This window comes from Alkalispirillum mobile, assembly GCF_003664325.1.
Taxonomy (GTDB): domain Bacteria; phylum Pseudomonadota; class Gammaproteobacteria; order Nitrococcales; family Halorhodospiraceae; genus Alkalilimnicola; species Alkalilimnicola mobilis.
This window is the reverse complement of sequence record NZ_RCDA01000001.1, coordinates 1-56,203: the sequence shown is the minus strand read 5'-3', so window position 1 is coordinate 56,203 and position 56,203 is coordinate 1. Positions and strand designations below refer to the sequence as shown.

Genomic DNA, 56,203 nt, shown 5'->3' with positions numbered 1-56,203 from the left:
CAGCACCCGGCGCCGCAGGGGAGTCAACCGGGCCCCGCTGACCTGGCAGACCTCCTCCGCCCGCCGCAGCGCTGACTGCTGGCAACGGTCGTGATCGTGGCCATGGCCTTTGAAATCAGTAACGACTACCGGCTCAGTCATGCCTGATGGCCCTATATTGCCCCTTCGGATGCGCAATGTTATAACATTTTTCCACGAATCGCAGAACCACAGCTCCCCGCCACCTGACACCGGGAAACCATCATGAAGCGCAAACTGATCACCACCCTTGCAGCCACCCTGGTCGGGCTGGGCCTGAGCCTGCCCGCGCACGCGGAGCCCCCCCGGGTTGTCGCCAGCATTGTGCCCCTACACAGCCTGGCCGCCTCTGTGATGGACGGCGTGGCCGAGCCCAAGCGCCTGCTCCCCGGCGGCGCCTCCCCCCATACCTACAACCTCCGCCCCTCCGAGGCCGACATGCTCAGCAAGGCGGAGCTGGTCATCTGGGTAGGCCCGGAGCTGGAGAGCTTCCTCGAACGACCCCTGCGCAACCTGGCTGCTGACGCTGAGGTGCTGGAGGTCGCCGGCCTGGAGGGCATCCGCCTGCTGGACACCCGCGACGGCGGCCAGTGGGACTCGCATCATCACCACCACGATGGCGGTGACGACCACAACCACGGGCATGATGATCATCACGATCATGGCCACGACCACGATGATCAGCACGACCACGGCCATAGTGATGACCATGATCATGGCCATGGCCACAATGGCGACCACGGGCACGCTCATGACGATGAGCATGGGCATGGGCATGGGCATGACCACGATGGGGATCACGGGCATGATCACCACCACGGCGAACATGACATGCACCTCTGGCTGTCGCCGGACGTTGCCCGGGCGTTCGTGACCGCCCTCTCCGAAAAACTGAAGGCAATGGACCCGGACAACGCGGCAACCTACCGTGATAATGCCGAGGCCACCCTGAGCCGGATCGACGAACTGGACAATCGCCTGGCGGAACGCCTGGCGCCGCTGGCGGATCACGCCTACCTGGTCTTCCATGACGCCTATCAGTACTTCGAGGCGCACTATGGCCTGAGCCCGGTTGGTTCCGTGACCGTCAACCCCGAACGGCAGCCCAGCGCCCGCCGGCTCTCTGAACTACGTCAGCGTATCCGCGACACCGACGCCCGCTGCGTCTTCGCCGAGCCGCAGTTCCGTCCAAGCCTGGTGGAGACCCTGGTGGAAGACACCGACGCCGAGGGTGGTGTGTTGGATCCCCTGGGTGCCGAGCTGGCCCCCGGGCCGGACGCCTGGTTCGAACTCATGGAAAACATGGCCAGCGACCTGGAAGCCTGCCTGGCGCGGGACTGAGTGTGTCCGCTGAGGTCGGCCCCAGGCCGGCCTCAGCGCCCGGGTTTTTCCGCCACCCGGTTTCGCAGGTAGACCGGCTGCGCCTGTTCCGGGGCCAGCCCCCCGCCCTCGGCCAGCACAAGGCGGGCGCGCGGCAGGGCATCCCGGGCCAGCGGCACCGCCTCAGGCAGCAGCCCGGCCAGGGTACCCGGCTGCCCGGCCCGCAACACCTCCGGATAAGCCTGCCACCCCTTGCCAACCGCCCACCAGGCAGTATCAGCCGGCATTGCCGGGACCTGGTCCGGGGCGCAGACCCGCTCCTCTGCCACCGGCGCCATCAACCCCGTCCCGGAGCGGCGAAACGCGCTCCAGTAAACCTCGCCCATTCGCGCATCCAGGGCGGCCAGCACGCTCTCCGCGCCCTGCTCGCGCCAGGCGCCCTCGGCCAGCATCTCCAGGTTGGAGACGGCCACCACGGGCAGATCCCGGGCCAGCGCCAGGCCCTGCACCACCGAGGTGCCGATCCGCAGACCGGTGAAGGACCCCGGACCGCAGCCCCACGCCAGGCCATCCAAATCGCCCAGCGTCAAGCCCGCTTCGGCCAGCACCTCGCGCACCATGGGCAGGATCCGGGCGGTATGACCGCGCGGGCTGATCACGCTGTCAGACAGCACCGAGTCGCCAACCGCAAGGGCAACCGAGCAGGCCTCGGTGGCAGTGTCCAATGCCAGGATACGTTGCACCGTCATCTCCCGGGACTAATCTTGAAAAATGGCTCCACAGTATACCGCCGGCCCCGTCGGTGTTCATGCTTCAGGGCCCACCAACTTGACCTGCTTATAGCGGAATGTTTGAATGACGGGCTTAAAGAAGCAACGAGGACTCGGTTTGCGAGCCCTATCAGTAGAAAAACTGGCCACAGCCAGTATCCCAATTCGAAACACCTGTCCCCTCCCCCGAATGCCCGGCCCGGGCCTGCCCGGTCACCGCCCATCGGTATGCCGGCGCATTCACGCACCCGCTCTCTGTCCCTCAGTAGACTAGCCAGCGAGGAGATACCCGTGTCTGAACAGAACGCGGCGGACGGCATTGTAATCCGCACCCCCACGATCGATGACGGTGGCCCCATGTGGCGCGTGGTGCGCGACTCCGGGGTTCTGGACCTGAACTCCAGCTACCTCTACCTGCTGATGGCCACCGACTTCGCTGAGACCAGCGTGGTCGCGGAAATGGATGGCCGGGTGGTGGGCTTCGTCATCGGCTATCGCCCGCCTCAGCGGCCCGACTCCATCTTCCTCTGGCAGGTGGGCGTGGACGAGGCGGCCCGCGGCAAGGGGCTGGGCAAGCGCCTGCTGCGCGCCTTCCTGGCGGCTCCGGGCGCGCGCGGCGCGCGACTGCTGGAAACCACCATATCCCCTTCCAACGCGGCCTCGCGCGCGCTGTTCGCCGCCATCGCCCGCGAGCTGGGGGTGGACAACCTCGAGAGTGAGCACTTCAGCGAGGCGCACTTCCTGCCCGATGAGGGCCACGAGCCGGAGATGCTGTTCCGCATCGGCCCGCTCGACCCCGAGACCGTGCAACAGCGCTACGGCGACTGCATCGCCTGAAGCAGGTGCGCCAACGGCGTAAACCGATCAAGTCAGCCCGATAGAGGAATCACCATGACCATCGACTACATGCAGACAATTGAGGACCACGAGTCCATCGTGCGTTCCTATGTCCGTAGTTTCCCGACCGTCTTCGAGAAGGCGAAGGGCAGCTACCTGTACGACGGCGACGGCAAGGCGTATCTCGACTTCTTCGCCGGCGCCAGTGTCATGAACTACGGCCACAACCACCCGGAGCTGCAGAAGGCGCTGATCGAATACCTGCAGAATGACGGCGTGGTGCACACCCTCGACATGGCCACCAAGGCCCGGGCGGAGTTCCTGGACACCTACCACCGGCTGATCCTGGAGCCCCGCGGCATGGAATACCGGGTGCAGTTCCCCGGGCCCACCGGCACCAACGCCGTGGAGACCGCGCTGAAGATCGCCCGCAAGGTCACCGGCCGTGAGGACGTCATCTCCTTCACCAACGCCTTCCACGGCATGACCCTGGGCTCGCTGGCCGTCACCGGCAACGAGTTCAAGCGCAAGGGCGCCGGCATCCCGCTCACCCACGGGCAGACCATGCCCTACTGCGGCTACTTCGGCCCCTGCGAGAACTGCGGCGGCCCCGAGCGCAACTGCGTCGACTACCTGGACCGCATGTTGAAGGACGGCGGTTCCGGGGTAGACCACCCGGCGGCCATCATCCTTGAGCCCATCCAGGGCGAGGGCGGCCTGAACAGTGCCTGCCTGGAGTGGATGCGCCAGGTGGAAGCGCTGTGCCGCAAGTACGACATGCTGCTGATCGTTGATGACATCCAGGCCGGTAATGGCCGTACCGGGCCCTACTTCAGCTTCGAAGAGGCCGGCATCAAGCCCGATGTCATCACCGTCTCCAAGTCCATCAGCGGCTTCGGCATGCCGCTGGCCATCACCCTGGTCAAGCCGGAGCACGATATCTGGGAGCCGGGCGAGCACAACGGTACCTTCCGCGGGTTCAACCCGGCCATGATCACCGCCAAGAAGGCGCTGGAGCTCTACTGGAGCGACGACAAGTTCGAGAAAGACACCCTGCGCAAGGGCGAACTGGTCCGCGACGGTCTGCAGAAGATCCTCGACAAGCATCCGGAGACCCCCGGGTCCCTGCGCGGTCGTGGCATGTTCCGCGGCATCGCCTTCGAGCACCATGAACTGGCCGAGAAGATCAGTGAACACGCCTTCGAGCGTCAGCTGATCATCGAGACCTCCGGCCCCCGTGACGAGGTGCTGAAGCTGCTGCCGCCGCTGGTCACCTCCGACGAGGACCTGAAGAAGGGGCTCGATATTATCGAGGAGTCCCTGGTTGCAGCGGCGAAGGAGCTCGGTATCCGCTGAGCCGCCTCCGGCAGCCTGCCCCGAAAACGGGGCAGACCCTGCAAAAACGCCGGCATGCGGTGCTCCATACCGCATGCCGGCGTTTTTTTGGATCGGTATCCCCGCTGCAGTCGACGCCGCAACGGGCAGGCACCGCTCAGTCGTCGTCCTCGACCAGCTTGTAGGCGCCGTCCTCGTCGTGGGTTTCGCGGCCGGTGACCGGCGGGTTGAAGGCGCAGATCAGGCGCATGTCCTCGGTGCCGCCCCGCAGGATGTGGCGGTCGTGGTTGTCCAGCGCATAGAGCACACCATCGTGGATCTCGTGCACCTCGCCGGTGGCCAGATCCTCGATGCTGCCGTTTCCGGCAACGCAGTAGACCGCCTCCAGGTGGTACTTGTACCAGAGGTGCAGTTCGGCACCGGCGGGAATAATGGTCTCGTGGAAGGAGAAGCCCATGCCGTCCTTCTTGAGCAGCAGACGGCGGCTGGTCCAGCCCGGCCCGGAGACTTCACGCTCGGAACCGATGATGTCCTGCACTTTTACGATCTTCATGTTCTGTGCTCCAATTTACGAGTTGGCGCGCCATTGTACCGGACCTTGCAAACCCGGCGGCACCCGTTCCCTACCCTGTTTCATAGACGACTGACAGCGACTCTGCCCTCAACCATGCATGCACTCCGGCGCAGTACCCGGCTCATCCTGCTGGCCACCGCCTTGCTCCTGTTGCCCGGGACCGCGGCCGCCGATCGCAACACGCTTATTCTCGAGTACGAGAACGACCTGTTCGGCGGTGAGGACCGCTGGTACACCAATGGCGTACGCGCCACCTGGGTCCGTACCGGTGACCCCGGCATCCTGCACAGTTTAGTGGAGTGGCTCGGTGATCACACCAACCTGGTGGACCCGGACAAGCCGGTGAGTTACGCCTACTCCCTGGGCCAGAACATGTATACCCCCAAGGACATTACCGACCCCGATCCACCGGAGGATGACCGCCCCTACGCCGGCTGGCTGAATTTCAGCACCGGGCTGGGCCAGCTGCGCAGCGACAGCCTCACCCGGGTGATTGTCATTGCCGGCATGGTGGGGCCGGCATCTCTGGCCGATCGCACCCAGAAGGAGGTGCACCGTTTCATCGACACCGACATGCCGGAAGGGTGGGATACCCAACTGCGTAACGAGTTCACCCTGATGGTGAGCGCAGAGCGCAACCAGAGGCTCTGGGAACTGCGCACTGACGGCGGCTGGGGCGTTGACGTGAACGCGCACCTGGGTGTGGCCCTGGGCACCCCCTTCACCCTGGCCGGCACCGGCATGACCGTGCGCGTGGGTCACCATATGCCCAATGACTTCACCCCACCGCGGATCCAGCCGGCCTTCCCCGGCTCCATGCGCTTCGTCCCTGGCGAGCGCTGGGGCTGGTACGTGTTCGCGGGGCTGGATGGCCAGGGCCGGGCCTACGATGTCTTCCTGGACGGCAACACCTACCGGAGCAGCCGCAGCGTGGACCGGGAGCCCTGGGTGGGCGAGGCCATGTTCGGCGCCGCGGTGGCCAACCAGCGCCTGCGGCTGGCCTATACCCACGCCTACCGGACCCGGGAGTTCAAGGGTCAACCGGAGGATGCCGACTATGGCTCACTCAGCCTGAGCATCCGCTGGTAGCACTCACGGCTGCAGGTCCACCCAGACCGGGTCATGATCGGAGCTGCGCCACGGCCCGGGGCTGAAGCGATCCGCTATGCCCCGGGCGTCATACTCCAGCAGTCTTGGCTCGTCAGCGTTGATCGCCCAGGTCCCGGCGGCGTCCACCCGCTCCGCGAGCGGTGGCGGCGCCAGGGCATGATCCAGGTACCCGGATTCACCCCGGAAAACGTACGTGTAGCGCTGCTCTGGCGGCTGGTGCGCTGCCAGGAGATCCCGTTTACCCCCCTCCAGGAAGGCACGGACCGGGGCCTCGCCGCCGTATGCATTCACATCGCCCACGATCAATACCGGCAGGTCGTCTCCACGCTGCTTGCGCCAATCGGCGAGCCCCTGGACCAACGCCTCCGACTGGGCGGTGCGCCGCAGGTTCCAGCACCCCTGTCCCCGGTCCACGTCGCCGCTCTCCGGGCAGCCCACCTTGGCCTTGTGATGGACCACCGCTACGCCAAAGGGGCGGCCACCCTCCCTGGCCCGGAAGGCCGCCTTGAGCGGCGGGCGGTGGTGCTGCGGGTCCAGGTCCCGGCGCGGGGCGCCCAACTTCTCCACCCGGTCCGCACGGTAGATCAGAGAGACCTTGATGGCATCGCTGCCAGTGTCCGGCGTGGCAGCGGCTGCCCGGTACCGCTCTTCACCCAGTCGGTCGTTGAGGCGGGTGACCAGATCCGCCAGGGCGGCCCGGTCGTTCTCCATCTCCACCAGCCCGACGATATCGGCATCCAGACCGATCAGCGCAGGCAGCAGCCGCTCCCGTTGGCGCTCCAGCTCGCCGCTGTTGGCCGCCCCACGCTCACCCAGGTTGAGGAAGTAGTTCTCCACATTGAAACCCGCTACCCGGACGAGTTCCGCCCCGCTGCGCTCCGGGGCGTCCGGTCTGGGATTATCGTCAAAGAACCGGGGACTTTGCGTGGGGTGCAGCCGCAGGGCGCCGAAGGTCGTGGCCAACACCCCTTCCAGCCCCTCCACCCGAGTCCCCACCCGGCGAGTCCCGGTCTCCCCGTCCAGCCAGGGGGTAGGCGAGGGCCAGGTTGCGTGGCTGCCATCGTCAAGGATCACCTTTAGCCGGCCGGCAGGCTGCTCGTCGGCAGCGATGAAGTTGGTGGGGCGGAAGGCACGACCGTCGGCAGAGAGGTGGAGGCTGCCGTAGCGCTGCAGTTCATGGGTGCCGCTCACGGTCATCGACTGATTCACCCGGACCCAGAGCCCTGCCCAACGGGCCTCCTCCTCGGGCTCCAACGGGAAGCTGACGGGCAATGGCTCCAGCCCCTCATCCGCCCCGCAGTCGGCGATGGCCTGCACGCGCTGAACTTGCGGCTGCCCCTGCCAGCGCCCGGTCCGGGCGGTGATGGCCAGTTCGCGGCCCGGTCGTACTGCACTCGCCTGCTCCGGGGTCAGGCCCGGCGCATAGACGAACAAGCCGCTGGGCAGCCCATCGCCCGGCCCATCCCCCTGGATAAAAAAGCCATCCAGTTGGTCCTCGCCGGTGAATACCCCCGTGACCGTGCCACGAATCCGGACCTGCTCCCCCTCCGCTACTGCCCCGTCATCTCCATGACCGGCGATCGCGTAAAGGCCAGTGAACTCCCCGCTGCAGTCGCCCAGCGCGGGCGGCGCGTGCCGCAGCAGGACCAGCGCCACGGCGACCACCAGCGCGCCGATGAGCGCCAGCCGCGAAGGCGTAACAAGGCGTTTGCCGACCCTGGCCATACCTGTCTCCTCCCTGTAAAACGTCCGATACCCTGTTTGACCGCCGATTCAGCGGTTGGTCGCCGGCTCCTCCGCGCCCAGCGCCTTCAACTCCTCGGCCACGGCGTTGACCGGCGTGGTAAAGCGGGCCAGCAGGTCGTAAAGCACCGGGATGACCACCAGGGTGAGCACTGAGGCGAAGCTCATCCCGCCGATGATCACGGTGCCAATGGCCATGCGGCTCTCCGCGCCGGCACCAAAGGCCATGACCAGGGGCAGCGCACCGAAGATGGTCGAGATAGCAGTCATCAAGACCGGCCGGAAGCGCAGCGTTGCCCCCTCCAGTATCGCCTCCCGAACCGACAGCCCTTTGTCGCGCATCTGATTGGCGAACTCGACGATCAGGATACCGTTCTTCGCCATCAGCCCGATCAGCAGGATCATGCCGATCTGGCTGTAGATATTGAGTGTCAGCCCGCTGACGAACAATGCCGCGAGTGCGCCGGTCACCGCCAGTGGCACGGCCACCAGGATGATCAGCGGGTGGATAAAGCTCTCGAACTGCGCCGACAGCACCAGGAAGACGATGAGCAGCGCCAGCGCGAAGGTCAGCATCAGGGCCCCGGAGGTCTCCATGAACTCATCGGAAAGGCCCAGGTAACTGATCCGGGACTCGGGCGGCAACTCCTCCGCGGCCACCTGGTTCAGGTATTCCAGGGCGCTGCCCAGGTCGTAGCCATCGGCCAGCGAGGCGGTGATGGTCACTGCCGGCAGCCGGTCCACCCGGTTCAGGGTGGGCGGCGCCCCCTCCTCTCGCAGGGTGATCAGACTGGAGAGGGGGATCAGATCGCTGTTGACCCCGGAACGGATGAAGATGTTGCTGAGATCATCAGGGCTTGCGCGGGCCTCGTCGCGGGCCTGCAGCATGACGTCGTACTCGCGGCCCCGGTCGAGATAGGTGGTCACGTCGCGGGAGGCCATCATGGTCTGCAGGGTACTGCCGATGACATCGATCGGGATGTCCAGATCGGCCGCGCGCTCACGATTCACACTCACCTGAATCTGCGGTCGGGTCTCTTCGTAGTCCATGTCCGGGTTGAGCAGGCGCGGGTTCTCCTCCCGGGCCCGTTCCAGCACCCGCTCCCCCCACTCGGCCACGTCACCATACTCGTTGCCGCCGATCACGAACTGGACCGGCTGATCAAAACCACTCTGCCCCAACCCGGGCGGATTGACGGCAAAGGCCTGGACCCCGGGCACACTCATGATCTGCGGCATCATCTCGGCGACGATGTCCTGCTGCCGCCGATCCCGCTCCGCCCAGGGTGACAGACCGACAATCACGAAACCTCGGTTACCGACCCCGCGGAAACCGCCAATGGAGAGGATGCGGAAGGCCTCGCCGGTCTCATCCCGCAGGGGGGCCAACAGGTCCTCAATCTCCTTCAGGCTCTCGTCCAGAGCGCGGGAGGTAGCGCCCTCCGGCGCCATGGCCGGCACCATGAACACCCCTCGGTCCTCGGTGGGGGTCAGTTCCTGCGGCAGCGCCTGGAACAGGGTGATAGCGGTGCCGGCGAACAGCCCTGCCACCCCCAGCACCACTACCGGCATGTTCAAGGAGCGCTGCAACACCCAACGATAGCCATTGGTCAGCCCGTCAAATGCCCGGTCAGTGGCCTGCTTGAGCCGCCCGGGCTGGTCACTGCTGCTCTTCAGCCACTTGGAGCAGAGCATTGGCGCCAGCGTCAGGGCCACCAGAGACGAAAACGCCACCGCCGCCGCCAGCACGAAGCCGAACTCGGTAAACAGCCTGCCGACGTTGCCCTCCATGAATGAGATGGGCACGAACACCGCAATCAAGGTGACGGTGGTGGCGATAATGGCAAACGCCACCTGGCGGGCGCCGCGATAAGCAGCGAGCAGGGGTGGCTCACCATCGTCGATTCGCCGCTGGATGTTCTCCAGCATGACGATGGCATCATCCACCACCAGCCCGATGGCGAGAATGAGGGCGAGCAGCGTCAGCACGTTGATTGAAAAGCCCAGCGGCGCCATCACGGTAAAGGCGCCGATGACCGCTACCGGTATGGTGACCGACGGGATCAGCGTGGCGCGCAGGCTACGCAGGAAGATGAAAATGGTCAGGATCACCAGACCCACTGCGATCAGCAGCGTCCTCACTACCTCGCGGATGGAGTCGCGGACGAACACCGACTGGTCGTAGCCGATGACCATCTCCATGCCATCAGGCAGGCTCGCCTGAATGCGTTCCATCTCCTCCTGCACGCGGTCGGAGACGGCGATGGTGTTGGCCTGAGACTGCCGCAGGATGCCCAGCCCGATGGCAGTCTGGTCATTCATACGCAGGTTGGTGTCATCGTCCTCCACCCCGCGCTCCACCTCGGCCACCTCTCCGAGTCGCACCAGGTAATCGTCGGTGCGCTGGATCACCAGCCTCTCGAACTCCTCCGGCTCGGCCAGACGGGTGTCGGTACGGACGGTGAGATCCCGCATGGTGGACTCCACCCGGCCCGCGGGCAGTTCCACATTGTTGGCGCGCAAGGCCTCCTCGACATCGGCCACGGTGATGTCCCGGGCGGCCATGGCACGTCGGTCCAGCCAGACGCGCATGGCGTAGCGGCGCTCACCGCCGATGAAGATGTCGGAGACACCGTCCAGCACGGAGAGTCGGTCCACCAGGAAGCGGTCGGCGTAGTCGCTTACCTCCTCCGGACTCCAGGTGTCGGAGCTGAGGGTGATCCACATCATCGGTCGGGCGTCGGCGTCTGCCTTCGCCACCACCGGTTGATCGGCGCCATCGGGCAGATCATCCAGCACCCGGTTGATGGCATCACGGACATCGTTAGCGGCGTTGTCCACGTCCCGGGTGGTGCGGAACTCGATGGTGGTCTCGCCGCGTCCGTCGCGGCTTTCGGAGGTGATGTTGCGGATCCCGTCCACGCCACTGACCGCAGACTCGATCACCTCGGTGATTTCGTTATCGATGACCTGGGGTGCGGCCCCGGTATACGTGGTGGTCACCGAGACGACCGGCGGGTCGATGTCCGGATACTCGCGGACGGGCAGTTGGCTCAAGGAGGCGATGCCAAGAACGACGATGATCATGCTGATCACCGTGGCCAGCACCGGACGTTTGACGGAGATGTCGGAGAGAACCACGGCTGGTCAGCCTCCCGCGGCGGGGCTGGCTGCCGCGACCGCGTCGTCGTCATCTCCATCCGGCGGGTTCAGCACCCGCACCTCGGCGCCGTCACGTAGCCGCTGCAGACCGGAACGCACGACGTATTCATCCCCTTCCAGGCCCTCGGTGACCTGCACGGTGCCCCCGCGGCGCAGGCCCGTGGACACGGCCTGTTGCCGAACCCGGTCCGTCTCGTCCTCCTCGTCCGCCGGCAGCCACACATACACGTACTTGCGATCGCCCTCCAGCAACAGGGCCTCTTCGGGTACCACCAGGGCATCGGGGTCGCGGTCCAGTACCAGATCCACGTTCATGAACATGCCAGGGCGCAGACGGCCATCTTCATTGTCCAGTTCAGCCTGGATGCGCAGGGTGCGGGTCACCGGATTCACCCGGCTATCCAGCCGCTTCACCTCCCCGTCGAAGGTCTCGTCAAAGCCATCGCTGCGCACCTGCACCGACATGCCTGCCCGCAGCCCCGGCAGAAAACGCTCCGGTACGGAGAAGTCGAGCCGCAGCTGCTGAAGGTCGTCCAGGGTAGTGATAACAGTATCGGTATTGACGTATGCACCACGGCTCACCTCGCGGAGCCCGGTGATACCGTCGAAGGGCGCGCGAATCTGGCGATCCCGCAGTTCCGCGCGGGCCACCTGCACCTGCGCATCAGCCACCTTCATGGCCGCCTCGCGCTGGTCCAGTTCCGACTGGGAGATGTTGTTGGTCTGGCGCAGGCGCTCCGCCCGGGTGAACTGGGCCCGGGCATCATCGTAAGTGGCCAGGGCTTCCGCCAGTCGCGCCCGGTAACTGCTGTCATCCAGACTGACCAGCACCTCATTTTCGCTGACGCGGTCGCCCTCCTGGAAATGGATGGTAGTGACCCGGCCGGACACCTCGGGCGTCACGTTCACCGACTCAAGGGCGCGGGTGGAGCCCACCGACTCCACGGTTCGGAGGATCTCCTGACGTTCCACGGCGGCGATCTGCACGGCAGCCGCCATGGACGGGCGTTGATCGCCATCGCCTTCACCACCCAGCAGGATGAGCGCGTACCAGGCGGCGCCGCCCAGTAGCAGCAGGATGGCGAGCACAACGACCTGTAAACCAATACGCATAGCTGGGGGGTGCCTCGCGAGACAGGGAAAACCCGGCACCGGGCCGCGTGATGCGGCCGCGGTCGTAACCGGCTCCCCAGCAACGATCCCCCGCGGGACGGGGGATCGGGAGGGAGCGGCTGTTAGTCGGACTCTACGGACGCCAGCATGGCGTCGTACTCATCCTGAAAGAAGAACTTATCCTCGCCAAAGGCCGGTTGCAACTGATCCAGCCAGGTGGCCTCGGGATCGAACTTGGCAAAGAAGGGCCGCTGCACCCAGTCCGGGTTGCGCCCCTGAATGAAGCGGAGCACGAACACTTTCTCGCCGTGCACTTCGGCCACACCCTGGACCTCCACCTTGCCGGGGCCGGCGCTCATGGAGGGCCCGCGGGCGGTGCGGCTCAGGCCGGACACCTGCTTCATGGCCTCGCGGTAGATCTCCCAGGCGCGCGCCAAAGGCACCTCGAAGTAGTGGCGGGCGCCGGTGTCGCGCTCGACAAACATGTAATAGGGGATAATGCCCAACCGGACCTGCTTGCGCCACAGCTCGGCCCAGGCCGCGCTGTCGTCGTTGATGTGCGCCAGCAGCGGGCCCTGGGCACGAATCTCCACGCCGGTATCACGGATACGCCGGATCGCCTCCTCGGCGATCGGGGTGGAGATCTCCTGCGGATGGTTGTAGTGCGCCATCAGCGCCACGTGGCGGCCCGCGTTCACCAACCGCTCGAACAGCCGCAGCAGATCGTCCGCGTCCTTGTCAGTGACGAAACGGTAGGGCCAGAAGGTCAGGGCCTTGGTCCCGAGGCGTACCGTCTGAACGTGCGCCAGGTCGTCGGACAGCAGTGGGTCCAGGTAGCTTTCCAGCTTCTTGGTCTTCATGACCATCGGGTCGCCACCGGTGAGCAGCAGGTCGCTGACCTCGTGGTGCGAGCGCAGGTAAGCGTGCAGCTGCTCCGCCTCGTTGGAGGCGAACTGCAGGTCCTTGTCACCGACGAACTGCGCCCAGCGGAAGCAGAAGGTGCAGTAGGAGTGGCACACCTGGCCCTGGCTGGGGAAGAACAGCACCGTCTCGTTGTACTTGTGCTGCATGCCCTCCAGCTTGTCGCCCTCGTGCTCCGGAACGTTGAGCTTCATCTGGCCCGCCGGATGGGGGTTCAGCTCGTTGCGGATCTCCCAGGCCACGCGGTTGACCTCTTCGCGCGGGGCCTCGCGGCGCAGCACGTCGGCCATGCGGTCGAACAGCTCCGGGGCCAGCATACCGCGCTGGGGGATGGTGAGCTGGTAAATCGGGTCGTCGGGTGCTTTTTCCCAATCAATAAGCTCATTGATCACGTACTCATTGACACGGAAGGGCAGCACGTTGGCCACCACTCTCATGGCAAAGCGCTCTTCCTCGGGCATCCGATCCAGCCCGGGAATCTTGTCCATGTTGCGGGCCGTAAACACCTGGAAACGACGCGCTTCAAATGTTCCATCCCGACCAACGGGACGCAGCGGAAGCATTTGGCTCATAATCTTCCTCCCACATATCGCGGGTGTCAGCGAAGGCCCGGCCCTGCCCGCTCATGGCGGACACGCAGTTGACCTCCCAGAAACCCGGAACGGCACCCGGAACAGGTGTCGAACATTGGCGCCCGAAGCGGCTCCGCCCCGTAACGCCCGCGAAGAGATAGGCCTGGACTGCGGCATTAACCAGCGGCCGCATCCAGGTCCGTTGCGGCCTCGCTTGAAGTCGGCCACGCAGACGAACCGCTGAGGGTATGCATATGCCTCCGCCACGGCAAGTGCTCGCAGCACCAGTATGTGACACAACTCACATTAATCTAGAGTTTTTCCACCCGCCTCCCGTGCCAGGGGGAGTAGTACCGAAGGTCCCCCGGGGCGTGGGCGATCACCCCGGAGATCAGGATCACCAGTATGAACAGCGGCAGATCAGCCCCCTCGAGCCAGCCGATCAGCGCCAAGAGCAGCAGCTTGAACAGAATGGCCAGACCCCGCACCTGGATCAGCCACACGCCGTTATTCCAGACGTGGATCAGCGCCATCAGCACGCCGGAAACCATGGCCAGCCAAAAGTAAGGCAGCCACGCGCTTTCCGGCGCCTGATAAAGGTACGCCCCACCCAGGCCGGCCGTCCCGAGCAGATGTAGCGACCGCAACCCTATGTTGATCCACCGCTGCGCCGGCAATCGCCGGCTCTCCGCCGGAAAAACGACGCGGAACAGGCTCATGCTTCGCCCAGATGCTGACGCACGCTATCGACCTTGTCTTTCATGGACTGCTCCCGATCGGTCCGCGTTCCCACCTTCAGCGTGGTAAAGATGCGGGGGGCGCCCATATCGTGAACCACTTCATGGCACCGGCGCACGGCGGCGAACACCTCATCCCAGTCGCCTTCCACGTTGGTGCCGTAAGGGTGAAGCTCGTGGGCCAGGCCCGCCTCCTTGAGCACGCGCTCACACGCCGCGATGTACTCCCCCAGAGAAACACCCGCTCCCAGGGGCACCACACACAGGTCTACGCTTACTTTCATGCTTGCCTCCCGGCCGGCCGCCAAGCCGGCACCATCAAAAGCCTCGGCACCCGCTGCCGTGCGCTTTTACCACCCCGGCGGCAGGTTACAGAGGTGAGTCGTTAGTCTAGGCTGGGAAAGACATCAAGCACAAAGGCCGGTCCGCGCAGGGAACACCTTGCTTCCCCCCGGACTCAAACTAATAAGGCACACCGCGCAGGCCCGTGGCTGCGGCTTTGGGTGGGATCGCGTGCGGGCCGGGCCAGAAAAGGAGGTAGCACCGTGACCAAGGCACAGATCAAGCAGATGCTTGCCGACCAGGCGTTCTTCGAGGGTTTGGACGACGCCGTGTTGGACCTGCTGGCAGGGCACGCCGGCGAGAAGTCTCTGGACAAGGACGAGGTCTTGTTTGAGCGCGGAGACCCGGCCAGCCACTTCTACCTGCTGCAGGATGGCCGGATCACTATCGAGGTCCCTGCTATCGAGGGGCCCTCGCTGGAGGTCCAGAACCTGGAAGCGGGGGAGATTCTTGGCTGGTCCTGGCTGATCCCGCCGTTCCGTTGGAGCTTCCAGGCTCGCGCCGAAGCTCCCACCCGCCTGGTGGAGTTCGACGGGGAGACCATCCGCGAGCAGTGTGAGAAGCACCCGGAGTTGGGCTACATCGTGCTGAAACGCTTCGCCAGCCTGATGTCGGAGCGGCTGGACGCGGCCCGGCGCAGGATGATGGACGAGTGGAACCCGCCAGGCTTCGCCTGAACTGCCGTTAGCGGCGCCACCCTTCAGGCGCAAAAACGCCCGCGGTCTCACGAGCGCGGGCGTTTTCCGTTGAGGCCAAGCCGGTGGGCACGCCCACTGCGCCTTAACCCCGCCCCTCCTGCAGGGCCTGCTGCAATTGTTGCAGGGCGTTACGCAGCCCCTCCTCCAACACGGGGTGGTAATAGGGCTTGTCGATCATCTCCGCTACGGTCATGCCCTGCTCCTGGCACCAGGCCAACAAGTGGCCCATATGTTCCGCTCGCGGGCCGAAGATCTCGGCGCCCAGGAAACGGCCATCGGCGTAACTGCCGTAAACCCGCATCAGGCCGTGGTCCTCGCCCATCACGCGGGCACGGGCCTGGGCACTGAAATCCAGCTCACCCACCGCGTAGCTGCCCTCCTCTAACTCGCCACGGGCATAGCCCACCATGGCAATCTGCGGGTCCGTGAAGACAATGCTCAGCGGGCAATGGCGGTGCCCGGGCGCCACGTCCGGGAAACGGGCGGCATTTCGGCCGGCGATGACGCCCTCGTCTGCCGCCTCGTGGAGCAACGGCAGATAATTGTTGGCATCGCCGGCGATAAACACGCTGGTGTCGCTGCACTGCATGGTGTAGCGGTCGTACACCGGCATGCCCTTGTCATCCATGGGCAGATCAGCGTTCTCAATCGCCAGTTGGTCAACATTAGGCCGGCGCCCGGTGGCGGCGAGCAGGTACTCGAAGCGCTCTTCCCGCACCTCACCGTCTGCATCCTGGAAGCGCACTACCACTGCATCGCCGTCGCGGGCCACCGACTCCACCCGAGCGTCGGCATCCAGCGGAAACTCGGACTGGAAGTGCTGCTCCGCCATCGCCTTGACGTCCGGATCGGTCAGCGGGCCAACAAAACCACCCAGGCCGAACATGCGAATGCGCACACCCAGGCGAGCCAGCGCCTGCCCCAGCTCCAGGCCGATGATGCCCGGGCCGAAAACCACCACCGACTCCGGCAGCACCTGCCAGTCAAAGACATCGTCGTTGACCACCAGCCGATCACCCAGACCCTCGAACAGGGGCAGCACATTGGGGCGGGAACCGGTGGCAATGACCACGCTGCGGGCGCGGACCCGCAGGTCGTCCCCCACCCGCAGGGTGTTGCGGTCCTCGAACCGGGCGTGCCCATGCAACCGGTCCTCCTCCGGGATCTTGCGGGTCATCGCCGTGGCCTTGCCGACAAAGCGATCCCGCTCGGTGCGGACCCGTTCCATTACCGCGCGGCCGTCCACCTGGACATCACTGACCCGGATGCCGAACTTGTCCGCGCCCCGGGCGTGGTGGGCCGATTCAGCCGCGGCGATGAGCAGCTTGCTGGGCATACACCCAACCCGGGCGCAGGTGGTGCCGTACTCCCCGCCCTCGATCAGAACCACCTGGTCCGCGTGCTGCCGGGCGTTGCGGTAGGCGCGAAGCCCCGCGGACCCCGCACCAATGACCGCCACATCGACTTCAATCTCGCGCATGCCTTCCTCCTAAACAGGAAACGTCAGGGGAACAGGCCCGCCGGCCTGTCGATGCGCTTACTTTAACATTATTGAATATGTTTAATCGACCCGCTCTCGAAGCGCCTCGCGCAGCAGGGCACGCAGGTCGTCATCCTCCCAGGGCTTGGTCAGGTACTTGTAAATCGCCCCCTGGTTAATCGCATCCGTCAGGCTCTCCAGCTCAGCATAGCCGCTGAGCACGATACGCAGGGTGTCGGGGTAGAGCCGCCGGACGCGGGAGAGCAGTTCCGTGCCACTCATCCCGGGCATGCGCTGATCGGTGATCAGCACCTCCACCTGCTCCAAGGCCAGCACCTCCAGGGCCTGCTCACCGCTGCCCGCAATGAGGATGCGATAGCCCTCCGGCGTCAGCACCCGCCGCAGCGCCTTAAGCACGTTGGGCTCATCGTCCACCAGCAGCACGGTTGGCCGCCGCTCGTCGGTCTGACCGGACCCGGTGGCCATTACCTGGTTCTCCAGGCGCATTTCCAGCAGCCCGTCCGCCGGCACCGCCGGGCTAAAGTGGTAGCCTTGCAGCAGGTCGCAGCCCCGGGCCCGGAGATAACGCACCTGCGCTTCGGTCTCCACCCCCTCTGCGACCACCCGCATCCCCAGGTTGTGCCCCAGGGCGATGATACTGTTCACGATAGCCGCGTTACCCACCTCCCGGGTCAACTCGCCCATGAACAACTTGTCGATCTTCAGCTCGTCCACCGGTATCGAGCGCAGGTAGGAGAGGTTGGAGTAGCCCGTACCGAAGTCATCCAACGAGATGCTGATCCCGTTGCGCCGCAGTTCATGCAGCACCTTGCCAGCCAGGACCTCATCGTCTACCAGCAGGCTCTCGGTGATCTCGAGGAAGACGCGCTCGGGAGGTAACTGGTATTCCTGAAACCAGTGCAACAGCGTGCGGGTGATGTCCGGCCTCTGGAAGAGCCGCGGCGAGAGATTGATTGCAAAGGCAATTGGCGACAGACAGGCCCGCTGGAACCGTTGGTGCAGTTGGCCACACGCCCTGATCACCCGCTCTGTCACGACGTCGATCAGTCCTACGCTCTCCGCCACCGGGATGAACCGGTCAGGGGTGATCCATCCCCATTCCGGATCCTGCCAACGGACGAGGGCCTCGACACCAACCACCTCCCCTGTCTGAAAGTCCACCTTCGGTTGGAACCAGGTCTGGATCCGGTCTTCCGCGAGTCCAACACGAAGCCGTTCCTCCAGCCGCAGTCGTTCTGCTGCGCGCCGGTTCAATTCCTCGGTGAAGTAGCGGTAATGGTTGTCGCCGCCGCGTTTGGCATCAGCCATGGCCACTTCCGCCGCCTCACTCAGCGCATCAGCCGTGGTACCGTCGCGGGGATACACCGCCACCCCCATGCTGGCCGTTATGGACCGCTCACCAACCTCTCCCAGAGAGACCGGTCGTCTTACCACCTGCAGGATGCAATCGCAGGCCGGCGCCACGTCTGCCTCCTGCTCGAGGTTGGTAAGCAGGATCGCGAACTGGTCAGACGAGGTCCGAGCCACCGTATCCGAAGTGCGCAGGTTCTGACGCAGACGCTCCCCGATACTCACCAATACCTGGTCACCGGCCCACCGGCCCAAGCCTTCGTTGACCAGATGAAACTGGTCCAGGTCCAGGTGGACCAGCGCCACCGATTGCTCGGTGCGGTTGGCACTGGCAATGGCCTGCTCAGTCCGGTCCAGCAGCAGTTGCCGGTTCGGCAGTTGGGTGAGGGTGTCGTGGGTGAAATGGTGGGCAAGTAGCTCCTCGTTGCTCTTCAACTGCGTGATATCGGAAAGGTATCCCACGTAGTGCGTGATCGCGCCCCGATCATCCCGAAGCGGCGCGATCTGCAACTCATTCCAGAAGGGTGTACCGTCCTTGCACTGATTGGCCAGGATCGCCCACCCCTCGTCCCCTTCGTTCAGCGCTTGGCGGATCTTGTCCAGTTCCCGCGCGTCGACATCCACCCCGTTTCCCTGAAGAAAGCGACAGTTTCTACCCACAACCTCCGCCGCGGCGTAACCGGTGAGCATCTCAAAGGCGCGGTTGACGTAGACCACGGGCTGATCAGATTGCCGATAATCCACCAACACCACCGCGGTCGTGCTGATATCCAATGCGGCCTGCTTCAGGCGGCCCAGGGCTGCCGATGCTGACGCGCGCCCCGGACATTCCGGATTCTCCGATGTCATGTGATTAGTGGCTCCGATGGGCAGTGGGACGAGGGGCGAGTTCATCCTCCTCGGCCTCCGGGTCTAATACAAAGACGGTGATCAGTTCCTTCTGATCGCGTTCAAAGGCGCGCAAACGCTCGATCAGGTGCGCACTGATCTCGTGACCCCTTGAGAGCAAAAGGAAATCGTCCCCGGTCACCAGGTTACGGGAAAGGGTCATACCCGGGCGGAGCTGGCTCAAGGTTAATTCCAGTTCGGGTACCGGTGTGTCCCGTGCGGTCTCGTCCAGCCAGTCGATAAAGGCATCCACGAACGCCGGGTCATACCGCTTGCCGGCCTGGGCCCGCAGGAAAGTGCGCGCTTCGTCCCTGCCAAGCCGACGGGGCAGCATGAGCCCCAGCCGGAGCCGGTCGTAATCGTTGGCAATGCACAACACTCGGGCACCAGCGGGGATATTCTCGCCCCGCAGTCGATCCGGAGCACCAGTGCCGTCGAAATGCTCCTGGTGATGGCGCACCAGGCGCGCCGGCACCTCCAGCCGGTCCACGCCCATGAGCAGACCTTGTCCGATCACGGGGTGCTCCCCCACCCACTGGCGCTGGCGCACGCTCAACCGGCTCCAGGGTGTAACGGACAGTTCATTCGGGATGGCGATCCGCCCGATATCGTGGAGCAGGCCAGCAAGGTAGATATCCTCTGCCGCCTGGGGCTCGAACCCCAGGCGAATTGCCAGCTCCAGCGCGGTCTCGGCCACCCGCTGATTGTGGCCCTGCATCTGCGACTCGTGCAGTTCCGACAGGCGCGAGAAGACCATGACCATGGTCTTGAAGCCCACATCCAGTTCACGATGGGCCCGCTTGAGGCTCAGTAAGGCACGGCGCAATTCCCCTGTTCGCTGCTCCACCCGCTCTTCCAACTCCGCGTTCAACGTCTTGAGCTGGCGGTTCTGAGCCCGGGTCACGGACAGGAGCCGCGTCCGGTCCCGCTCCAGCTGGCGCAGCCTCACGGCCTGATCCACCGCCTGGGAGAGGTCGTGGTCCTCCCACGGCTTGGTGATGTACCGGAAAACGCCCACCTCGTTAATCGTGCTAATGGCCGAGTCAAGGTCCGCATGGCCAGTGAGCAGGATGCGCTGGGTGAAGGGGGACTGCTCCCGGATGGCCCGCAGCACTTCTATTCCATCCATCCCGGGCATCCGCAGGTCGCACACCACTGCGTCTACCGGGCTGGCCATCACATGATCCAGCGCTTCCCGTCCCGAGCTTGCCTCTAACAGTTCGAAACCGGCGCCCCGCAGCAATCGCCGAAGGGCACTCAGGATATGGGGCTCATCATCCACGCAGAGGACCCGCGGGGTGGTCTTGTCCATGGTCGCTTCACCCATGCCTCACTCCTCCTGCCCCTGGGTTACCGGCTGACGGACCGGCAGACGGACACGGAAGCAACTGCCCTCGCCCGGCGTGCTTTCCACCTCCACGTCACCGTGGTGCCGTTCCACGATGGCCTGTACCAGCGGCAATCCAAGCCCCGTACCCCGACCCACCTCCTTGGTGGTGAAAAAGGGCTCGAAGATGCGGCCCATTGCGTCGGGCGGAATACCGCGGCCGGTATCAGAGATACTTACCACCACCGATTCACCCTCTGACCGGGTGGCCACCGTAATCGTTCCTTCGCCCTCCAGTGCCTGTGCCGCGTTCGTCAGAAGGTTGAGGAAGACCTGATTGATCTGACCAGGGATGCACTCCACCTCCGGCAGCGCCTGATAATCCCGCACGATACTGGCGTGGTACTTGAGTTCGTTTCGAGCGATATTCAGGGTGCTGTCGAGTCCGGACCGGAGGCTGACCAGCCGAAACTCACCGCTGTCATCCCGGGAGTAGTGCCGGAGGTCACGGACAATGGCGGTGACCCGTTGTGCCCCCTCCCGCGACTCGTGCACCAGATCAGGCAGGTCCTCGCGGATCAACTCGTACTGGATTGCCTCCTTGAAGGCCTGCAACTGCTCCTGACGCTCCGGCGGCAGGTAAGACTCCCCGGCCTGGTAAAGGTCCAGTAGCCGTGTGACGCTGCCCACATAGCGACCCAATGTGCCCAGATTGGAGTAGACGTAGGCCACCGGGCTGTTGATCTCGTGGGCCACACCGGCGGCCAGTTGGCCCAGGGAGGCAAGCTTCTCGGTCCGCACCAGCTGACGCTCCATGTTTCGGCGTTCGGTCACATCCCTTCCGGTTGAGACAAAGTGGGTGATCCGGCCTTCGCCGTCGAGCAACGGTACGATGGTCTTGTCCTCGTAAAACAGCCGTCCCTCGCGGTTACGGTTTATGATCGTCCCGTTGAAGGGATGCCCCCGGGTCAGGCCAGCCCAAAGCCGGTCGTAGAAATCCTGCTCGTGTTCCTCCGATTTGAGCACTGCCATCGTCTGACCGAGCACCTCCTGCTCAGTGAGGCCAGTGACCCCCTCAAATGCCGGGTTCACGTACTCGATACGCCCTTCCCGATCCGTGATGACCACCAGATCCGTGGTCTGCTCCACTACGCGCTGGAACAGCTGGGTCTGCAGCAGCAATGCTTCACGCTGGCGGATATCCCTTGCCAGGGTGCGGCGCATGGCCTCGAAGCGCCCTGCCAAGTCGGAGAGCTCATCCCTGCCGGGCGACAGGATGGGTTGGTCCAGGTCGCCCGCCTGTATCTGACGTGCGGCCCGGCCCAGAGCCCCCAGAGGGCGAAAGATCCGGAAGTGCAGCAAAAGGACCACCAGACTCAGACCCAAGACGGTGCCCAGAACCGCTAGCCAGCCCCACTGCTCATGGCGGCGAGCCTCCTGGTATCTGAGGTGGAGCAGATGGTCAATTCGCCCCCCCAACTCGTCCGCGTAGGCCTTCAGCGCCAAGATGCTCTCGGTGGCTGACGTGAAATAATCACCGGGGACAATGGAATGGCGCGTGGTCGGGCTGTGCTCCCGGATGACCTTGAAAAGCGCCGTGGCGACCTCCTGGTCGTAGGTCTGCCTCCCTCGCTGCAGGCCCTGCTCCAGTTCGTCAGCGTCCTGGTGCATGCTGATGAGCCTGCGAGCTGCCGCGAGCTGCTGCTCGACGGCGCCGTGGTACCCGTAAAGGGAGGCGCTCAATAACTCATGCTGTCCGGTGCTTGATTGGAGCACCAGGTGCTCGGTCAGTCTCGCCCGCTGCCGGCCGATGTATTCAGTGGCGGAGACGATATGGTTGCGCACCAGGATCAGACGCCAGGCCTCCCCTCCCGGGTTAATCGTGTCCATGAACACGTCATTGCGCAGCCCCTGTACGAAATCTATGTAGGCGCTGGTCCTGGCATACCAGCGTGCGGTATTTATCTGCTGTGCATTCGGCTCGGTGAGGGATTCACGCAGTTGGGCCATCTGCTGCCGGTGCCGGATAAACCGCTCCTCAAGCTCCAGCCAGAGGAACGGGTGAGACTGTCTCAGCTGCGCCGCCAGATCATCGGCCAGGGCATCACTGCGCGCCTGGATCCGTAGCAGATTGCCCTGCTCGTCGGTGGCAAGACCGACCTGCCGGTGGGCCGCGAAAAACACGGATAGCCCGCGCTCCAGGGCCAGGCTGATGGCCAGATCCTTTGCCAGAACGGCGACCTCGTTCGCATCCCTCGCCTGCTGAGTCGACTCCGCTGTCGACTTGGCGGCCAACAATTGCTTAACGGCAAACCCGAGGCTTAAAAGCCCCAGCGCCCCGATCAGCAAGGCGAGCAGAATTCGGATTTTCATGGGGGCATGGACACTCCGACAGGTACCCCGGGCATCCAGCAAGCCAGATACAGGAGCCGAAAACCTAGATCTTGATTAAATGATACAGGTTTTAACCCCGGGTTATCTGTAGGAATAAGGCCCTCAAGGCCAATTTTGTATTTAAAATACCTATCGGTTTTTCAGGTCTGAGAGACCCGGCCTTGGGCGAGTTACCGAAGACCCAACCGCACACCACCGACCTGCCAGGGCACGGTGGGCTGCTCGCCGGTCTGACCGAAGCCGAGCAGCTGCCGAACCGCCTGGCTGTCGCGGGCCTCGCATGCCCGTTGCGCCAGCTCATAGGCCTTGCGGCTGTCGGTTTCTGTCACCACTTCCGAGAGCAGCGGCACCAGGCGCGGGCTGACACTGAAGCGCCGGAACCCCAGACCGATGAGGATGGGCAGTACGCCGGGGAGTTGCTGCAACAGGCCGCAGAGCTGCACCCGGGTGACATTCACGTCCCGGGTGGCCACCCGGAACAGGCGGTAAAGCGACGGGGCGTAGGGGTCCAGGTGACCGGCTACCTGGGGGATATCGCGGTCGGCACCGAAGAAGCACTGCATCAGGTCGTTGGTGCCGATGCTGACAAAGTCGGAGACCTCTTCCAACTGGTGCAGCGACAGGGCAGCGGCCGGCGTTTCCACCATGGGCCCCAGCGGGATGACCGGTGGCAACCAGCGGCGCAGGCGGTTGCGCCAGTGGCGGTACTCCTCGGGGCTGTTCACGAAGGGGATGACCACCCGCAGGTCGTGGTGGCGGGCCAGGGTGGCCAGGGCGGCGGCCTGCGATTCCACCACGTTCTTGACCGGTGGTATATCATAGAGCCGTGATCCTTGGAGGCCGAGGAGGCCCGTCAGGCCGGACAAGTTCCCCAACCAGGCGGGCTTCTTGTCCACCGAAATATCCAGGAGACGGATCGTGACCGGTAGCGGGTCGGCCGCCTGGCAGATGGCGCCGAACGCCTTCTCGTAGTAAGCCTGGTCGGGCATGCGGGCCAGTGCCGGGGTAAGGTACTCGCTGTGCACCAGCCCCACGGCATCCGCCTGCACCTCCCGCGCGGTCCGCGCCCCCATCTCACCGGTCACCGTAGCGCGCAGGTGAACCGGCACCCCGTCGCGCGTCCTTACTCGGCCGGCGTGGCGGCCGCCCCGGGCAACGCGTACGCCCTCGCTGTGCAGGGTGGCAGGGCTCAGAACTCCGCTGGTGCCATCCAGATGGAAGGAGTCGCCGCCGCAAAGGGCATCTCCCTCGGCCTCGTTCAGGAGGACGGTGGGCACGCCCAGTTGCTGGAGCTGGATGAGGGGGTGGGCCAACGGCGCGCCACCCAGCACTACCAGGCCGGCCGGGATTTGCTCCAGGGAAAAGGTGTCGGCATAAGGCAGCACGAGAATGTGGCTGTCCGATGCCTCGGCGGGATCGTACGTGATTTGGCCGGCCGCCTCGCCCGGCACAAACGGCATGCCCTGAATGACCATAAGGTCAGTGTAAAGCGGCCCGACGGGTAAGTCACCCGCGCGCCACCGGCACTCGAGGAGTCCGCGGAATGCCCCACTTCCAGCTTGCAGTCCTGCTCGGCATGACAGTGGCCCTGGGCCCGCTGGCCCTGGATGCCTACCTGCCGGCATTCCCCAGCATTTCGGACGACCTGGGGGTCAGCAAGGCAGACGTGGGACTGACGCTCAGTGCCTACGTCTTCACCCTGGGCCTGGCGCAACTGGTGGGCGGGCCGCTCTCCGACCGCTACGGCCGTCAGCGCATCCTGCTCTTGGGGCTGGCGGTCTTTGCCGCCGCCTCGTTCATGGTAGCGCTGGCGGGGAGCCTGAACGAGATGCTCGGCTGGCGGATCGTGCAGGGCATCGGCGGCGCCTTCTGCGCGGTGTCGGTACCGGCGATCGTGCGCGATCAGTGCCGCGGTAACGAAGCGGCCCGCCTGTTCGGGATGATCGGCCTGGTGATGTTCATTGCGCCGGCATCGGCCCCCGCCCTGGGCAGTGCACTGCTGGTGGTGAGCGACTGGCCGGCCATCTACCAGGCCCTGAGCGGGTACGCCCTGCTGCTTGCGGTCGTGCTGCACTTCGGACTGTTCCGGCGCATCCCCGCCCGCACGCCGCAACAGACGCCGGTACGCACACTGCTGACCAACTATCGGCTGGTCCTGCGGCATCGGTTGTCCATGCGCTTCATCCTGCTGCAGACGCTGGCCTTCAGCGCCATGCTGGTATTCATCACCCACGCCTCGTTCATCTACCAGGGCGCGCTCGGGCTCTCCAACGCGGCCTTCTCGGCGCTGTTCGCGGCCAACGTGGCGGCGATGGCCTGCCTGAACCTGTTGAACCGGCGGCTGCTTTTCCACTTCCCGGCGGTTCAGATCATGCGTACCGCGGTCCGGGCCCAGCACGGGGCGCTCGCCCTGCTGGTCCTGCTGGTGGTGCTGGACGCGCCGGTCTGGGCGGTGGCGGCCTGTCTGGTGGCAGTGGCCGGGTGCATGGGGGCCATCGTCCCCAACAGTCTGGCCGGCGCGCTGGATCACTTCCCCAACCTGGGGGGCACCGCCGCCGCGCTGCTGGGTGCCACCCAGTTCACCGTGGCCGGGCTCATCAGCGCGCTGTCCACCCGGGTGGCCGGCGAGGCCCTGCTGCCCATCGTGCTGATCATGGCGGTCTGCTCGCTGGGCGCACTGCTGTTAGCCAACGGTGCCCCGCGGGCCGTCTGCAGACACGCGGCCGAAGAAGAGGCTGAGGCAGCCGCCCGCTCGTCCGGGCCGGTTTAGCGATGGCGGGATCTATGCCCACGGCGGGTTGAGGGGCCCCTTGCCCCTGCCTCAACAAGCACCGACAATAGCTGTATATCTATACAGCATTAGCCCCGGATGCCCCTCGACTACGCCGAACTCCACTGCCTCTCCTGCTTCAGCTTCCTGCGCGGCGCCTCCCAGCCCGCCGAGCTGGTGCACCGGGCGGCCGATCTGGGCTACCGCGCCCTAGCCCTCACCGACGAGTGCTCGGTGGCTGGGGCCGTGCGCGCCCACCAGGCAGCCAAAGAAGCGGGGTTGCACCTCATCCACGGCAGCGAGATCCGCGTCCACAACGGACCACTGCTGGTGCTGTTGGCCCCCTGCCGCCAGGCCTGGGCCGAACTCTGCGCGCTGATTAGCCTGGGGCGGAGCCAGGCGGACAAGGGAAACTACCGCCTGGAACGGGAGCAACTGGAGGGGGGCCTGCCCCACTGCCTGGCCCTGTGGGTGCCCGACGACACACCCCACGACCCCGACCACGGCCGCTGGTTCGCCCACCACTTCGGCGACCGCGGCCACCTGGCCGTGGCCCTGCACCACGGCCCCGACGACGAGGCCCGCCTGCAGCGGTTGCTGGCCCTGGCCGAACGCTTTGGCCTGCCGCCGGTGGCCGCCGGCGGGGCGTTGATGCACCAGCGCAGCCGCCGCGCCCTGCAGGATACCCTCAGCGCCCTGCGTCATCGCCGGCCCCTCACCGAAATGGGCGCCGCCTTGCAGTGCAGCGGCGAGCGCCACCTGCGCCCCCGGCACAGCCTGGCCCGGCTCTACCCCCCGGAACTGCTGCAACGCACCGTGACCCTGGCCGAACAGTGCCATTTCAGCCTGGATGAACTGCGCTATGAATACCCCGCCGAACTGGTCCCCGTCGGCGAGACCCCGGCCAGCCACCTGCGCCGGCTCACCCTGGAAGGAGCGCGCCGCCACTGGCCCCAGGGCATGCCGGAAAAGGTCGCCCGCCAGGTGGACCATGAACTGGCCCTGATCGCCGAGATGGGCTACGAGCCCTTCTTTCTCACCGTGCATGACGTCGTGGCCTTCGCCCGGCGCCGGGGCATCCTCTGCCAGGGCCGGGGCTCGTCGGCCAACTCGGCGGTCTGCTACTGCCTGGGGATCACGGCGGTGGACCCGGCCCGCCAGTCGCTGCTCTTCGAGCGCTTCATCTCCAAGGAGCGGGGCGAGCCGCCGGACATCGACGTGGACTTCGAACACGAGCGGCGCGAGGAGGTCATCCAGTACATCTACCGCAAATATGGCCGCCACCGGGCCGCCCTGGCCGCCACCGTGATCCGCTACCGCCCCCGCAGCGCCCTGCGCGACGCCGGCCGCGCCCTGGGCCTGGAGGGCGAGACCATCGACCGGCTCGCCGGCAGCATCCAGTGGTGGGACGGCAAGCACATCGACCCGGCGCGCCTGCGCGATGCGGGCCTGGACCCCGACGACCCGCGCCTGGCCCGCACCGTGGCCCTCGCCGGGCAACTGCTGGGCCTGCCCCGCCACCTCTCCCAGCACGTGGGCGGCTTTGTCATCTCCGAAGGCCCCATCAGCGAACTGGTGCCCACCGAGAACGCCGCCATGGCCGGCCGCACCATCATCCAGTGGGACAAGGACGACCTGGAGGCCCTGGGCCTGCTCAAGGTGGACGTGCTCGCCCTGGGCATGCTCAGTTGCATCCGCCGCGCCCTCGACCTGCTGGCCGACTTCCGGGGCCGCCGGCTCACCCTGGCCGACGTGCCCCCGGAAGACCCGGCCGTCTACCGCATGATCAGCCACGCCGACACCATGGGCGTCTTTCAGATCGAGTCCCGCGCCCAGATGGCCATGCTGCCCCGGCTGCAACCGCGCACCTTCTACGACCTGGTCATCGAAGTGGCCATTGTTCGCCCCGGCCCTATCCAGGGGGACATGGTCCACCCCTACCTGCGCCGGCGCGAGGGGCTGGAGCCGGAGGACTACCCCAGCGAAGCCGTGCGCGGGGTGTTGGGGCGCACCCTGGGCGTACCCATCTTCCAGGAACAGGTGATGCAACTGGCGGTGGTGGCAGCCGGCTTCACCCCCGGCGAGGCGGACGCGCTGCGCCGGGCCATGGCGGCGTGGAAGCGCAAAGGGGGGCTGGGGCCGTTCCGGGACAAGCTGCTCAAGGGCATGCGCCAAAACGGTTACAGCGAGGACTTCGCCGAGCGCATTTTCCGGCAGATCCAGGGCTTCGGCGAGTACGGCTTCCCGGAGTCCCACGCCGCGAGCTTCGCCCTGCTGGTCTACGTCTCCGCCTGGCTCAAGCACCACGAGCCGGCCATCTTCACCTGTGCCCTGCTCAACAGCCAGCCCATGGGCTTCTACGCCCCGGCGCAACTGCTGCGGGATGCCGAACGGCACGGGGTGGAGATCCGCCCGGTGGACACGGGCCACAGCGACTGGGACTGCACCCTGGAGCACCGCAGCGATGGCGAGCCGGCCCTGCGCCTGGGCCTACGGCTGGTACGCGGTCTCAACCGCCAGGCAGCCGACAGGCTGATTGCCGCCCGAGGCCGTCGCCCCTTTCGTGATGTCCAGGAGATGGCCCGCCGCGCCGCCCTGCAGCGGCGCGACCTGGAGACCCTGGCCCACGCCGGGGCCCTGCACGGCCTGGCCGGCCACCGGCGCGCCGCCTGGTGGCAGGTGCTGGGGGCGGAGGCCGGGTTACCGGTATTCGACGACCTGCGGGTGGAAGAGACGGCCCCGGCGCTGGAGGCCCCCGCCGAGGGCGAGGACCTGGTGGCCGACTATGCCCGCCTGGGCTTCACCCTGGGCCGCCACCCCCTCGCCCTGCTCCGCCCCCGGTTACAGCGGCACCGACTACTCACCGCCGCCGACCTGGCCACCACCGACCACGGCCGCCTGGTGCGCACCGCCGGCCTGGTCATCAACCGCCAACGCCCCGGCTCCGCCGGCGGTGTCACCTTCCTGACCCTGGAGGACGAGACCGGGCAGATCAACCTGGTGGTCTGGAAGGCCACCGCCGAGGCCCAGCGCCTCGCCCTGCTGGGGGCGCGGCTGCTGATGGTCAGCGGCGTCTGGGAGCGAAAGGGTTTGGTGACCCACCTGGTAGCCGGGCGGCTGGAGGACTGGAGCGACTGGCTGGGAGAGCTGGACGTGCGCTCGCGGGACTTTCACTAATACCGGACAACCACCCCGGGGACGTCAGGCGTTGCCCACGTTGTGATCGTGCGGGGAGTGGTAGTAATCGCTGGTGCGGGCCGACTCCTGCACCTCTTCGAGCAGAGCGCGCAGCCGCTCCTCGGCGGAGCTGAGATCGGCGCAATCGGCGCAGCCCGGGTCCCCGCAGGGCTGGCGGGAGTAAAGCCAGTAGTGGATTGCCCCGGCCAGCATGCCGGAGGCCACCTCCCACGCATCGCCATCCTCATGCTGCTCCAGCAGCTCGTTGCCCCTGTCCACCACGTTGGCGGCGGCAACATCATAGAGACTGGCATCGGGTGGCAACTGATCGGACATTTCGACTGGAACCGTGAAGTGGCTGGGAAACGGGGCCGGCATTCTAGCAGGCCCCGGCCGGGGACACACCTCCGCCGCCCCCCTCAGGTGCCGCCACCCCGCTTGACCCGGGCCAGTTCCCGCCGGCTGCGCTTGTCCGGCCGATGATCCGGGCGGGGCACGAAGGCGGCGTTCATCCGCTGCTGTTCCCGCACCTTCTCACGGGCCGCCACACTCTCCGGCGTCTCCTCGTAGAGTTGCTCAGCCACCTTGGCCGGCCCCCGCTGGTTGGCCACGTCGCGGACCACCACCTCGAAGGTGAACGCGCCCTTGCGCACCTTCACCCGCTGCCCGGGGCTCACGTCGCGCGCCGGCTTGGCGGGCACGCCATCCACCTCGACCTTGCCGCCCTTGATGGCCTCCACCGACAGACGGCGCGTCTTGAAAAAACGCGCCGCCCACAGCCAGCGGTCGAGCCGGACTTTCGCGGGTTGCGATTCGTTCTGCTTCGCCATCACGCCGTAAAGCGGGCCTGCCGCCTCAACCCTGGACCAGGCTATTGCGCGAGACCACGATGCCGTCCTCGTCGGCGTACAGCCAATCACCAGCTTGAATGGTGATCCCACCGAAGGTCACAGTGACGTCCCGCTCGCCAATGCCCTTCTTGACGCTCTTCAGCGGGTGGACGTTCAACGCCTTCACACCCAGATTGATCTGCGCCAGCTCCTGGCTGTCCCGAACGCAGCCGTAAACCACGATGCCGGCCCAGCCGTTCTTCTCCCCCATGGCCGCCAGGTTGTCGCCGAGCAGCGCGCAGCGCATGGAACCGCCACCGTCCACCACCAGCACCCGGCCCTCACCCGGCTCACCCAGGGTCTCGCGGACCAGCGAGTTGTCCTCGAATAGCTTCACGGTAGTGACCGGCCCGTGGAAGCTCACCCGCCCGCCGAAGTTGCGGAACATCGGGTTCATCACGCGCAGCTCGTCGGCAAAGTCGTCGCAGAGATCAGTCGTCTGGAAGCTCATTCAGCTCTCCTGGCGTATTCTTATCGGTAAAGGTGTTCGGTGAAACCCTCATTATGCATCACCTCCCCCACCGGCTGGGAACCACCGGAGCATTATGCGCACGCTGACCGCCGTCATCCTGGCTGCTCTCTTCACAGTGGCCTACGTGATTCTGCTGTACGCCACGATCAACTGGTTATGGCCCCTGTTCCCGCCATGGCTTAAACTGGTGGGCTTCATACTGCTTGCCGTATTCGCCATTGGTTCGCCTATTTTTGCGCTGGCACGGCTTGCCCGCCATCACCCGGAGGCCGGTGAACGGCTGGTGCGCCTGCTCGGAGGCCGTGCGCCCGAACGGGCTGAGACCCCGAACGAACGCGACCGCCACTCCCCGGACAACGACACCCGATAGCCATGACCGACAATCACAGCAAGCTCGAGGCCATCCACCAGGCACTCCTGGCGCAGCGCCAGTTGCTGCACCGGCTGGACGATGAGCAGGCCAGCCTGGAACGGCACCTGTCCGGGCTCTCCGGCGATGCCATCCCCTCGGCACCCGACCCCGAACAGCGCCACACGCTGGAGGCCATGCAGGCCCTGCTGGCGAGCCTGACCGAGAGCCTGAGCCAGGGCGACGCCGCCCAGCTGCTGGCCCGCTGCGCCGCTGAACTGCTGCCGGACACCACCGGTGCGATCTTCGTCGACCAGGCCGGGGTGGAGCCGGCCCCACGCGCCGCGGCGGCCTGGCGCGGGGCCGAGGTGCTGGCGGACCCGGCCGATCTGCATTTCGAGCACGACCAGGACCCGGCCCGGCAGCAGCTGAACATCGAGGCCCAGGGCCTCTACCTGGGGCGTATCGAGCTGCGCCCGCTGGCCGCCGGCCGCCCCCTGCGCGACCATGAGCACCTCACGCTGCACCTGCTGGTCTCGGCGGCCGGGCTGGCGCTGGCCACCCACACGCTGCGCTACCGGCTGCGGCACCGCAATATCCGCGACCCCCTTACTGGCCTGTTCAACCGCCGCTACGCCGAGGACACCCTGGACCGGGAGCTGAGCCGGGCCCAACGCCACCAGCTCCCCCTGTCCGTGGTGCTGATCGACCTGGACAAGTTCGAGGCCTTCAACGAGCGCCACGGCCAGAACGCCGGCGACCGCATGCTGCAAGCCATGAGCGACCTGCTGCAGAACAACTTCCGCGGGTCCGACATCTGCGCCCGTGCCTCGGGTCAGCGTTTCCTGCTCGTGCTACCCGATGCCTCCATTGGCGACACCATGCAGCGGGCCAGGGACCTGCGCCGCGACCTGGCCGGGGTCCGCGTGCACCTGCGCGGGCTGCACCTGCCCGCCATGACCGTCTCCATCGGAGTGGCCGGCTACCCGGAGCACGCCGATACCACCGAGGAGCTGCTCGCGGCGGTCGATGGCGCCCTGCAACTCGCCAAGCACAACGGCGGCAACACCTGCGCCCTGGCCGAGAAAGTCCCGCTCTCCCCCGACTCATGAGTGATTCCCTGCGGCGCGGCGCCATCCTCATCGTCATCGCGGAGCTGCTCCTGGCCACCATGGCCGCTACCATCAAGGCGGCCTCGGCGGAGTTGCCCAGCGAGATGCTGGTCTTCTTCCGCAACCTCTTCGGCCTGGTCCTGCTGCTGCCCTTGCTGGTGCAGGGGGGCCTTCAGGGGCTGGCCACCCGCGTGCCCCACCTCCACTTGCTGCGGGGCCTGGCGGGCGTGGGCGCCATGTACTGCTTTTTCTGGACCATCGCCCACATGCCGCTGGCAGAGGCGCTGCTGGTCAAACTGACCGCCCCCTTCTTCCTGCCGCTGATCGCGTGGCTGTGGCTGCGGGAGAGCCTCTCCGGTCGCGCGGTGCTGGCCATCGCCATCGGGTTCGTCGGGGTGTTCTTCATTCTGCAGCCCAACGGCGCCATGCAGGCCGCCCCGTTGCAGGTGGGTGCCGTCGGCCTCGCCGGTGCCGCCCTGGCCGCGCTCGCCAAGGTGACCATCCGGCGCATGGGGCCGCAGGAGTCCAGCCGCCGGGTGGTGTTCTGGTTCGGGGTGGTGGCCACCCTGGTCTCCGCGCTGCCCCTGCCCTGGGTCTGGCAGACCCCTTCGGCACAGGCGCTGCTCCTGCTGCTGGTGCTGGGTGCCTGCGCCACCAGCGCCCAGCTGCTGCTCACCCGGGCCTTCGCGATGGCCCCCTCTGGGCGGCTGGGCCCGTTCACCTACGTCTCCGTGGTCTTCGGCTCGCTGTACGGGTGGTGGATCTGGGGCGAGGTGCTGGGCCCGCTGACCCTGCTGGGCATGGCCCTGGTGATCGGCGCCGGCCTGCTTAACCTGCTGCGCCCGCGCCCGGCGCCAGCCGCTGCCGGCCCCAAACCCGTGGAGGAGCGTCCGTGAGCGAGGTCATCAGTGCCACCTACCAGCTCTACCTGACCGAGGACGAGTCCCCGGAGGGCAAGGCCCGCGGCATCGCCCTGGAGCAGACCGTGGAGATGCCCGCCGACTGCCTGCCGCCAGACATCGCGCACCGGATGGTGGGCCGCATTCGCAGCCTGGAGCCCCGCGCCGACCACTGGAGCCTGGTGATCGACTACCCGGTTGCCGCCCTGGGCCGGGAGCTGACCCAGTGCCTGAACCTGCTGTTCGGCAACATCTCCCTCCAGAGCGGCATCCGCCTGGTGCACGTGGACTGGCCCCGCAGCCTGCTGCAGCAATGGGGCGGCCCGGCGCTCGGCGTGCCGGGGTTGCGCGAGCAGCTGGGCGTTCATGACCGGCCGCTGCTTTGCGCCGCCCTCAAACCCATGGGGCTCTCCCCGCAGGCCCTGGCCGAACGCTGCGACGCCTTCGCCCGCGGCGGCGTGGACCTGATCAAGGACGACCACGGCCTGGCCGACCAACCGGATGCCCCCTTCGTCAACCGGTTGGCCGCCTGCCAGGCTGCGGTCGAACAGGCCAACCGCGAGACCGGCGGCCGCAGCCTTTACCTGCCCAATGTCACCGCTGCCCCCGGCCTGCTGGGGCAGCGACTGGCCGCGGCCCGGGATGCCGGCTGCCGAATGGTGCTGATCAGCCCCTGGCTGACCGGGCTGGAGAGCCTGCGCTGGGCGCGGGACGAGTACGGCCTCGCCCTGATGGCCCACCCGGCCATGACCGGCAGCCTGTTCCTGCCGCAGCATGGCATCAGCCCGGAGCTGCTGCTGGGTGAGCTCTTCCGCATCGCCGGCGCCGACGCGGTTATCTACCCCAACGTGGGCGGCCGATTCCGCTTTACCGCCGAGACCTGCGCGGGCATCAACCACGGCCTGCGCCGCGGGCTCGAGGGATTGCCCGCGGCCTGGCCCACGCCCGGCGGCGGCGTGGATATCAAACGGGCCGGCCACTGGAAGCGGGCCTACGGGCCCGATACCATCCTGCTGATCGGGGGCAGCCTGTACGCCCAGGGCGACATCCAGGCCGCCGCCCGCGACCTGATGCGAGCGATACGGGAGTGATATGGCGGAGCAATCGAAGGTGATCCGGGCCCGCGGCTACCGCTGGGAAGGGGTCCCCCACAAGGCGTACAAGACCGAGGGGAGCCACTTCCACGGCATCACCCGGCAGACGCTGTTGGGCGAGGACGGTACACAGAGCGCGCTCAACCACCAGACCCGCTACTTCGAGATCGCGCCCGGGGGGTACTCCTCACTGGAGCGGCACGAACACACCCACACCGTGGTCATTTTGCGCGGTGAGGGGGAACTGGTGCTGGGCCGGGAATTGCACCGCATTGCGGCGCACGACTGCATCTACATCGCCCCACAGACCTTTCACCAGTTCCACGCCACCGGTGACGAGCCGTTGGGCTTTCTCTGCATTGTCGACCGGGAGCGCGACCGTCCCCACCTGCCAGACGAGCAGGAGCTGGCCGAGCTGCGCGCCCTGCCCGGTGTGGGCGATCGCGTGCGCACCTGACCCGTGGAAGCCGTCCCCCTCTCAACGCTCTTTATCGCCCTGGGGGTGCTGATCGTCCTCTCGGGCTGTTTCTCCGGCTCGGAGACCGGGCTGATGGCGGTCAACCGCTACCGGCTGCGCCACCTGGCCCGCCAGGGCCACCGGGGCGCCCGGCTGGCGGAGCGGCTGCTGGAGCGCCCGGACCGGGTGCTGGGCGTCATTCTGCTGGGCAACAACCTGGTCAACATTGCCGCCTCGTCACTGGCCACGGTGATCGCCATCCGCCTGATGGGGGAGGCGGGCATCGCCCTGGCCGCGTTGCTGCTCACGATCACCATCCTCATCTTCTCCGAGGTCACGCCAAAGACGCTGGCCGCGGTCAACCCCGAGCGGGTCGCCTTTCCGGCCGCCTACGCCCTCACCCCGCTGCTGCTGGTCAGCTACCCGGTGGTCTGGATGGTCAACACCGTGGCCAACGGCCTGTTGCGGCTGGTCCGGGTGAACGTTGCGGATGCGAGCGAGGACAGTCTCAGCCGCGAAGAGCTGCGCACCGTAGTGAACGAGGCCGGCAACCTTATCCCCCGGCGGCACCAGAAAATGCTCCTGGGCATCCTCGACCTGGAGTACGCAACGGTGGAGGACATCATGGTGCCCCGTAACGAGATCGTCGGGCTCGACCTGGACGACTCCTGGGGGCAGACCGTGGACATGCTGATCAACAGCCAGTACACCCGCCTGCCGGTGTACCGTGGCGCTATCGACAACCTGGTGGGCATGATCCACGTCCGCCAGCTGCTCTCCGACCTGATGCGCGGTAATTTCCGGCAGGCGGACCTGGAAAAGCGCATCGAGGAGCCCTACTTCATCCCGGAGGGCACCGGTTTGCACCAGCAACTGCTGAACTTTCAGCGCCGGCGCGAGCGCGTGGGCCTGGTGGTGGACGAGTACGGTGACATCATGGGGCTGGCCGCGCTTGATGACATCCTTGAGGAAATCGTCGGCGAGTTCACCACCGACCCCGGCTCAGTGCTGTCCAACATGCACCAGGAGGAGGACGGCAGCTGGATGGTGGAGGGCCACACCACGGTGCGGGAACTCAACCGGGTGCTCAAGTGGAGCCTGCCGCTGGATGGCCCGCGCACCCTCAACGGGTTGATCCTGGAGCACCTGGAGTCCATCCCCGAGGCGGGTACCAGCCTGCTGATCCAGGGCTGGCCGGTGACCATCCTGCAGACCCAGGACAACCGGGTGAAGATGGTCCGGGTGCAGCCCCACCACCGGCGCCGCCGTCAACCGCGACGCCACCCCTGAGGCATCGCGTTTATGGCCCCCGCGCCTGTCGGCCCGGTCAACCCTGTTCGCGCTTGCGCTGATCCTCGATATCGCTCAACTGCAGGTTCAGTGCGCCGACCGAGATCTGCAGCTCCCGCAGCGACAACGCCAGCGAGAGCATCATCAGCAGCAGGCTGACGACAAAGACCCCCTGGGCCAGCAGGACCCAGCCGGCGAACAGCGCGAGCATGCAGAACGTGCAGAAGAACAGGCTGCCCACCCCGGCCACCTGCATGTTACGGATCAGCTGTACCCGCTGGCGCAGGTTGTCGAGCTGCCCCTTGAGTCGGGCGTCGTGGGAGTCGCGGTAGCGCGCCTGGAGGTCGCGGATCAGCGACGCCAGGGCGAGAAACCGATTGGTATAGGCCAGCAACAGCAGCGAAATTGCCGGAAAAAGTAGGGCTGGCGTCGACAGCGCCAGGTCCGATGTCTGTAGGTTTTCGGGGTTGAACATCCGGTCGAGCATCTCCAGGGCGTGGCCGCCCATTCTCGCCTGACCGTGCACGGATGCCAATGCCCACATCAAAAAAGGCCGGCGCCCCACTCAGGGCGCCGGCCGGTCTGCAATGCCGCATCAGGGCCGATGCGGGCGCCGTGGCTGCAATTACTGCATGCCGCCGCCACCTTGCATACCACCACCCTGCTGCTGCATCTGCATCATTTCCTGCTGGATCTCCTCGAACTCGGCGATCAGGTCGTCGGTCTCCGGATGATCATCACGCATGGCGGAGAGCAGGTTGTCCTGGAACTCCTGCTGCGCCTCCATGAAGGCCTCGTCCTCCATGGCATCACGCTGGGCCTCTTCCAGGGCCATGCGCTCTTCCTGGAACTCTTCGAACAGGCTCTGCTGCTGCTCCGGGTCACCCTCGGCGGCTTCCAGCTGATCGCGCAGCTCTTCCAGCCGGTCGATGTTGCTCTGCGGGTCGTGGCCCATGCTCTCCATGGTGGTCACGGCCATGTCTTCCAGGTTGTCTTGTTCCTGGCGCAGGCTGTCGTTGTCCTCCAGCGTCTGCTGCTGGAGCTGACCCAACTGCTCGTGAATTTCCTGCAGCCGCATCTGGGACTCCTGCGCCTGCTGCATGCCCTCGCCACCGGGCTGTTGCTGACCGGCCTCGGCGCCCGGGTCAGGCTGCTGGAGCTCCTGCGCGGTCGCGGAGGACAGGGCGCCACCGCCGATCACCAGGGCACTGCAGACGGCAGCGGCAGCACCAGCGCGGGCCATGCGGGATTTCAGCTTATCGATAATAGTCATGGGCAATTGAACACCAGATTTCTGTTCGGCCCCGGGGACCGTGCGTGAATTGAGTGTGTTAACACTAACAGCTTTTAAACGCTGCATGTCAAATCAGCCTGCAAGACCGGGCAAACAGTACCACGACAGCATGTTTCATCGGCCTGCAGCTTGCGGACTCGTACAAGAGTGACGATATTTCCAGTCAAGTCGCTGTCGTTACCCAGAGGGACAAACCATGAAGAACAAGAGTTCCATGAAAATTCACTTCCGTAACGGATGCCTTGCACTGGTTCTCGGTAGTGCGCTGGCTTTCCCCGCCGCCTCGGCCGACCCGGAGGCCATCGTGGATTACCGCCAGGGCGTCATGAGTTCGTTGGGTGGCAACACCGCCGCCTCGGCCGCAATCCTGATGGACGGTGTGGACTTCCGAGAAAACCTGGAGAAGCACGCCCGCATTCTCGCGGAGTTCACCCGCGACATCCCGGCACTCTTCCCGGAGGGTACCGACGTAGGTGACCACGATGCTCGGGAGGCGGTCTGGACGGACCGCGAGACCTTCGAAAACCGGGCCGCGGATACGCAGGAGGCCGCTGAGGCCTTTTACGCCGTGGTGCGTGATGGTGGCTCCGAACAGGAAATCGTTGCCGCCTTCCGCGACATGGGGCAGTCCTGCCGCGCCTGCCACGACGACTTCCGCCGTTAAGGGGGCACCGTGGCGGGCCGGCGCAGCAAGCTGACGGCGGTAGCCGTGGCCCTGCTGGCCGCGGCTGCCACCCCGGCGGCCGCGGAGACGCCGGGCGACGACCCCGTCAGCCGCGGCGAGTACGTCATGCGCGCCGGCGGCTGTGTCTCCTGCCACACGCCGCGGGACGACGATGCCGAGCTGCTGGCCGGTGGCCGCGCGCTGGAGACCCCGTTCGGCACCTTCTACGGGCCCAACATCACCCCGGACCCGGAGCACGGCCTGGGCGACTGGACGCTAGACGACTTCATCGCCGCCATGACCGAGGGCCGCGCCCCCGACGGCCGCCACTATTACCCGGTCTTCCCCTACACCAGCTACACGCAGATGAAACGCCAGGACCTGGAGGACCTCTGGGCCTACCTGCAATCCCTGGAGCCTGTGAGCAAACCCAATCGGTCCCACGAGCTGTACTGGTTCGTCCGCTGGCGCACGCCACTGATGGGCTGGAAGTGGCTGAACTTCGAGCCGGGGCCGTTCGAGCCCGACCCGGAGCGCTCCGACACCTGGAACCGCGGCGCCTACCTGGTCAACGCCCTCAGCCATTGCGCCGAATGCCACACCCCGCGCAACCTGACCGGGGGGCTGGACCGCAGCCTCTGGCTTGCCGGCGCCGCCGACGGCCCGGAGGGCGAGACCGCGCCCAACATCACCCCGGACCGGGAGACCGGCATCGGCCGGTGGAGCGAGCGCCACCTCACCCGCTACCTGGAGTTTGGCATGACGCCGGGGGGCGACTTTGCCGGCGGCCTGATGGGCGAGTTCGTAGATGAGTCCAGCAGCCACCTCACCAACGACGACCGCCAGGCCATCGCGCACTACATCCTCTCCCTGGACCCCATCGAACACAGGGTGGAATGAGCTCAGAACGAATGGATCGGGCCACGGAATTGATCTGCGTCAAAGGACCGCACCTTCCATCCTGTACATCGCCAACTGCGGGTCAATACTGAAATTGAGGGCTCCCTTAATTCCCTTAGCGGCCTATTGGCTGGAGGTCACCATGCTTACCATCGATGATTGCCGGGAGCTCGCGGAGCTTACGGAAGAGGAAGTGGATGCGATCTGCGAGCACGAGCACTGCTCGGAGATGGTTGCCATTGAACTGGGCAACTACCTGGTTCACACGCCGGACGGCTGCCCCCGCATCCGGCGGATGATCCTCGACGACATCGAGCATGCGGAGGCTCGCAACGACACCCGCCATGTCGTCAAGCTGAAACTGGCTCTGAAGCACTTCTGCGAGGCCCACCCCGAGGCCCTCGACGAGGCCCTCTGAACGCCACGGCCGATGCCGCGGTAACGCGGCATCGGTCTTCTCGTCTGCCCGCCGCTCAGCCCGACGCGCTACAGAACGCCTCGTAGTCCACGTACCCCGGAAAGGGCCGCCCCGGCGCACAGACCGGGCAGTCGGCGTTGGCCTTCATGCGCAGCTGCTGGAACTGGCCGCGCAGGGCGTCATAGTGCAGCAGCCGCCCCGATAGGGGTTCCCCGACCCCGAGCAGCAGCTTCAACGCCTCGGTGGCCTGAAGCAGGCCGATCACCCCCGGCAGCACCCCCAGCACCCCGGCCTGGGCGCAGGATGGCGCCAGCTCCGGTGGCGGCGGCTCCGGGTAGAGGCAGCGGTAACAAGGGCCCTCCCCCACATTGAACACCGTCACCTGCCCCTCGAAACGGTACACCGCGCCATATACCAGGGGCAGGCCCAGTTTCACGCAGGCATCATTGACCAGGTACCGGGTGGGGAAGTTATCCGAGCCATCAATGACCACGTCCGCCCCCGCCAGCACGGACTCGATGTTCTCGCTGCTGAGCCGGGCCTGCACCGTCTCCACCGTCACCTCGGGGTTGAGCGCGGCGATCGCCTGGCGACCGGACTCCGTCTTGGGCTCCCCCACACGGTCGTCGCTGTGCAGGATCTGGCGCTGCAGGTTGCTACGATCCACCACGTCGTGGTCAATCAGCACCAGCGTGCCTACCCCGGCGGCCGCCAAATAGAGCGCGGCCGGTGAGCCGAGACCGCCGGCCCCCACCAGCACCACCCGGCTGTCGCCCAGCTTCAACTGACCGTGCTCGCCCACCTCGGGCATGCGCAGGTGGCGCGAGTAGCGTGCCCGCGCAGACTCATCCAGCATGCGCGGCACCTCGAAGGGCCGCCCCTCGTCCTTCCAGCGGTTGAAGCCGCCGGCGATGTTGCGCACGTCACGGTAGCCCATCCGGCGCAAGTCGTCGGCAGCCAGCAGCGACCGCTGGCCCACGGCGCAGAGGGTGAGCACAGGGCGGTCCAACTCCGGTACCGCCTCCTCGATCCGCAATTCCAGCCAGTTGCGGTCGATACGCAGGGCGCCGGTCGGGCTACCCTCGGCCACCTCACCGGCCTCGCGCACATCCAGCAACACGGCCCCGTCGGCCAGCAAATGCTGCGCTTCCGCCGGGGTAATCTCCGGGACCTCCTCGCGGATGCGTTGGGCCATCCGTTCCAGCGCCGACGGGCCACCGCCGGCCACCGCCGGCAGAATGGTCAGGACGTCCCCCGGGGCAAGCGCGGTCTCCTGGCCGTCCAGCTCACGCACATCCTGCTCGCCCCGGAACAGGTTGACGAACCGGCGCAGCTCGCCGTCCGGGTCCACCAGCCGGGCGTGCAGCAACGGGTAGTCCTCGGCCAGGGCGTCGAGCACCTCGACCACGCTGCCGGCCGCAATCGCCAGCTCCGCCTGGTCATCGGCGAAGGGGCGCAGCGGCGCCGGGAGGCGTACGGTAATCAGGGGTTCAGACATAGGGCTTCCTCGCTGAATTGATCGGCGCTCAAGCGCCAACTGCGCAATTCGGTCACGGTGTCGCGATCCACCGCCGCGATCAGGTAACTCCAGCCACGCCAGGCCTGTGCCCGGTCGGTCTCCGACGGCACCGCCCCACCTTCCGGGTGAGTGTGCCAGACCCCGAGGATCTCCAGCCCCAGGCGGTGGCCCAGGCGATCCCAGCGCAGGAAATCGCGGGGGTGCAGCAGGTAACGGTCCCGGCGGCGCTCGGCGATGTTGCGGCAGAGCACCAGCCGCTCCACCCGGCCGCCACGCCCCAGCAGCAGGCCGCAGGCCTCATAGGGCCAACGGGCCCGCCCATACCGGGCCAGGCGGGCCTGCTCACCGGCTGGCAGGGTCAGGCCGGCGGCGGCTGCGGCGTTTGTCTTGGGCGATGGCTTGGTCATGACTTCATGGTAACTTAGTCGGGTACTGATTGGCCCTTTTCCATGCTGCAGCACAGGAACGCACATACGTGAACGAGACCACCCTGCTCGTCGGCACCCAGAAAGGCCTGTTCCGGCTCCAGGACACCGGCCGAGGGGGCCGTTGGGAGATGGCCGGCCCGCTGATCGAAGGTTACGAGGTGCTGCATGCCTGGCTCGACCCGCGGGACCGGTCCCGGGGCCTGGCCGCGGTCAACCATGCAATCTGGGGCGCCCATATCTACCGGACCGCTGACGCCGGCCTGAGCTGGGAGCCGCTGGCTTCCGTGCCGATGCACCGGCCGGGGCTCTGGCAAAAGCGGATGAAGGCGGTCTGGCACCTGGCCCCCGGGCCGAGCGACGCCCCGGAGACGGTCTTTGCCGGCATCGACCCGGCCGGGCTTTTCCGCAGCGACGACTACGGCCAGTCCTGGACACCAATAAGCGGGCTGAACGAACATCCCAGCCGGGACACCTGGGAGCCAGCCCGCGGCGGGTTCTCGCTGCACTCCATTCTGGTGGACCCGCAATCACCGCGGCGGCTCTACGCCAGCATCTCCGCCGGCGGGGTGTTCCGCAGCGACGACGGCGGGCGCAGCTGGCAGCCCTGCAACGAGGGGGTCCGCGCGGAGAACCTGCCCGGGCGGTGCGCGGTGACCGGTCACAACGTGCACCGCACGGTGCTTTGCCCCCGCCGGCCCGAGCGGCTCTACCGGCAGTGCTACAACGGGGTCTACCGCAGCGATGACCGGGGCGGGCACTGGACGGAGATCACCCCTGGGCTGCCCAGCGATTTCGGCTACGCGCTGGTCACCCCGGCCGGCGACCCGGACACGGTCTACGTACTGCCCATCGAGAGCAACCACCTGCGGACCTGCTGCGATGGGCGGTTGCGCGTCTACCGCAGCCGCGACGCCGGCGAGACCTGGGCACCGCTCACCCAAGGACTGCCCCAGCAGCACGCCTACGTGACCGTGCTGCGCGAGGCCATGGGGGATGACGGTGCCGACACACCGGGGCTGTACTTTGGCACCTCCAGCGGCCATCTCTTCGGCAGCCACGACGGGGGCGAGCAGTGGCAATGCCTGGCGGAATTCCTGCCGCGTATCCTCTCGGTGACCGCCCTGCGGCGGTAACGCGACTCACTCCTTGTCGCCGCCCAGGCGGCGCAACAGCCGCTCCTGGTAGGCGCGTTCCACCGCCATCAGACCACCCTGACCCCGGCCGCGGCGCCGCTCCAACCGGGCGCGCAGCAGCGCCAGGCGCTTCTCCGCCTCGCTGCGCTGCCGCCGCTGTATGGCGGTGTCATCGTCCAGCCCCGCCAGCAGGGCCTCCAGGGATTCCACCTCGCGCTGGTCCTGCAGTTCCGGTGGCAGGCAGTTGGCATTCTTGAGCACGCGGTAGGCCATGCGCAGCTCCTCCGGCACCATGCTGTCGTCGTCCAGCGACAACGGCTTGCCGGCCCCGGGCAACTCGTCCAGCTGCCCGGCCTCCTGGGCCTCCTTGATGCGCGCATCGGCCAGCTCATCCAGGAATTTCATCGGCACCCTCCTGCCAGAAGGCGAGCACGTCCTCCAGCGCGTCGGCCCGTCGCATGGGCGGCAGGCTGCGCAGGAACACCTTGCCGTAACCCCGGCGGGTGAGCCGAGGGTCGGCGATGACCAGCACCCCGCGATCCTCGGCATGGCGGATCAGGCGGCCCACCCCCTGTTTTAGTGTAATCACCGCATGAGGCAGTTGCAGGTGGCGAAACGCGGAGCGCCCCTCCGCCTCCGTGGCCTGGATGCGTGCCTGCAGCACCGGGTCGGCCGGCGAGGCAAAAGGCAGGCGGTCGATGATCAGCGTGGACAGAGCCGCCCCGCGCACGTCCACGCCCTCCCAGAAGCTGGCCGTGCCCAGCAGCACGGCATTGCCCGCATCGCGGAACCGGGCCAGAAGCTCGTGCTGGGCCGCCGCCCCCTGCACGAGCAGGGGCCGGTCCAGGGTACCGGCCAGCGCCTCCGCCGCCTCACGCAGCACCCGGTAGCTGGTGAACAGCAGGAACGCACCACCGGGCGCTGCCTCGATCACCGGGCGCGCCATGGCCACCAGGGCCGCCGCGTAGCCGGGGGCGTTCGGTTCCGGCAGCCCCTGCGGCGTGTACAGCAGGGCGTTACGCTCATAGTCGAAGGGGCTGTCCAGGCAGAGGGTCCGCGGCTCATCCAGCCCCAGCCGCTGGCTGAAATGCTCGAAGTCGCCCTTCATGGCCAGGGTGGCGGAGGTGAATACCCAGGCGGCCGGGGCGGCATCGCGCCGGTTACGGAAAGGCCCGGAGACATCCAGCGGGGTCAGCCGCAACCAGAAGCCGCGCCCCTGGGTCTCGAACCAGGGCACGCCCTGCCCCGGCTCCGGCTCGTCGAACTGCTGCAACGCCTGATAGAGCCGCTCGGCGCGCTGCTGGCAGCGGGCCAGCTCCAGCCCGCGCTCGCCCAGCGGGGCCAGCGCCAGGGCCAGGTCGTACAGGGCCGTCTTGAGGTCATCCAGGCCCGCCCGGACGGCCGGTCCCGGCGGTTGCGGCCAGGCGGCGCGCTGGTCCGCCTCACCCAGCGCATCGCGCAGCGCCTCGGTGGCGTCGGCCACCCGCGCCACCCGCGCCGGGAAGCCGGGCTGGTCTCCGGCCTCGCGCTGGTACGCCTCCGTGGCATCCCGGGTCAGGTCGCGCAGCTGACGGCCGGTGATGCCCAGCCCGAAGAACCGGGCGGCGGTCTCCGGCAGTTGATGCGCCTCGTCGAGAATCCAGACATCCGCCTCCGGCACCACTTCGCCCCAGCCCGACTCGCGCAAGGCCCAGTCGGCCAGCAGCAGGTGGTGATTGACCACGACCAGGTCGGCTTCCTGGGCGCGGCGGCGGGCCTCGTAGAAGTGGCAGTCGGCAAACCGCGGGCACTGCCCGCCCAGGCAGCTCTCCGCCGTGGCCGTGATGCGGGGCCGCACATCGGTGCGCCGGGCGGCGGACGGGGCTTCGGCCAGGTCACCGGAACCGTTCTCCGCCGCCCAGCGGCGGACCTGCTGCAGGGCATCGTGCTGAACCGCGGAGCGCCCACCAGCCGCCTCGTCAGCCATGTCCAGGCGGTGCAGGCAGAGGTAGTTGGTGCGTCCCTTCAGCAGCGCGATTCGGGTCGGGACGCGCAACGCGTCCCGGACCAGGGGGAGATCGCGGTGGAACAGCTGATCCTGCAGGGTACGGGTACCGGTGGAGACCACCACCCGCTTGCCGGAGAGCAATGCCGGGATCAGGTAGGCGAAGGTCTTGCCAGTGCCCGTGCCCGCCTCCACGACCAGGCTGGCGTTGTCGGCCAGGGCCTCGCCCACGGCAGCGCCCATGTCCTGCTGGGCCTGGCGCGGGGTAAACCCGGACAGGGCCCGGGCCAGGTCACCGCCATTGCCCAGCGCGGCACGGGCCGCTTCCGGCAGCGCCTCCGGGGTCAAATGCCCTCCGCCTGCCGGCGGGCCTCATGGGCGCCCTCCTCGTCCCCCTGCTCGGCCCGGCTGGCCTCAATGAGCTGCCAGTTGCGCCGCTGCAGGGCGCGATCACCGTCGGCCAACCGAATGGAGCGCCGCGCCATCTGCTCCGCCTGGGCGTAATCCCCCTGCTGGAAGCGGACCACGGCCAGGTTTTGCCACAGCGGCGCCAGGTCCGGGCTGATGCGCACGGCGCGCTCCAGGTAAGCAGCCGCCTGGTCGTAGTCGCCGTTCTGGCTCGCCTCGCGGGCGTCCGCCACCAGTTCGATCACCGCGTCCGGGATGGCCGGCTCACGCTCGGGCTCCGGCTCGGCCGCCTCCTCCGGCGGCTCATCCACCTCCGGCTCATCCACCTCCGGCTCGGGCGCGTCCGGCTCGGGCGCTTCGGCGGGCTCCGGTTCCGGTGCCGGTTCGGTCGGCCGGTGCTCCGGCGGCATCAAGGTACAGGCCCCCAATGCCAGGGGCAGGAGCAGTACCAGCAGTCTTGCGTTCAGTCCCATGGGTCTTTTTCTCTCGTGCTCGCCACAGTGGCCCGGGCTAGCGGCCCAGCACCCGGTCCCAGAAGCCTCGCGAGTCATCTTCCCCCGGCTCGCCGGCGCAGTCCACCGTCTCGTCCGGCAGATGATCGGCGATGTAAGGCAGGCGCACGGCCCCCTCGCAGCCCTCGTCGGACCGCTTGCCGGTCTCGGCGTCGATCCAGACCGCTTCCACGCCGCCCGGCGTCTGGCGGCGCAAAGGCCGGTAGCTAAGGCGGCTGAACTGCTCCCCCCAGATGGGCAGCGCGCCGCTGGAGCCGGTCAGCCCGTGGCTGCGGTTGTCATCGTGCCCGATCCAGACCACGGAGAGCAGGTCCCCGGAGTAGCCGGCGAACCAGGCATCGCGATAATCGTCCGTGGTGCCGGTCTTGCCCGCCAGCCCGCTGGTGTCCCCTACCCAGCCCTGCAGGCCCCGGGCGGTGCCCTGACTCACCACCTGGCGCAGGGCGTGCTGCAGCAGGTAACTGCTGACCGGGTCCACGGCCTGCTCGGTGGACAGACTGTAGCGGGACAGCAACTCGCCATCGCTGTCGGTGACCGCCCGCACGGAGCGTAGCGGCGAACGGAAGCCCTCGGCGGCGACAGTCTGATAGACCTGCGCCATCTCCAGTACCGAGTGCTCGGTGGCGCCGAGCACGAAGGAGGGGTAGAGGCTGTTCGGCACCCGCCCGCCCAGGTCCGCCCAGCTGCGCGCCACCCGGCGCAGGCCGAGGCTCTGCCCCAGGTGCACGGTGGGCACGTTCAGCGAATCGGACAGCGCCAGCCAGAGCGGGACCTGATCCCGGTTACTGCCGTCGTAATTGCGAGGGGTCCAGGGGTCGCCGTGCTCGTCCTGGATGGTCACCGGCTCGTCGCTGAGCACGCTGCCCAAACCGTAACGCGAGGGCTCCCTGAGGGCTGCCAGGTAGACCGCCGGCTTGACCAGTGAGCCGATGGGGCGGCGCGCATCCAGTGCCCGGTTGAAGCCGGCATAACGGTAATCCGCGCCGCCCACCACACCCACCACCTCGCCGTCCTCCACGTTCACGGACACCAGCGCCGCCTGCGGTGCGTCATCGCCGAACTGGGCAAGGCGGGCATCCACCGCCGCCTCGGCCGCGCGCTGCACCCGGGGCGCCAGGGTGGTATGGATGTGCAGGCCGTCGCTGATCAGGTCCTCGCGGCGGTAGTCCCGCTGCAGGTGGCGGCGGACCAGGTCCATGAAGGCGGGGTAACGCCCCTGGTGGCGCTGGCCATCGGTGACCAGGCCCAGGTCCTCCGCCATGGCGGAGCGGGCCTCCGTCTCGTCGATGATGCCGTCGCGCGCCATCAGGGTAAGCACCAGGTCGCGCCGGTCCCGCGCCCGCTCCGGGTTGCGCCGCGGGTTATAGCGGGAGGGCCCGCGCACCATGGCCACCAGCAGCGCCTGCTGCGCCAGGCTCAACTCCTCCAGCGGACGGCCGAAGTAGAACTCGGCCCCCAGACCGAAACCGTGGATCGCCCGCCCCCCGCGCTGGCCCAGAAACACCTCGTTGAGGTAGGCCTCGAGGATCTCGTCCTTCTCGTAGTAGTGCTCCAGCAACAGCGCCATCACCGCCTCGGTGAACTTGCGCTGCAGCGTCTGGTCGGCGGTGAGGTAGAAGTTCTTGACCAGCTGCTGCGTGAGGGTGCTCCCGCCCTGCACCACCCGGCCGGCACGGATGTTGGCCACGGCGGCACGGGCGATACCGGTGAACGACAGCCCGCGGTGATCGTGGAAGTTGCGGTCCTCCACCACCAGCAGGGCAGCGATCAGGCTCTCGGGCACCTGGTCCAGGCGCACCAGCAGGCGATCCTCCTGGTGCGGGGCGTGCAGGCTGCCGATCACCGCCGGCTCCAGCCGCGCCAGGCCCACCGGCTCACCGTTCCGCAACCCCTCCAGGGTGCTCAGTTGCCCGTTAGCAAAGACCACCCGCAACTGCCGGGGCAATTCCTCCCCGTCCGGGTGGTTAAAACCGCGGGTGCTGAGGTGGAACTCCGCCCCGTTGCGGCTCCAACTGCCCGACTCCCGGCCGCTGCTGGTGCGTCGGTAGCCCAGCTCCTCCAGCTCCACCTGGAGTTCCGCCGGCGAGAGGGCCTTGCCGGCAAACAGTTCCAGCGGGCGGGCATACACACGCGCCGGCACGGCCCAGCGCCCGCCCTCGAAATGCTCGCGCAACTCCGGCTCCAGGGACTTGGCGTAGAGCGCCAGCAACCCCACCGAGATCAGCGCCAACGTTAGCATCAGCCCCAGCACGCGGCCGGCCCATCGCCGGAGCAGCCCGGGCTGGCGGGCTCCTGTCTGGCCCTTGCGGCGGGGTTTTCGGGATTTGTTTGCACTCAAGGGGGACGTACCCTGGTCGCGGCCGGGAACAGCGCGGCGGATTATATCACTCCTGACCGGCCGGAAACGGCTTTATTCCTATGGACATAGCCGCCATTCCTTAACTTCCCTGCGATCACGCGCTGCGGCCCTTCCCCCGATCGGAAAAGCCGCTTACCCTTATAGACTATCGTGTTATCGGGCATCGCCCCCCGCCTGGCCCGATGCCCGGCAGCTCAAGATTCCGGGCAAGCGGCCGCCACCAATGGCAGAGGCAGAACCCGCATAATCAGAAATCGCATCGATCAGGGGCAGCCGGCTATGGCTTCGGTACTCAAGGACAGGTCCCGACCCGGGACCACGCAGACCATGGACCACTTCTCGGTGATCCAGCAGATCGCCGAGCGGACCAGCGGCGTGGGTGTGGAGGCGGTGGACATCGTCAACCACATCGAGCATGTCGCCGGCCTTTTCCGCCGGCAGGCCTCTATCTTCTCGGACCTGGTGGGCACCGCCCGCCGCATGAGCGAGGCCAACGACACCGTCGACCAGGCCGCCCGCCGCGCCCACGACGTGGCGGCCAAGGCGGGCAAGGACGTGGAGCGCTCGCGCAACACCATCACCCACTCGCTGGAGCAGATCCGCGAGCTGGCCGAATCGGTCACCCACATCGAGGGGCAGCTGGGCACCCTCAACGAGGCGCTGCAAGGGGTCGCCCAGGTGGCCAACGAGATCAGCACCATCGCCAAGCAGACCAACCTGCTGGCGCTCAACGCCACCATCGAGGCCACCCGCGCCGGCGAGGTGGGCCGGGGCTTTGCGGTGGTCGCCGAGCACGTGAAGGAGCTGGCCAAGCAGACCGCCGATGCCACCGCTGAGATCCACCAGATCCTGGAGGAGCTGACAGCCATCATCGAACGGCTGATCCGGCGCGGTGCCGAGAGCACCGAAAAGGCCCAGGCCGTACGCGAGGGTACCCACGCCATTCAGGAGATCATGGAGACCGTGGGCAGCGCCATGCAGGACGTGGACACCGAGTCCAGCCGCATCCACGACTCCGTCGGCGAGATCGACCAGCACTGCCGCAAGACCGTGGACGGCCTGGAAGAACTGACCCACGAGGTGCAGCACGCCAACCGGGCCTTGGAAGAGGCGGAGCAGCGGACCGAAAAACTGCGCCACTTCACCGAGTTGCTGATCCGCGAGACGGCCGTGGAGGGGGTCGAGACCGTCGATACCCCCTACATCCGGTTGGCGGAGCGACTGGCCGCCGAGACCGCCGAAGCCTTTGAGGACGGCATCCAGCGGGGCAGCGTCAGCAAGGAGGCCCTGTTCGATCAGAACTACCAGCGCGAGGCCGATAGCGACCCCGCCCGCTACACCACCGCCAGCGCTGACTTCTGCGACCGGGTCCTGCCGGCCGTTCAGGAGCCCGCCCTGCAGCACCAGCGCCGGGTGCTGTCCGCGTTCGTCTGTGACGTGGGCGGCTACGTGCCCGCCCAGAGCCGGGAGGCGGCCCGCGCGCCCTCCGCCGACGATGGCGCCGAGCCGCCCCGCTTCCACCGCCGCCGCCTGGACAGCCGCGAGACCCGGGCGGCCGCCCGCAACCGCGAGCGCTTCCTGCTGCAAACCTACCGGCTGGAGTTGGGCGGTGGCCACCACGCGCTGGTCAAGGAGGTATCCGTGCCCATCAAGGTGCAGGGGCGTCACTGGGGCTGTCAGCGGCTGATTTACGCGGCGGAGTGAGGGAGCGACCACCATGCCATTGTTCAAACGGAAACAGCAGAACCGCAACGCCGCCGCCCCGCTGGTCAGCGACGAGGACCTGGCCTACCAGGAGATCCTCAAGCAGACCTCCCTGCACACCAGCGAGCTGGGGCTGGAGGCCTCCGACGTCACCGGCCACGTGGACGAGATCAAGGAGCAGACCCGCCGCGAGGTACAGCTCTTTGAAGAGCTGCGCGAATCCGCCCGGCGCATGTCCGAAGCCAACAAGGTGGTGGACGCGGCCGCACGCAATGCCCAGCACGTCTCCGGGGCAGCCCGGGCCGACATGAGCCGGTCCGACGAGACCATCCAGAAGGCGCTTTCGGACATCCGCGACCTGAGCCGTTCGGTGCATGACGTCGAATCGGAACTCAGCGGCCTGAACGACGCCATGGTGCGGGTAAGCAAGGTGGCCAAGGGCATCGGCTCCATCGCCAAGCAGACCAACCTGCTGGCCCTGAACGCCACCATCGAGGCGGCGCGCGCCGGCGAGGCGGGTCAGGGCTTCGCGGTAGTGGCCGAGGAGGTCAAGTCGCTGGCCGGGCAGACCCACGACGCCACCTCCGACATCGACCGCACCCTCCACGAGCTCACCGAACAGACCCGGCAGCTGATCAGCACCGGTGGCGAGAGCACCGACCGGGCCAAGGCGGTGGAGAAAGGCACCAACGCCATGCAGGAGGTGCTCGGTGCAGTCGCTCAGGCCATGGGAGACGTGGACAACGAGTCCGCCCGCATCGCCTCCGCGGTGCAGGAGATCGACCGCCACAGCGACACCACCCTGGACGGTCTGAACGAGATGGCCGACGACGTCACCTCGTCGCTCGCCAACCTGGAGGACTCCGGCAGCCGGCTGAACCGCCTGCTGAGCTTCGTCGAGGAGCTGATGAACCTGGCCAACGCCAGCGACGTGGAAACCGAGGACACGCCCTACATCCGCATCGCCACCGAGACCGCGGCCCAGGTCGGCCACGTCTTCGAGGAGGCCATCCGCAAGGGCGAGATCAGCGACGCGGACCTGTTCGACGAGCACTACGAGCCGGTGCCCGACACCGACCCGCAGCAGTACACCACCCGCTTCGTGGAGTTCACCGACCGCGTCCTGCCGCCCATACAGGAGCCGGTGCTGGACTCTGACCCGACCATCGGCGGGGTCTGCGCCATCGATCGCAACGGCTACATCCCCACCCACAACCTGCACGTGTCCAAGCCGCAGCGCGCGGGTGACCCGGAGTGGAACAACGCCAACAGCCGCAACCGCCGGCTCTGGGAAGACCGCACCGGGCAGACCGCCGCCAAGAACCAGCGCCCCTGGCTGCTGCAGACCTACCGGCGCAACATGGGCAGCGGCCAGTTTGTGCTGATGCGCGACTGTTCCGCCCCGATTACCGTCAACGGTCGTCACTGGGGCGCAATGCGGATACTCTACAAGCTCTGATCCGCGACACGGCAGGAGTACGCCATATGGGCATCGAGGTCACCGGGCTGCTGGGGTTTATCTGGCTGCTCATCATCATCTGGGCCATCGTGAAGACGGCAACGAGCGCGGCCGGCCCGGTCGCCAAGCTGCTATGGATTCTGATCCTGCTCTTCCTGCCCCTGTTCGGCCTGATCGCCTGGCTGTTGCTCGGCCCCAAGGGGTAGCGACGGTCGGCACGCCACCCGGTAGAGCGCCTCGTTGGCCACGGCCCGCGCCGTGGCCAGGGGGATAAAGGGCACCACCACCGGCCCGCTAGCCAGCTGCAGGTGGAGCGTGGCCAGCTGGCGCCGCCGCTGCACCCAGCTCTGCTGCACCGTCACGGCCTGCACCTTCTCCAGCGGAAAGAGCGTGGTACGCCGTCCCAGCAGACCCCGCCGTACACAGAGAAAACGGCCCGAACGGCGCCACGCCACCGCGCGCCAGCGCAGCCAGGCCACCGGCCAGGCGATCACCGCACCCACGCCGATCAGCGCCAGCCAGCCGGGGAACCCGGTCAGGCCCAGAAAAATCAAAGCCAGCACCGCTGCGATCACGATCAACCGCAAAGCCACCACGCGCCGGTAGAGACGGTGGACGCGCTGATAGCCCAGCTCCAGCGCACCCGCCGCCTCGTCGCCCGACCCGGGCCAGAAGACAGCGCCCAGGGTCGGCCCCTCCGACTGCCGCAACCCCGGCACCAGAAAGCGCTGCCCCGCGGTATCCGGCCCGGCGGAAAGGCCGTACTGGTGGCAGACCAGATAGCCGCAGCGCAGCCCGCGCCCCACCGCCGTCTGCACCCACTCCAGCGACTGCAGTTTTGCCGCCGAAAGGGTCTGCTGCTGACGGGTGAACAGCCCGCTGTACTGCACGTAACGGCTCCCCTCGCGCACCAGGGTGAACCCGTAAAAGCGCAGCCAGGCCACCACCACCGAGACCAGCATCAACACCAGAAGCAGCGCGACCACCGTGACCGACAAGGCCAGCCAGGGCGATTCCGCCGCCCGCTCCAGCCAGGGCAGCTCCGCCAATAACTCCGGGTTCCGCATGGCCATCCGCTCCAGCGGCTGCAGCACCGGCGCAAGCAGCGCGGCGATCACGTAGGCGTGGTTACTGGCCAGCCCGTGCCGGGTGAGCCCCAGCGGCCCGATGCGGAACAGCGGTGGCGACGGCGTCCGCGCGGACTCGGCCGCACCCGCCGGGTCGTCGTCTCCGACGGCCTCGCCGCGGGCTCGCTCCAGGCGCTGCTGAAGCCTCTCGGCCAGTTCCCGGCGGATACCGGGCAGCTCCACGTCCGCGGTGGCACCACCCGGCGTATCCAGGCTGAACCGGACCACGTCGAAGGGGCGCATGTAGACCGGCTGCTCCAGGGCCATGTGCTGCACCCGCTCGGCGCTCACCTTCACCTCGCGGCGCTCCAGCACGCCGCGCTGGACCACCAGCACATCCCCGTCCAGCCGGAACCGGAAGCGGCGGTAGTAGAGCAGGCTGATCAGCCCGGCGATCAGCAGGATCAGGGTCAGCGCCAGCCCCAGCTCGCGCAGGCCGATCTGCTCCAGCAGGGCCGCACCGGCGCCTGCACCGGCCACCAGCGGCAGGTTCTCGCGAACAAAGCGCAGCAGCCCGCCGAGAAACAGGATCAGCAGCGCCCAGGGCGACAGCCGCTGCCACTGCTCCGAGTCACCCGGGATACGTTCAGACACCGTCGGAGGCCTCCGGTGGCGGCTCGTCGGACGCGTCGGCGCGCCCCTGGATCCGGTCCAGCAGGTACTGGCGCAGGCGTTCGGCCTGCTCCCGCTCCAGCCCCTGGATCACCAGGTCGCCCCCGGCCCCGCCGGCGGTAAAGCAGGTCAGGCGGACCAGGTTGAAGGCGCGCTCTACGGGGTTGCTGGCTGTCTCCACGTGCTGGATGCGGACAAAGGGGAGCACGGTGGTCCGCTGCACCAGCAGCCCGCTGTGGTACGTGACATCCTGTTCCCGCACTGCCCAGGCGCGCCGCCTCGCCTCCAGCCAGGAGAGCGCGGGCGAGACCACCAGCAACACCCCCACCCCGCCGAGCAGCACCGGCCGCAGGGCCATGGGCACGCCGGTCATGACCGGCAGCAGCCAGGCGATGAAGCCCAGGGGCAACAGCCCCAGAAAGCGGCTGATGAGCTGGTAGGGGGCGAAGCGCCGCGAGACCGGCTGCAGCGATTGCGCCTCCAGCCGGGGCAGCGCCTCCGGGTCCACCGGTGCATTGGAAAAGGCCATTGTCACCTCGAAGCTGTCCATATGGGGACAGTATCTCAGATGCGCGCCGGGTCAGTCGTTGCCCTCGCCGTGGGCGGGCAGCACCAGCCGAGCCTCCAGTCCGGTGTCGGTGTTGTGCAGGCTCAGTTCACCACCGTGGGCGCGGGCAATGTTGCGGGCAATGCCCAGTCCCAGTCCGGTGCCTCCGGTGGCCGCGCTGCGAGAGGCGTCCAGCCGGTAGTAGGGGTCGAAGACCCGCTCCAGGTCGGCCTCGGGGATGCCCGGCCCCTGATCGCGGATGTGTACACACAGCGTGTCGCCCGAAGGGCTGACCCACACCGTGGCGCCGCCCCCGTACCGTACGGCATTGTCGATGAGGTTGCCGAGGCAACGTTTCAGGGCCAGCGGCTCACCCCGGGCATAAACCGGCCCCGAACCGCTGACCTGCACCTTGCCACCGGTCTCCCCGGCTTCTTCCGCCACATCCCGCAGCAGGCCCATCAGCTCTACCGGCTCAGGGTCGTGGGCCAGGTGATCCCCGCGCATGAAGTCGAGGGTGGACTGGACCAGCTTTTCCATCTCCGCCAGGTCGGCCTGGAAGCGCTGGCGCAGGGTGTCGTCGGGCAGCATCTCCGCCCGCAGGCGCAGTCGGGTAATGGGGGTCTTCAGATCATGCGACACCGCGGCCAGCATCTGCCCGCGCTGCTGCAGGTTCTCACGCAGACGCTGCTGCATGGCATTGAACGCGCGGGTGGCCTGGCGGACCTCCCGGCTACCCTGCTCCGGCAGGGGTGGGTGGTTCAGGTCGCGCCCCAGGTTCTCCGCGGCCCGGGCCAGGGTGCGCAGCGGACGGGTGAGACCCCGCACCGCCAGCCCCGCGATGAGCAGCACCGACAGGGTGAATACGGCCAGCGCCGCCAGCAGCCGCTGCGGCCAGCTCAATGCCTCGGACGGAACGGGCTGGCGAAGGGTGAGCACGGTGTCGTCATCGAGACGCGCCTGGACCAGGATCAGGCGCATGGCGCCCCCGTGGTGCTGGTGATGGCGCTCGTGCATCTCGGCGAGCCGACCGCCCTCCCCTGCCGGCTCCTCCACCCACACCTGCAAGTCACGATCGCCGGCCATTCGCTCCTGCAGCACCTGCTGGAGCCGGCCGGCCGGGTAGCTTTCCGGCGGGTCGTCGCGCCAGGGCTGGTCCAGCGTGGGGCGCAACATGCCGCGACCGCGCAGCCGCTCGCGCCGTTCGTCGGTGGTCAGGGTCTCCAGCTCCTCCAGACTGCTGGCCAGCCGCTCGGCCAGGCCGGAGACCACCACACCCAGGGTCATGCGGCTGCGGTCCTGCCAGAGGATCCATCCGGCCGCCAGTTGCGCGGCCAGCAGCCCGCCCAGCAGCAGGATCAACAGGCGCCCCAAGAGAGTCTGTGGCCAGAGCCGCATCAGTTCACCCGCTCCACGTCACAGGCCATCAGGTACCCCTCATTGCGCAGGGTGCGGATGATGCGCTGCTCGCGGGCGTCGTCGCCCAGCAGCCGGCGCAGACGACTGACCTGCACGTCGATACTGCGGTCGTAGGGGCTGGCATCGCGGCCGCGGGTGATGTCCATGATCCGGTCGCGGCTGAGCGCCCGGCCCGGCTGCGCGGCAAGGGCTTGCAGCAGGCGCGTGTCGGCGCCGCCAAGGGTGTGCACTTCGCCATCGGGTGCGGTGAGGGTGTGAGCGTCGGGGTCCAGCAGCCAGCCGGCGAACCGGAAACAGAGACCCTGCCCAGCCTCCTCACCTTGCTGACCCTGCTGCTCGCGGACCATGCGACTGCGCCGCAGCAGCCCCCGGATGCGGGCCAGCAGTTCCCGGGGGTTGAAGGGCTTGGGCAGGTAGTCGTCGGCACCGATCTCCAGGCCGACAATACGGTCGGTCTCCTCGCCGCGCGCGGTGAGCATGATCACCGGCAGGGTCCGCCAACGCTCATCGCCGGCGCGCAGCTGGCGACACAGCTCCAGCCCGTCGTCCCCGGGCAGCATCAGGTCGAGGATGAGCAGATCCGCCGGGCCGGCCGCCAGACTGGACCAGAGTGCGGCACCGTCCGGCACCGCCCGGGCCTCGAACCCGTTCTGGCCGAGGTAGTCCACCAGCAGCTCCCGCAGTCCGGGGTCGTCATCGACGATGAGTATGTGCGCCTGCATCCGTTACCACTCCCTGCAAACCTGCCCCACCCGGGCCGAACGCCGTGCCCGGGGTCGGTGTCCCACCTGTATACCACTCCCTGCCCGGGCGGCGTGTAAGCGCTTGTTACCCCGGCCGGGGTCCGGCTTACGTACTGTTACAAACCGCGGCCCCCGGGAAACAAGGGGCTTACCTGAAGATGGTCTGATGAAGGCGTGGCAGGGACATCGCCTGCCGAACCAGCCGAACCTAAGATCGAGGAGTACGACCATGACCAAGAAACAGACCCGACCGATGACCCGGATTCTAACCGGTATCACCCTCGCAGCATTGCTCGCCGGCTCCACCGTGGCCGGGTTCAGCATCGCCCAGGAGCATCAGCGGGGCGAGGGCAAGCAGGGTGAACGTGGCGGCATGATGATGGAGCGGGGCCAGAAAGGCGAACATGGCCACATGAGGCATGGCTACATGCACGGCGGTGAGCGCATGGCCGAACACCGCGAACGCATGGCAGAGCGCCTGGACCTGGACGAGGAGCAGCGCGCCCTGTGGGATGAGTTCCACGAGCACATGGGCCCGCACCACGATCGGGAGCAGCGGCGTGACGCGATGCAGGAGATGATGGATCAGGGCTTTACCGACCGTCTGGAGCGCATGGAGCGCTGGTCCGCCGAGCATGCCGAGCGTATGGGCAAGGCCCGCGAGGCCGGCGAGCGCCTTTACGAGGCACTGGACGAGGAGCAGCGGCAGAAGCTGGATGAGGCCCCGCGTCAGATGCGTGAACACATGCGCGAGTACCGGGAAGACCGCCGCGGAAACGGCCAGCGCCAGGATGGCGAACGTCGCGGAGGTCAGGGCCAAGGCGGTTACTAACGCCGCGCCTGTGCGACCGGTAACCGAACTGTAACCTTTCTGTCTTACCATCCGCCGGGTTGCCGGCCCGCTCCCGGGCCGGCCCAGTTACCCGGCGGAGTCTTGATGAAACCCTTTTCCACCCTGCTCTACGGCATGCTATTGAACCCGCTGCGCACGCTACGCCGGGGCGCCGAGGCCCCGCCGCCCGGCTGGCGGCACACCCTGGGGCTGCTGATCCTGCCCTGGATCGGCTTCAGCGTATTCACCAGCCAGACGCTCTACCAGATCATCCCCACCGGCTTGCCCCCCGAGGGTGTCCCGCACCCGGTCGGGTTCGGCGTCTACAGTTTCATCGCCCTGACGATCGGCTCGCTGGCACTGGCCGCAGCAGCCCACTGGCTGGCGGAGCTGTTCCAGGGTCGGAGCGATTTTGACCGGGCGTTGCAGGCGGTGGGTTACGCCCTGGTGCCGGCGTGGCTGGGCAATATCGCCGCGGCCTTCCCCTGGCCCTACGGCAACGGGGTCGGGTTGGCGCTTGTCCTGTACGGGCTGGGGCTGTTGCTGCCCGCCTTCGCCATCGTGCTGGGCATGCGCCGGGGTAACCGGCTGGGTCACTACGTGGCCACGCTGATCTGCGCCGCGCTGATCACCTTCATCCTCGGCTGGCTGCTGATTGACCTGATCCCGGGTGCCAAACCGGCGGTCCGGTTCGGCACCACGTGGTTCATATGATCGATGCCCGAAAGCCCCCGCCTGCTACCCCTCTGTGCCGCATAGCGGATTGACGCCCCCCCACCAATCGCCCTAGCATTGAACTCGATCAGGATGGATCCACCCCGCAATGCCACGGAGCCGGCATGCCCCAACACAACGGACTGTACCTCGCCCTGGCGCGCCCCGGCGCCGCCTCGGCCTCGCTGCCCCAGGTCACCGGGTT

51 protein-coding genes (1 of these 51 cut by a window edge) are annotated in these 56,203 nt (G+C 67.2%); 22 read left to right on the top strand and 29 right to left on the bottom strand.

Annotated elements, in window-relative coordinates; all coding sequences use genetic code 11:
- Positions 1–141: the beginning of a Fur family transcriptional regulator gene (locus DFR31_RS00255; RefSeq protein WP_121440672.1), read on the bottom strand. It extends 363 nt beyond the left edge of the window; the window shows 141 of its 504 coding nt (coding positions 1–141); it begins with the start codon at positions 139–141; its stop codon lies off the left edge, out of view.
- A 102-nt stretch (positions 142–243) separates the two neighbouring features.
- On the opposite strand from DFR31_RS00255, the gene znuA reads away from it, so the two are divergent.
- Entirely contained in the window at positions 244–1,359 is a 1,116-nt protein-coding gene (znuA, locus tag DFR31_RS00250; RefSeq protein WP_121440671.1) for a zinc ABC transporter substrate-binding protein ZnuA, read from the top strand.
- Positions 1,360–1,391: 32 nt separating this feature from the next.
- Here the strand turns inward: znuA and tsaB are convergent, their stop codons facing one another.
- Entirely contained in the window at positions 1,392–2,081 is a 690-nt protein-coding gene (gene tsaB, locus DFR31_RS00245; RefSeq protein WP_245971049.1) for a tRNA (adenosine(37)-N6)-threonylcarbamoyltransferase complex dimerization subunit type 1 TsaB, read from the bottom strand.
- 318 nt (positions 2,082–2,399) lie between these two features.
- On the opposite strand from tsaB, the gene ectA reads away from it, so the two are divergent.
- Positions 2,400–2,945, top strand: a complete 546-nt coding sequence (ectA, locus tag DFR31_RS00240) for a diaminobutyrate acetyltransferase (RefSeq protein WP_245971048.1) — start codon at positions 2,400–2,402, stop codon at positions 2,943–2,945.
- A gap of 54 nt (positions 2,946–2,999) precedes the next feature.
- Positions 3,000–4,301, top strand: a complete 1,302-nt coding sequence (gene ectB, locus DFR31_RS00235; RefSeq protein ID WP_121440668.1) for a diaminobutyrate--2-oxoglutarate transaminase — start codon at positions 3,000–3,002, stop codon at positions 4,299–4,301.
- Between the two features lie 136 nt (positions 4,302–4,437).
- Here ectB and DFR31_RS00230 read toward each other — a convergent pair whose 3' ends face one another.
- Complete coding sequence (locus DFR31_RS00230) at positions 4,438–4,833, bottom strand: ectoine synthase (RefSeq protein WP_121440667.1); 396 nt, start codon at positions 4,831–4,833, stop codon at positions 4,438–4,440.
- A gap of 114 nt (positions 4,834–4,947) precedes the next feature.
- Between DFR31_RS00230 and DFR31_RS00225 the strand changes: the two genes are divergently transcribed.
- Positions 4,948–5,943, top strand: coding sequence for a lipid A deacylase LpxR family protein (locus DFR31_RS00225; RefSeq protein ID WP_121440666.1), 996 nt, complete (start codon positions 4,948–4,950; stop codon positions 5,941–5,943).
- 3 nt (positions 5,944–5,946) lie between these two features.
- On the opposite strand, the gene DFR31_RS00220 is transcribed toward DFR31_RS00225, so the two are convergent.
- From DFR31_RS00220 to DFR31_RS00195, 6 genes are all read right to left on the bottom strand, one after another.
- Complete coding sequence (locus DFR31_RS00220; RefSeq protein ID WP_121440665.1) at positions 5,947–7,689, bottom strand: ExeM/NucH family extracellular endonuclease; 1,743 nt, start codon at positions 7,687–7,689, stop codon at positions 5,947–5,949.
- A 48-nt stretch (positions 7,690–7,737) separates the two neighbouring features.
- Positions 7,738–10,848: an efflux RND transporter permease subunit gene (locus DFR31_RS00215; protein ID WP_121440664.1), complete on the bottom strand. Its 3,111-nt coding sequence runs from the start codon at positions 10,846–10,848 to the stop codon at positions 7,738–7,740.
- A 6-nt stretch (positions 10,849–10,854) separates the two neighbouring features.
- A complete protein-coding gene (locus tag DFR31_RS00210) occupies positions 10,855–11,982 on the bottom strand; it encodes an efflux RND transporter periplasmic adaptor subunit (RefSeq protein WP_121440663.1) in 1,128 nt (375 codons plus the stop codon).
- Positions 11,983–12,104: 122 nt separating this feature from the next.
- Positions 12,105–13,475, bottom strand: coding sequence for a KamA family radical SAM protein (locus DFR31_RS00205; protein ID WP_121440662.1), 1,371 nt, complete (start codon positions 13,473–13,475; stop codon positions 12,105–12,107).
- Between the two features lie 311 nt (positions 13,476–13,786).
- A complete protein-coding gene (locus DFR31_RS00200) occupies positions 13,787–14,194 on the bottom strand; it encodes a hypothetical protein (RefSeq protein ID WP_121440661.1) in 408 nt (135 codons plus the stop codon).
- Positions 14,191–14,496, bottom strand: a complete 306-nt coding sequence (locus tag DFR31_RS00195) for an MTH1187 family thiamine-binding protein (RefSeq protein WP_121440660.1) — start codon at positions 14,494–14,496, stop codon at positions 14,191–14,193. Before DFR31_RS00195 ends, DFR31_RS00200 begins: the two co-directional genes overlap by 4 nt.
- Before the next feature lie 261 nt (positions 14,497–14,757).
- On the opposite strand from DFR31_RS00195, the gene DFR31_RS00190 reads away from it, so the two are divergent.
- Entirely contained in the window at positions 14,758–15,231 is a 474-nt protein-coding gene (locus DFR31_RS00190) for a Crp/Fnr family transcriptional regulator (RefSeq protein WP_121440659.1), read from the top strand.
- Between the two features lie 103 nt (positions 15,232–15,334).
- On the opposite strand, the gene DFR31_RS00185 is transcribed toward DFR31_RS00190, so the two are convergent.
- The 5 genes from DFR31_RS00185 to DFR31_RS00165 form a co-directional block, all read right to left on the bottom strand.
- On the bottom strand, positions 15,335–16,732 hold the full coding sequence (locus tag DFR31_RS00185) for a dihydrolipoyl dehydrogenase (RefSeq protein WP_121440658.1): 1,398 nt from the start codon (positions 16,730–16,732) through the stop codon (positions 15,335–15,337).
- An 81-nt stretch (positions 16,733–16,813) separates the two neighbouring features.
- Positions 16,814–18,952: an EAL domain-containing protein gene (locus tag DFR31_RS00180; RefSeq protein ID WP_170153546.1), complete on the bottom strand. Its 2,139-nt coding sequence runs from the start codon at positions 18,950–18,952 to the stop codon at positions 16,814–16,816.
- 4 nt (positions 18,953–18,956) lie between these two features.
- Positions 18,957–20,318 (bottom strand): response regulator c-di-GMP phosphodiesterase, NosR family, encoded by a 1,362-nt coding sequence (gene nosR / locus DFR31_RS00175; protein WP_121440656.1) that lies wholly within the window; start codon positions 20,316–20,318, stop codon positions 18,957–18,959.
- A gap of 3 nt (positions 20,319–20,321) precedes the next feature.
- A complete protein-coding gene (locus tag DFR31_RS00170; RefSeq protein WP_121440655.1) occupies positions 20,322–22,691 on the bottom strand; it encodes an ATP-binding protein in 2,370 nt (789 codons plus the stop codon).
- A gap of 191 nt (positions 22,692–22,882) precedes the next feature.
- On the bottom strand, positions 22,883–24,172 hold the full coding sequence (locus DFR31_RS00165) for a putative PEP-binding protein (RefSeq protein WP_147436910.1): 1,290 nt from the start codon (positions 24,170–24,172) through the stop codon (positions 22,883–22,885).
- A gap of 83 nt (positions 24,173–24,255) precedes the next feature.
- Between DFR31_RS00165 and DFR31_RS00160 the strand changes: the two genes are divergently transcribed.
- Both DFR31_RS00160 and DFR31_RS00155 read left to right on the top strand, forming a co-directional pair.
- Entirely contained in the window at positions 24,256–25,482 is a 1,227-nt protein-coding gene (locus DFR31_RS00160) for a multidrug effflux MFS transporter (RefSeq protein ID WP_121440653.1), read from the top strand.
- 99 nt (positions 25,483–25,581) lie between these two features.
- Positions 25,582–28,659, top strand: a complete 3,078-nt coding sequence (locus tag DFR31_RS00155; protein ID WP_121440652.1) for an error-prone DNA polymerase — start codon at positions 25,582–25,584, stop codon at positions 28,657–28,659.
- 24 nt (positions 28,660–28,683) lie between these two features.
- Here DFR31_RS00155 and DFR31_RS00150 read toward each other — a convergent pair whose 3' ends face one another.
- The 3 genes from DFR31_RS00150 to rraA form a co-directional block, all read right to left on the bottom strand.
- Positions 28,684–28,995, bottom strand: a complete 312-nt coding sequence (locus DFR31_RS00150) for a hypothetical protein (protein ID WP_245971047.1) — start codon at positions 28,993–28,995, stop codon at positions 28,684–28,686.
- A gap of 83 nt (positions 28,996–29,078) precedes the next feature.
- Positions 29,079–29,489 (bottom strand): RNA-binding S4 domain-containing protein, encoded by a 411-nt coding sequence (locus tag DFR31_RS00145; protein WP_121440650.1) that lies wholly within the window; start codon positions 29,487–29,489, stop codon positions 29,079–29,081.
- A gap of 25 nt (positions 29,490–29,514) precedes the next feature.
- Positions 29,515–30,000, bottom strand: coding sequence for a ribonuclease E activity regulator RraA (rraA, locus tag DFR31_RS00140; protein WP_121440649.1), 486 nt, complete (start codon positions 29,998–30,000; stop codon positions 29,515–29,517).
- 94 nt (positions 30,001–30,094) lie between these two features.
- On the opposite strand from rraA, the gene DFR31_RS00135 reads away from it, so the two are divergent.
- The 6 genes from DFR31_RS00135 to DFR31_RS00110 are packed head-to-tail and all read left to right on the top strand — an operon-like array spanning position 30,095 to position 35,222.
- Complete coding sequence (locus tag DFR31_RS00135; RefSeq protein ID WP_121440648.1) at positions 30,095–30,391, top strand: hypothetical protein; 297 nt, start codon at positions 30,095–30,097, stop codon at positions 30,389–30,391.
- Between the two features lie 2 nt (positions 30,392–30,393).
- Positions 30,394–31,482, top strand: a complete 1,089-nt coding sequence (locus DFR31_RS00130; RefSeq protein ID WP_121440647.1) for a GGDEF domain-containing protein — start codon at positions 30,394–30,396, stop codon at positions 31,480–31,482.
- Positions 31,479–32,378 carry a DMT family transporter gene (locus tag DFR31_RS00125; protein WP_121440646.1) on the top strand — a complete coding sequence of 300 codons (900 nt, stop codon included), beginning with the start codon at positions 31,479–31,481 and terminating at the stop codon, positions 32,376–32,378. The genes DFR31_RS00130 and DFR31_RS00125 overlap by 4 nt, the downstream gene beginning before the upstream one ends.
- Positions 32,375–33,472 (top strand): RuBisCO large subunit C-terminal-like domain-containing protein, encoded by a 1,098-nt coding sequence (locus tag DFR31_RS00120; RefSeq protein WP_121440645.1) that lies wholly within the window; start codon positions 32,375–32,377, stop codon positions 33,470–33,472. Before DFR31_RS00125 ends, DFR31_RS00120 begins: the two co-directional genes overlap by 4 nt.
- 1 nt (position 33,473) lies before the next feature.
- A complete protein-coding gene (locus DFR31_RS00115) occupies positions 33,474–33,932 on the top strand; it encodes a cupin domain-containing protein (protein WP_121440644.1) in 459 nt (152 codons plus the stop codon).
- A 3-nt stretch (positions 33,933–33,935) separates the two neighbouring features.
- Entirely contained in the window at positions 33,936–35,222 is a 1,287-nt protein-coding gene (locus tag DFR31_RS00110) for an HlyC/CorC family transporter (RefSeq protein ID WP_121440643.1), read from the top strand.
- Positions 35,223–35,259: 37 nt separating this feature from the next.
- Here the strand turns inward: DFR31_RS00110 and DFR31_RS00105 are convergent, their stop codons facing one another.
- Positions 35,260–35,730: a DUF2721 domain-containing protein gene (locus tag DFR31_RS00105; protein ID WP_342767637.1), complete on the bottom strand. Its 471-nt coding sequence runs from the start codon at positions 35,728–35,730 to the stop codon at positions 35,260–35,262.
- A 117-nt stretch (positions 35,731–35,847) separates the two neighbouring features.
- Positions 35,848–36,495 carry a hypothetical protein gene (locus DFR31_RS00100; RefSeq protein ID WP_121440642.1) on the bottom strand — a complete coding sequence of 216 codons (648 nt, stop codon included), beginning with the start codon at positions 36,493–36,495 and terminating at the stop codon, positions 35,848–35,850.
- A gap of 217 nt (positions 36,496–36,712) precedes the next feature.
- On the opposite strand from DFR31_RS00100, the gene DFR31_RS00095 reads away from it, so the two are divergent.
- The 3 genes from DFR31_RS00095 to DFR31_RS00085 all read left to right on the top strand — a co-directional run bounded on the left by DFR31_RS00095 (position 36,713) and on the right by DFR31_RS00085 (position 38,498).
- On the top strand, positions 36,713–37,180 hold the full coding sequence (locus DFR31_RS00095; protein ID WP_170153545.1) for a c-type cytochrome: 468 nt from the start codon (positions 36,713–36,715) through the stop codon (positions 37,178–37,180).
- Between the two features lie 9 nt (positions 37,181–37,189).
- Positions 37,190–38,080 (top strand): c-type cytochrome, encoded by an 891-nt coding sequence (locus DFR31_RS00090; RefSeq protein ID WP_121440641.1) that lies wholly within the window; start codon positions 37,190–37,192, stop codon positions 38,078–38,080.
- Positions 38,081–38,222: 142 nt separating this feature from the next.
- Positions 38,223–38,498 (top strand): hypothetical protein, encoded by a 276-nt coding sequence (locus DFR31_RS00085; RefSeq protein ID WP_121440640.1) that lies wholly within the window; start codon positions 38,223–38,225, stop codon positions 38,496–38,498.
- A 55-nt stretch (positions 38,499–38,553) separates the two neighbouring features.
- Here DFR31_RS00085 and moeB read toward each other — a convergent pair whose 3' ends face one another.
- Together moeB and DFR31_RS00075 are read right to left on the bottom strand one after the other, a co-directional pair.
- Complete coding sequence (gene moeB, locus DFR31_RS00080) at positions 38,554–39,996, bottom strand: molybdopterin-synthase adenylyltransferase MoeB (RefSeq protein WP_121440639.1); 1,443 nt, start codon at positions 39,994–39,996, stop codon at positions 38,554–38,556.
- Positions 39,981–40,424 (bottom strand): M67 family metallopeptidase, encoded by a 444-nt coding sequence (locus tag DFR31_RS00075; protein WP_170153544.1) that lies wholly within the window; start codon positions 40,422–40,424, stop codon positions 39,981–39,983. Before DFR31_RS00075 ends, moeB begins: the two co-directional genes overlap by 16 nt.
- Positions 40,425–40,492: 68 nt before the next feature.
- On the opposite strand from DFR31_RS00075, the gene DFR31_RS00070 reads away from it, so the two are divergent.
- The gene (locus tag DFR31_RS00070; RefSeq protein WP_121440637.1) at positions 40,493–41,578 is read left to right on the top strand and encodes a WD40/YVTN/BNR-like repeat-containing protein; all 1,086 of its coding nucleotides are present in this window, start codon (positions 40,493–40,495) and stop codon (positions 41,576–41,578) included.
- A gap of 6 nt (positions 41,579–41,584) precedes the next feature.
- Here the strand turns inward: DFR31_RS00070 and DFR31_RS00065 are convergent, their stop codons facing one another.
- The 4 genes from DFR31_RS00065 to mrcB are packed head-to-tail and all read right to left on the bottom strand — an operon-like array spanning position 41,585 to position 46,820.
- On the bottom strand, positions 41,585–41,983 hold the full coding sequence (locus tag DFR31_RS00065; protein ID WP_121440636.1) for a DnaJ family domain-containing protein: 399 nt from the start codon (positions 41,981–41,983) through the stop codon (positions 41,585–41,587).
- Entirely contained in the window at positions 41,967–43,910 is a 1,944-nt protein-coding gene (yoaA, locus tag DFR31_RS00060) for a DNA repair helicase YoaA (protein ID WP_211328209.1), read from the bottom strand. The genes DFR31_RS00065 and yoaA overlap by 17 nt, the downstream gene beginning before the upstream one ends.
- Positions 43,907–44,443, bottom strand: coding sequence for a tetratricopeptide repeat protein (locus DFR31_RS00055; protein WP_121440635.1), 537 nt, complete (start codon positions 44,441–44,443; stop codon positions 43,907–43,909). The genes yoaA and DFR31_RS00055 overlap by 4 nt, the downstream gene beginning before the upstream one ends.
- 37 nt (positions 44,444–44,480) lie before the next feature.
- Positions 44,481–46,820 carry a penicillin-binding protein 1B gene (mrcB, locus tag DFR31_RS00050; RefSeq protein ID WP_245971046.1) on the bottom strand — a complete coding sequence of 780 codons (2,340 nt, stop codon included), beginning with the start codon at positions 46,818–46,820 and terminating at the stop codon, positions 44,481–44,483.
- Between the two features lie 300 nt (positions 46,821–47,120).
- Between mrcB and DFR31_RS00045 the strand changes: the two genes are divergently transcribed.
- Genes DFR31_RS00045 through DFR31_RS00035 form a run of 3 tightly spaced genes read left to right on the top strand, consistent with a single transcriptional unit; the run spans position 47,121 to position 50,210 of the window.
- On the top strand, positions 47,121–48,545 hold the full coding sequence (locus DFR31_RS00045) for a methyl-accepting chemotaxis protein (protein WP_121440634.1): 1,425 nt from the start codon (positions 47,121–47,123) through the stop codon (positions 48,543–48,545).
- A gap of 13 nt (positions 48,546–48,558) precedes the next feature.
- A complete protein-coding gene (locus tag DFR31_RS00040; RefSeq protein ID WP_121440633.1) occupies positions 48,559–50,004 on the top strand; it encodes a methyl-accepting chemotaxis protein in 1,446 nt (481 codons plus the stop codon).
- Between the two features lie 26 nt (positions 50,005–50,030).
- Entirely contained in the window at positions 50,031–50,210 is a 180-nt protein-coding gene (locus DFR31_RS00035; protein WP_121440632.1) for a PLDc N-terminal domain-containing protein, read from the top strand.
- Here the strand turns inward: DFR31_RS00035 and DFR31_RS00030 are convergent.
- The 4 genes from DFR31_RS00030 to DFR31_RS00015 are packed head-to-tail and all read right to left on the bottom strand — an operon-like array spanning position 50,136 to position 54,431.
- Positions 50,136–51,725: a PH domain-containing protein gene (locus DFR31_RS00030; protein ID WP_121440631.1), complete on the bottom strand. Its 1,590-nt coding sequence runs from the start codon at positions 51,723–51,725 to the stop codon at positions 50,136–50,138. The two genes, DFR31_RS00035 and DFR31_RS00030, sit on opposite strands and share 75 nt — an antisense overlap.
- Positions 51,718–52,272 carry a PH domain-containing protein gene (locus DFR31_RS00025; protein ID WP_121442105.1) on the bottom strand — a complete coding sequence of 185 codons (555 nt, stop codon included), beginning with the start codon at positions 52,270–52,272 and terminating at the stop codon, positions 51,718–51,720. Before DFR31_RS00025 ends, DFR31_RS00030 begins: the two co-directional genes overlap by 8 nt.
- Before the next feature lie 51 nt (positions 52,273–52,323).
- A complete protein-coding gene (locus DFR31_RS00020) occupies positions 52,324–53,688 on the bottom strand; it encodes an ATP-binding protein (RefSeq protein WP_121440630.1) in 1,365 nt (454 codons plus the stop codon).
- A complete protein-coding gene (locus DFR31_RS00015) occupies positions 53,688–54,431 on the bottom strand; it encodes a response regulator (RefSeq protein ID WP_121440629.1) in 744 nt (247 codons plus the stop codon). The genes DFR31_RS00020 and DFR31_RS00015 overlap by 1 nt, the downstream gene beginning before the upstream one ends.
- A 250-nt stretch (positions 54,432–54,681) precedes the next feature.
- Between DFR31_RS00015 and DFR31_RS00010 the strand changes: the two genes are divergently transcribed.
- A complete protein-coding gene (locus DFR31_RS00010) occupies positions 54,682–55,284 on the top strand; it encodes a Spy/CpxP family protein refolding chaperone (RefSeq protein WP_170153543.1) in 603 nt (200 codons plus the stop codon).
- 105 nt (positions 55,285–55,389) lie between these two features.
- Positions 55,390–55,998, top strand: a complete 609-nt coding sequence (locus DFR31_RS00005) for a Yip1 family protein (RefSeq protein WP_121440628.1) — start codon at positions 55,390–55,392, stop codon at positions 55,996–55,998.
- Positions 55,999–56,203: the final 205 nt, after the last annotated feature.

What these genes read in the sequence shown, in the direction of transcription:
- znuA (WP_121440671.1), top strand. Translation starts at nt 244, where the DNA reads ATGAAGCGCAAACTGATCACCACCCTTGCAGCCACCCTGGTCGGGCTG.
- ectB (WP_121440668.1), top strand. Translation starts at nt 3,000, where the DNA reads ATGACCATCGACTACATGCAGACAATTGAGGACCACGAGTCCATCGTG.
- DFR31_RS00230 (WP_121440667.1), bottom strand. Translation starts at nt 4,833, where the DNA reads ATGAAGATCGTAAAAGTGCAGGACATCATCGGTTCCGAGCGTGAAGTC.
- DFR31_RS00225 (WP_121440666.1), top strand. Translation starts at nt 4,948, where the DNA reads ATGCATGCACTCCGGCGCAGTACCCGGCTCATCCTGCTGGCCACCGCC.
- DFR31_RS00220 (WP_121440665.1), bottom strand. Translation starts at nt 7,689, where the DNA reads ATGGCCAGGGTCGGCAAACGCCTTGTTACGCCTTCGCGGCTGGCGCTC.
- DFR31_RS00210 (WP_121440663.1), bottom strand. Translation starts at nt 11,982, where the DNA reads ATGCGTATTGGTTTACAGGTCGTTGTGCTCGCCATCCTGCTGCTACTG.
- DFR31_RS00205 (WP_121440662.1), bottom strand. Translation starts at nt 13,475, where the DNA reads ATGAGCCAAATGCTTCCGCTGCGTCCCGTTGGTCGGGATGGAACATTT.
- DFR31_RS00200 (WP_121440661.1), bottom strand. Translation starts at nt 14,194, where the DNA reads ATGAGCCTGTTCCGCGTCGTTTTTCCGGCGGAGAGCCGGCGATTGCCG.
- DFR31_RS00195 (WP_121440660.1), bottom strand. Translation starts at nt 14,496, where the DNA reads ATGAAAGTAAGCGTAGACCTGTGTGTGGTGCCCCTGGGAGCGGGTGTT.
- DFR31_RS00185 (WP_121440658.1), bottom strand. Translation starts at nt 16,732, where the DNA reads ATGCGCGAGATTGAAGTCGATGTGGCGGTCATTGGTGCGGGGTCCGCG.
- DFR31_RS00180 (WP_170153546.1), bottom strand. Translation starts at nt 18,952, where the DNA reads ATGACATCGGAGAATCCGGAATGTCCGGGGCGCGCGTCAGCATCGGCA.
- nosR (WP_121440656.1), bottom strand. Translation starts at nt 20,318, where the DNA reads ATGGGTGAAGCGACCATGGACAAGACCACCCCGCGGGTCCTCTGCGTG.
- DFR31_RS00170 (WP_121440655.1), bottom strand. Translation starts at nt 22,691, where the DNA reads ATGAAAATCCGAATTCTGCTCGCCTTGCTGATCGGGGCGCTGGGGCTT.
- DFR31_RS00165 (WP_147436910.1), bottom strand. Translation starts at nt 24,172, where the DNA reads ATGCCGTTTGTGCCGGGCGAGGCGGCCGGCCAAATCACGTACGATCCC.
- DFR31_RS00160 (WP_121440653.1), top strand. Translation starts at nt 24,256, where the DNA reads ATGCCCCACTTCCAGCTTGCAGTCCTGCTCGGCATGACAGTGGCCCTG.
- DFR31_RS00155 (WP_121440652.1), top strand. Translation starts at nt 25,582, where the DNA reads ATGCCCCTCGACTACGCCGAACTCCACTGCCTCTCCTGCTTCAGCTTC.
- DFR31_RS00150 (WP_245971047.1), bottom strand. Translation starts at nt 28,995, where the DNA reads ATGTCCGATCAGTTGCCACCCGATGCCAGTCTCTATGATGTTGCCGCC.
- DFR31_RS00145 (WP_121440650.1), bottom strand. Translation starts at nt 29,489, where the DNA reads ATGGCGAAGCAGAACGAATCGCAACCCGCGAAAGTCCGGCTCGACCGC.
- rraA (WP_121440649.1), bottom strand. Translation starts at nt 30,000, where the DNA reads ATGAGCTTCCAGACGACTGATCTCTGCGACGACTTTGCCGACGAGCTG.
- DFR31_RS00135 (WP_121440648.1), top strand. Translation starts at nt 30,095, where the DNA reads ATGCGCACGCTGACCGCCGTCATCCTGGCTGCTCTCTTCACAGTGGCC.
- DFR31_RS00130 (WP_121440647.1), top strand. Translation starts at nt 30,394, where the DNA reads ATGACCGACAATCACAGCAAGCTCGAGGCCATCCACCAGGCACTCCTG.
- DFR31_RS00125 (WP_121440646.1), top strand. Translation starts at nt 31,479, where the DNA reads ATGAGTGATTCCCTGCGGCGCGGCGCCATCCTCATCGTCATCGCGGAG.
- DFR31_RS00115 (WP_121440644.1), top strand. Translation starts at nt 33,474, where the DNA reads ATGGCGGAGCAATCGAAGGTGATCCGGGCCCGCGGCTACCGCTGGGAA.
- DFR31_RS00105 (WP_342767637.1), bottom strand. Translation starts at nt 35,730, where the DNA reads ATGGGCGGCCACGCCCTGGAGATGCTCGACCGGATGTTCAACCCCGAA.
- DFR31_RS00100 (WP_121440642.1), bottom strand. Translation starts at nt 36,495, where the DNA reads ATGACTATTATCGATAAGCTGAAATCCCGCATGGCCCGCGCTGGTGCT.
- DFR31_RS00095 (WP_170153545.1), top strand. Translation starts at nt 36,713, where the DNA reads ATGAAGAACAAGAGTTCCATGAAAATTCACTTCCGTAACGGATGCCTT.
- DFR31_RS00085 (WP_121440640.1), top strand. Translation starts at nt 38,223, where the DNA reads ATGCTTACCATCGATGATTGCCGGGAGCTCGCGGAGCTTACGGAAGAG.
- moeB (WP_121440639.1), bottom strand. Translation starts at nt 39,996, where the DNA reads ATGTCTGAACCCCTGATTACCGTACGCCTCCCGGCGCCGCTGCGCCCC.
- DFR31_RS00075 (WP_170153544.1), bottom strand. Translation starts at nt 40,424, where the DNA reads ATGACCAAGCCATCGCCCAAGACAAACGCCGCAGCCGCCGCCGGCCTG.
- DFR31_RS00065 (WP_121440636.1), bottom strand. Translation starts at nt 41,983, where the DNA reads ATGAAATTCCTGGATGAGCTGGCCGATGCGCGCATCAAGGAGGCCCAG.
- DFR31_RS00055 (WP_121440635.1), bottom strand. Translation starts at nt 44,443, where the DNA reads ATGGGACTGAACGCAAGACTGCTGGTACTGCTCCTGCCCCTGGCATTG.
- DFR31_RS00045 (WP_121440634.1), top strand. Translation starts at nt 47,121, where the DNA reads ATGGCTTCGGTACTCAAGGACAGGTCCCGACCCGGGACCACGCAGACC.
- DFR31_RS00040 (WP_121440633.1), top strand. Translation starts at nt 48,559, where the DNA reads ATGCCATTGTTCAAACGGAAACAGCAGAACCGCAACGCCGCCGCCCCG.
- DFR31_RS00035 (WP_121440632.1), top strand. Translation starts at nt 50,031, where the DNA reads ATGGGCATCGAGGTCACCGGGCTGCTGGGGTTTATCTGGCTGCTCATC.
- DFR31_RS00025 (WP_121442105.1), bottom strand. Translation starts at nt 52,272, where the DNA reads ATGGCCTTTTCCAATGCACCGGTGGACCCGGAGGCGCTGCCCCGGCTG.
- DFR31_RS00020 (WP_121440630.1), bottom strand. Translation starts at nt 53,688, where the DNA reads ATGCGGCTCTGGCCACAGACTCTCTTGGGGCGCCTGTTGATCCTGCTG.
- DFR31_RS00015 (WP_121440629.1), bottom strand. Translation starts at nt 54,431, where the DNA reads ATGCAGGCGCACATACTCATCGTCGATGACGACCCCGGACTGCGGGAG.
- DFR31_RS00010 (WP_170153543.1), top strand. Translation starts at nt 54,682, where the DNA reads ATGACCAAGAAACAGACCCGACCGATGACCCGGATTCTAACCGGTATC.
- DFR31_RS00005 (WP_121440628.1), top strand. Translation starts at nt 55,390, where the DNA reads ATGAAACCCTTTTCCACCCTGCTCTACGGCATGCTATTGAACCCGCTG.